This window comes from Enterococcus sp. 2G9_DIV0600 (assembly GCF_002140615.1).
Lineage (GTDB): Bacteria > Bacillota > Bacilli > Lactobacillales > Enterococcaceae > Enterococcus_D > Enterococcus_D innesii.
The window spans coordinates 403,701-461,371 of sequence record NZ_NGLL01000002.1 but is presented as its reverse complement, the minus strand read 5'-3'; the positions used below and the strand labels follow the sequence as shown (position 1 = coordinate 461,371).

The window sequence follows — 57,671 nt, the reverse complement described above, 5'->3', positions numbered from 1 at the left end:
TCAAAGGCATACCCATGATCGGAGATATAGCGCTCAACGCCTTTTAATCCCCAGAGAAAATCCAGGTGCCACATTGAGCGGCCGTGTTCGCCGTCTGTGATGACTGTGATGCCGTGTTCTTTTTGCGCTGCAATGATGTCAGCGATCGCTTTTGCTTCCGTTTCTTGGTAGCCAGGAAACGCATCATAAAACGGGTAGCGGATATCCTCCCGATGCTCGATTTGATTTTTGTAGTCCAATAAATCTTGTGGTCGTAACAATGACCCCACAAGCTGAAATTTGTCTGTTGCCATATCCATTCCTCCTATACAAAGTTTTCAAAATTGTTAGATTTATTCTAGCAAACATCTTATACTATAGATAATACTTATAAACTTATATATTCCATAGGCAATACCTATAACATAAAAAGGAGGTTGTATCCCATGCGTATCCAGCAGCTTGAATATTTGGAAAAAATCGTAGAAACTGGCTCTTTCAATGAAGCCGCTAAACAGCTTTTCATCAGTCAGCCCTCCCTTTCTCAAGCCATGAAAGAGTTGGAAAAAGAGTATGATCTGCAGCTGTTTTACCGCAGTAAATTAGGGGTGACTTTGACCGATGATGGCCGTTCCTTTCTCAACTATGCTCGAAATGTTTTAGACCAAGTCAATCTCTTGGACGAACGCTTTCGCAAAGACAGCCATCGCAAGCATGTTTTCAGTGTTTCCGCACAACACTATGCCTTCGTCGTCCACGCCTTCGTGGAACTGGTCAAACAGTTAGGGGAAGATGAATTTCAATTCACCTTGCGAGAGACCCAGACACAAAATGTACTGGATGATATCCAGACGTTTAAGAGTGAATTGGGGGTCATTTATCTGAATGATTTCAACACGACGGTCTTGACCCGTTTGATCCACGAAAAAGACCTGCAATTCATTCCTTTATTTGAAGCCAAACCCCACGTCTTCATCGGCCGAGAAAATCCCCTGACTCAGAAAAAAAGCATCACATTAGCTGATTTGGAACCATATACCTATCTGTCGTACGAACAAGGGGAAACCAATTCCTTCTACTTTTCTGAAGAGATCTTAAGCACTTTACAGCGCAAAAAACACATTCGCATCAGCGATCGTGCCACGATTTTCAATTTGATGGTGGGTCTCAACGGCTATACCATCAGCTCTGGGATCATCAGCAGTGAGCTGAATGATGAAAAAATCGTTGCGATTCCTTTGGAAGTCGATGATGCGATGACCCTAGGTTACCTCAAACACAAGAAAATGGAACTGAGCGAGATGGCTTTGGACTATCTCGCCTTGTTGAAACAGCATATCAAAAATTACGGTTTCGACGTCTTTTAAAAAAACGATCCGCAGACAGTCGGTCGGGCTTCCTTGGTAAGGCGTCCCGACCCTGTTGCGGATCGTTTTGTACTGTTTGGTCTTCTTCTGTTCTTAAATTATCTTACGTTGGTGTTGTGGAGAAAAAATCAACGCAATGGTTTCCATTCCCACTCTTCGACTTCGGCGATATCATAGCCGTTTTCTCGAATAAAGTCATGGTGATACGCAACGGTGTCTGCCATTTTTTTGGCAAAGTCCGTTGCTTTTTCTCCATAGACCCATTCGGCGGCGTCTTTGGCTAAGTGGAAGCGATCCAATTCAGAAAGGATCCGCATATCAAACGGTGTCGTGATGTCGCCATTTTCTCGGTAACCATGAATATGAAGCTGTTGGTTGCGACGGCCAAAGAAAATGTCGCGAATCAGTCCTTCATACCCGTGGAAAGCAAACACGATCGGTTTGTCTTTCGTAAAGTAGGCTTCGAATGCTTCATCGCTCAACCCACGAGGATCGACTTCTGGACGACGCAATTTCAATAGATCGACCACATTGATGAAGCGGACTTTCAACTCTGGAAAGGCTTCAATCAGCAAGGAAACAGCAGCTAAAGCTTCCAAATTTGGTTCCGTCCCGGCAGCTGCGATCACAATGTCCGGTTCTTGTCCTTCATCCGTCGATGCCCAGTCGATGATTTTCAAGCCATCTTTGACAAGCACTTTCGCTTCATCCGCCGAATAAAACTGCGGACGTGGGTGTTTCGAAGAAACCACTAGATTGATCTTTTCTTCAGAAGCGAGCGTTTCTGCCATGACAGCCATCAAGCTATTGGCATCGGCTGGCAAGTAAACCCGCACAAAGTCGGCTTTTTTCTCTGCAATATGGGTCATGATCCCTGGATCTTGGTGGGTGTACCCATTATGGTCTTGTTGGAAGACCGTTGATGAAGCGATCAAATTCAATGAGGGGTACGGGTTGCGCCAGTCCAGATCATGGGCTTTTCGTAACCATTTGAAGTGCTGCGTGATCATAGAATCAACGACTCTTAGGAACGACTCGTAGCTGGCAAAGAAGCCATGACGCCCCGTCAGCACATAGCCTTCCAAGAAGCCTTCTGCTTGATGTTCTGATAATTGTGAATCAATCACACGGCCCACTGAAGACAGCCATTCATCATAATCAGGATGTTTTGGCTCCAACCATTGGCGGTCCGTGACTTCAAACACATGGTTCAACCGATTGGATTTGGCTTCATCTGGGCCAAAAATGCGGAAGTTTTCAGGATTTTCTTTGATGACGTCACGGGCAAATTTTCCGAAGACCATCATATCTTGGGCCGTCGTTTCCCCTGGTGTCTCGATCGCAATGGCATGTGCTTGCCAATCTGGCAAGCGTAGCGGTTGCGGATCGATCCCCCCATTGGTGATTGGGTTGACAGCCATCCGTTGCTCCCCTTTTGGCGCCAATTCTTGAATCTCAGCTTTGATGCGGCCGTTTTCGTCAAAAAGCTCTTCTGGACGATAAGACTGCAGCCAATCCGTCAAAGCATCCACGTGTTCCATATGTTTCGCATTGACCGGGATCGGTACTTGGTGGGCACGGAAGCCCCCTTCAATCGGCTCGCCATCCCAGACTTTCGGTCCAGTCCAACCTTTTGGTGTGCGAACGATCAAAACAGGCCAATGAGGCATAGCGGCTTCTTCCGCAGAACCTTTGCGGGCTTCTGCTTGGATCGCGTGTATCTGTTCGATGGCTTGATCCATCTTCTGTGCCAATTGCGGATGAACCGCTTCTGGATCGTCCCCTTCTACGAAATAAGGGGTCCAGCCCATGCCTTCAAAATATTTCGTGAGATCTTGGTCGCTTTTACGAGCCAAAATCGTTGGATTGGCAATTTTGGCGCCATTCAAATGCAAAATAGGTAAAATTGCGCCATCATTGACTGGATTGATAAAGGTGTTTGAAAACCAGCTGCCCGCTAATGGTCCAGTTTCGGCTTCGCCATCACCGACCACTACTGCTGCAATGACATCGGGATTGTCTAAAATAGCTCCGGTAGCGTGGGCGATGGAATAGCCTAGCTCGCCGCCTTCATGGATCGAACCTGGCGTTTCAGGTGCCGCATGAGAAGCGATCCCACCTGGGAAAGAGAAGGTTTTGAATAGATGTTTCATCCCTGCTTCGTCTTGGGTGGCTTTTGGATAGATCTCACTGTAGCTGCCGTCTAAATAAGCATTCGCAACCATGACTTGTCCGCCATGGCCCGGTCCTTCGATATAAAACATGTTTAAGTCGTACTTATTGATGACGCGATTAAGATGGGTGTAAATAAAATTTTGTCCGGCGATCGTTCCCCAGTGACCAATTGGATTCACTTTCAAATCCTTTTCTTCGATGGGGCGGCGCAATAAGGGGTTGTCTTTCAAATAGATCTGACCAACGGAAAGGTAATTGGCTGCTCGCCACCAAGCGTTCATTTTCTGATAATACTCTGGTGTATCGTAGGTTGTCTTCATTGTGCTCCTCCTTTTAGTCCATTGTTCCACTCTTACATAAAAGTCTATGCCCCCTATATTTAAAAGTCAATTTTGCTGATTGCTGGTGCTTTCAGGGGTCTGCTTATCCGCACTTTGCAGCTAGAAGGCAAGAAAGCTTAAGAAAAACGCAAAGAAACCGCCGACCATCGCCAACGGTTTCTTTTGTGATTGGGTACTTATTTGATCGTTACGTATTCTAATCCCACAAGCTTCGCCCATGTTTCGATCTGATCAGAATTTAGGACAAGTGAGACAACGGTGTGATGGCCACCGCCTGTTTCGATCCACTGTTTGACCCCATCGTGGAAGTTTGGTTTTGGTGTCCACATTACTCGTGCAACCGGTAGTTTTGGTGCTTCTTCAGTTGGCTCAAAGGCATCGACTTCATTGATCAATAATTTGTAGTGGGTGCCAAAGTCTGCCATCGAAACCACGACACCTTCGCCGCCTTGGCCGTCAAAGACGAGTCGGGCTGGGTCTTCACGATCCCCCATCGACAATGGCGAAACCACGATTTTTGGTTTGTTGGCTGCTAATACTGGATCGACTTCCATCATGTGGGATTGCAAGATGGCTTCTTTTCCTGGTGTCAGCTCATAGGTATAGTCTTCCATAAAGCCAGTCGCTTTATTGTGGGCCATGATTTTCATCAAGCGGTCAATAGCGGCGGTTTTCCAGTCCCCTTCACCAGCAAACCCATAGCCTTCTGCCATCAAACGTTGTACAGCTAAACCAGGCAACTGCTGCATACCATATAGGTCTTCAAAGTTCGTGGTAAATGCCGTATAGCCGCCTGCTTCAAGGAAGCGGCGCAGACCGATTTCTTGTTTGGCTTGTGCTTTGACATGACGTGCCCACTCTTCTTTGTCGTAATCGCCATAATCGAAATCATACAGCTGGCTGTATTCTTCAAAGAGTGCATCGACTTCTTCGTCAGTCACCGCATCGACGACTTGTACCAAATCGCCGATCCCAAAATAATCAACGGTCCAACCAAATTGGATCTGTGCTTCGACTTTGTCGCCTTCCGTCACCCCAACGTTACGCATGTTGTCGCCAAAACGAGCGACTTTGATTTGGAAGCTTTCATTGTAGCCGACTGCCACGTCCATCCAAGCAGCAATTTCTTTTTGGATGGCTTCATTTTTCCAATAACCGACAACGATTTTGTTTTGCTTTTTCAAACGGGCATTGATAAATCCGTATTCTCGGTCACCATGAGCGGCTTGGTTCAAGTTCATAAAGTCCATATCGATGGTTTCCCATGGAATTTGTTCATTGTACTGCGTTGCAAGGTGCAGCAATGGTTTTTGTAATAATTTCGTGCCGCGAATCCACATTTTTGCTGGTGAGAAGGTGTGCATCCAGGTGATCACCCCAGCGACTTCATCCCGATAGTTGACTTCTTTCATGATTTTCGTAATCGTATCGGCAGTAACAGCAAGTTCTTGTAAAACGACTGGATAAGGCAGCTTTGAGCTGTCATTTAAGCTTTTGACCATTTCTTCTGCATGGTCCCGTACTTCTTGTAATGCTTCTTCTCCATACAAGTGCTGTGATCCTACGACGAACCAAAATTCTTTTTTCCCGATTTCTAACATTCTGCTTGCTCCTTTTTCGTTATTTTTGCCCGTAATAGGCATTTTCTCCATGTTTGCGTAAATAATGCTTGTCTAAGACCCGCTGCGGCAATTCGGGTGCGTAACTGTTCAGCTGGCGCGTGATAAAATTCATCTTAGCGACTTCTTCTAAGACCACTGCGTTCATCACCGCCGCATCCGCCGTTTTGCCCCAGGTAAACGGTCCATGACCGTGAAGCAAGACACCAGGAATTTCTTCTGGCGTGATGCCGCGTTCCTTAAAGGTTTCGACGATCACCTGTCCTGTTTGTGCTTCATAGCCTTCATCGATCTCGGCTTGTGTCAAAAAGCGGGCACAGGGGACTGCTCCATAAAACGTATCGGCATGGGTCGTGCCCATCGCTGGCAGATCGAGTCCTGCCTGAGCCCAGCTCGTCGCCCAAGTAGAATGGGTATGGACGATCCCACCAATTTCTGGAAATGCTTTGTATAAAACGGCATGCGTCGGCGTGTCGGAGGAAGGATTTTTCGCTCCTTCCACTACGTTGCCCTCAAAATCACAAACCACCATATCACTGGCTTGCATGGTTTCATAGTCAACACCGCTAGGTTTGATGACAAACAACTGCTGTTGGCGATCCACTGCTGACACATTGCCCCAGGTGTATTTGATCAATCCTTGCTTCGGCAATGCCAAATTGGCCTGAAAGACTTCTTCTTTTAATCCTTCTAACACAAAATTCCCTTCTTTCTTTTTAAATCAACGCATCGATTGCCGCTTGCTCGATCGGCAACCCTGCTTGGTAACGTTGGGTAAAGACGGTAAATCCCTGAATGTCGGCTTCTGTCGGGGCTAACGTCACGCCGTGGTCATTTTTAAACACTTGATCTGCTAAGAACGCTGCCAAGGATTGTTCTGGCGTGTGACGGCGAAGGTATGCTGCTAAAAGGGCGATCCCCCAGGCGCCGCCTTCACCAGCCGTTTCCATGACCGTTACTGGGGCTTCCATGACAGCTGCCAAGACACGCTGGGCAACTTCTGGTGTTTTGAAGATCCCACCATGACCAACGATTCGATCAATGGCGACGTCTTCGGCTTCCAGAATCTTCATCCCGATCTTCATCGCACCAAAGGCACTAAACAGATGTAAGCGCATGAAATTTGCTAAAGTAAAAGAACTCTCTGGCGATCGGACGAAAAGCGGTCGTCCTTCAGGGATCTTAGTGATATTTTCACCAGAATAATAGCCATAAGAAAGCATCCCGCCACAGTCTGAATCCCCTTTCAATGCTTCGTTGAATAAGGTCGCAAACAATTCTTCCGTGGAAAGTTTCATTCCAGCTGCGTCGGCAAATTCGCGGAAAAGTTTGACCCAGGCATTGATCTCCGAGGTGCAGTTATTCGTATGGACCATCCCCACCAAATCACCAGAAGGCGTCGTGACCAAATCGATCTCTGGATACACTTTAGTTAAGGGTTCTTCTAAGACGATCATGGCAAAAGCCGACGTCCCGGCTGAAACATTCCCGCTTCGCTGTGCCACACTATTCGTGGCAACCATGCCAGTGCCCGCATCGCCTTCTGGCGGACATAACGGGATGCCAGGTTGCAAGGTACCAGTTGGGTCGAGTTTTTTTGCCCCTTCTGCCGTCAATGTGCCGGCTGGTTCGCCTGCTGTCAACACTTGTGGCAAAAGGTCTTTGATCTGCCAAGGATACCCCTGACTGCTGATTTGTGCATCAAATTGCTGCAGCATATTCGCATCATAGTTTTTTGTCGTACTGTCGATTGGGAACATCCCAGATGCATCGCCGATTCCGATGACTTTTTCCCCTGTCAGCTGCCAATGGACATAGCCGGCTAAGGTAGTGAAAAAAGCGACCTCTGGGACGTGGGCTTCTTGATTCAAAATCGCTTGATACAAGTGCGCGATACTCCACCGCTGTGGGATGTTGTATTGGAACAATGCCGTCAAGGCTTTTTCTGCTTCTTCCGTGATCGCATTGCGCCACGTCCGAAAAGGGACCAACAGCGTGCCTTGCTGATCAAAGGCCATATAGCCGTGCATCATTGCAGAAAAACCGATACTGCCGATCGTCGTCAAAGGCACCTCGAATTGCTGCTGGATGTTGTGCGCTAACTCTTGATAGCTGGCTTGTAGTCCTTGCCAAATCGCCTCTAGTGAGTAGGTCCAAATCCCTTGTTCCAATTGATTTTCCCATTCAAAGCTGCCGGAAGCGATCGTCTGAAACTGCTCATCGATCAAGACAGCTTTGATCCGTGTCGAGCCTAGCTCGATCCCAAGAGACGTGCGCCCGTCAATAATTGCTTGCCTTACTTGTTGCGTCATCTTCTTACTCTCCTTTTTGGTTATTGACTGAACCGCGAACGATCAGCTCCGGTTCAAAATAAAAGCGTTGCGCTTCTGTTGCCTTACCTGTTGTAATCCATTGTGCTGCCAATTCCCCCATCGCTTCTTTCGGGTGAGTCAGTGTGGTGATCGTCGGTGTCGACAAGGTGCTAAGGGGCGAGTCATCGTTGCCCACGATCGAAAAATCAGTAGGAACGTTCTTCCCAACAGCCGTCAATGCTTGAATCAAGCGATGCGCGATCTCATCGTTGTAACAAACGATGCCTGTGACTTGATTATCGGCAGCCGTCAAGCGCTGGATCGCTTGTTCAATAACGGCTTCTTTCGTCTCCGTCGTATACGTCAAGACGTCTTCTGCTGCAAACGTCCGCTTGGCTTGGGTCAACGCTTTGACAAACCCTTTCATCCGATATTTCCCTTGTAAGTCATCGATTTTCGTGATCATCATCAACTGCTGATGCTGTTGCTCTAATAGATAATTGGTTGCTAAAAACCCAGAACGTGTATCGTTGACACAAATATGCGGCAAGTCTAGTTCTTCGTAATAGGCATTGATCATGACGAGAGGAATCCCAGCTTCTTGAAGGGCGACATAATAGGCAAGATTCGGGTTGTACTGGCTGCTCTTCGTTGGTTCAACGATCAACCCGTCTACCCCTTGATCCATCATTTGCTGCAAGCACGCTCTTTCTTGCTCATGATCGTTGTTGGTTGAGCCTAAAAGTAGTGAGTAGCCTTGCTCCCGCAATGTCTGCTCCACGCCGCGCATGATTGAGGGGAAGATATAATCAGACAAATAGGTCATGATGATCCCGATTGTTTTGCGATTTTTATGATTGACAGTCTCAGGTTTTGAAACGTAGGTGCCTGAGCCCCGTTCTTTTCTTAAATAGCCTTCATTGACCAAAACAGCGATCGCTTGGCGCACCGTGTGGCGGCTATAATGAAATTCTTCCTGTAAGGTTGCTTCTGAAGGGATCGCATCGCCTTCTTGATAGGTGCCTAAGCGGATCTTTTCTCTTAAGATATCCGCAAGTTGTTCGTACTTATTCGCCATTTTAATCCCATCTTTCAAAAGTTGTCCGTACATCTAAGATACCAAGAAACCGCTTCCGTGTCAATTGTTGCTATTGCATTTTTCTAAAAAAACCTAACGAAAAGAAGGCAAATGATAAATCCCCCTTATTTTCATCAGAATAAAACGAATCAAAATACTATTTGATGTATAATTGAATAAAATGTCGCTTATTACGTTTAAGGAGGCAAGTGTTTTGACGAGAACACCTAATGAAACCTACGAGGAACCCATTATTTTGTATTCAAAAAAATATCGAGAAAATCGCAGACATGATGCCAGCTGTCGTTGGCTCATTACGAAAAAAGGCGTCTGGATAAACAACACCCATCCAAAAATCCCAGATGAAAAGATTCCCATGGCAAAAATTGCCGATGTGGAATTACATATAGGCAAAGGTCTCTTAGTGGACTACCTCCGACTGCAGATACCAGGTAATTCTCAATTGCTCTATTTCACCAATCGAATCGATGCCCAAAAAGCCTATGAATTTTTAACGGATCATTTGGCAGCACTTGGTGGGCAATCAGCGAAAAGTTACGTGGATGAAGAGGCTGGAAAAATCAAATTACTTTCCTATCATTATCGTGATGCTTGGATCATTGCAGAAGATACCCTCACGATCCTCGACTGCAAAAAGAAAGAAAAGCAGGTTTTGCAGATTCCCCAGATCACCAGTGTCAATCTGAAAGAAGTTGCCGAATCTGGTCTTTGGAAAGGCAATGGCTTCTTGGAACTGTATATTGGCGGCGGAGCGATCAGAGAAACCCATTCTCGCAGAAGGACGGAACCAAACCACTCCCTTTGCTTTGCAAAAAAAGTCCTGCTGATTGCTCGGATCATACAGCGCTATCTCACTAACTTCCCCCGTGAACATGCGATACTGCCCCCGCAACCAACTGTAAACCCGACGGCACAGGTCATTGCTGAACTACGTGAACTAAAAGTATTGGTTGACGAAGGAATTCTGACTGAAGAAGAATTTGCCTTCAAGAAAAAACAACTGTTAGGATTATAGAAGCAATCGCTTCGGGGAAAAAAGCAACCATCCTGCCATGCAAAGGCAGAGCTTTCGGTGAAGGGCTGTGCTTTTTTCCTGGGAAAATTTTGAACGTTTTTTTTAGAACATGCTATACTAAATGAAGAATACGTAGAGTATCTCAAAGGAGGTCTTTCTCATTTTTTCTTTTGATGACATCAAAGCGCGTTTCCCCCAGGCAACGCTGCATGACAAAGTATCCACAACGAAGGACATCGAATCCATCGCTTTCGGCAAAAAATATATTTGGCTGCCAACTGACCAATTAAGTGACAGTGAAAAACTGCTGATCCAACTGGGAAACGGCTCTTTGCAACCAGAAATCGATAACCGAAACCATCCATGGTATCCGATTTTATTTGAACATCAGCCCGTTCAAGAGCCAGAGTGGATTCGCCTGCTGCAAGTTCATTTCACCCGAACCATCGACTCCTTACAATCCGAATGGCTCACAGAGATCCAGCAAATGCTCCCTAGCGTGGTGGATCTTTTTTTCCTCACCGAAAACCATGCGGTGATCGTAGAAAAACAAGATGGTGCCAATTTGCCCATCGAAGATCTTGACGGCTTATTCGTGGCTTTGGATATGGATTTCGACTGCTATTCTCAGCTATTCGTCGGTCCCTTCCATCACCCACGCCACGACTTCACTACCTTATGGACGAGTGAATCTACCCTGTTCAAAAATGAGTTAAAAACGAAAACTACCAGTAAAAGTATGGATCTGCCCAAAGTGGTCTTCTCTCTTTTTCGCAATGGCTTTTCCGAGTATATTTCCTTGTTCCGTACCTTGTATCTAGATTGGTTTGAAGAAGAGACCGAAACGATCATTCAATCACTGTGGCGCAATCAAGGCAATGCGAGTTCTACTGCCAAAGAACTGTTTATGCATCGGAATTCTCTCCTATATAAGATCGATAAGTTTCAAACACTGACGCGCTTGAATTTAAAAAATATGGATGATCTTTTGCTTTGCTATTTACTGATCGACCAATTCACCCATCAGAGCAATTAAACAACCTGCACAAGAAAACGTTTTTTTCTTGTGCAGGTTTCCGTTGCGCATTCGAAGCGTTTTCATTTATGCTATTCATGTAAACTAAATGGAAAGAGGTAATCCCAATGGTAGAAATGGCCTTAAAAAATATCCACAAAAAATATGACAATAATGATGCATATTCGGTAACTGATTTTAATTTAGATATCGCTGATCGCGAATTCATCGTTTTCGTCGGACCTTCTGGTTGCGGAAAATCCACAACCCTTCGAATGATCGCTGGTTTAGAAGATATTTCTGAAGGCGAATTGAGCATCGGTGGAAAAGTAATGAACGATGTGGCACCAAAAGACCGCGACATCGCGATGGTTTTCCAGAACTACGCATTGTATCCCCATATGACTGTTTTCAACAACATGGCATTTGGTTTGAAATTGCGTAAATACGACAAAGAAGAAATCAAAAAACGGGTAGAAAATGCCGCTGAGATCTTAGGATTAACAGAATACTTAGATCGTAAACCAGCTGCCCTTTCTGGTGGTCAGCGTCAACGGGTTGCCCTAGGCCGTGCCATCGTTCGTGATGCCAAAGTCTTCTTGATGGATGAGCCGTTGTCAAACTTAGATGCGAAATTGCGGGTTGCCATGCGTGCGGAAATCGCAAAATTACACCAACGTTTAGAAACAACGACAATCTATGTAACCCATGACCAAACAGAAGCGATGACCATGGCTGACCGGATCGTTATCATGAAAGATGGCTTCATTCAACAAATCGGTTCACCAAAAGAAGTCTACAACACGCCGAAAAATATTTTCGTTGCCGGCTTTATCGGTTCACCAGCAATGAACTTCTTCAATGTTACGTTGAAAAACGGCATGATCTCTGATGGACAAAGCTTGAACTTACGTATTCCTGAAGGCAAGAACAAGGTTCTTGTGGAAAAAGGTTACGAAGGCAAACAATTAGTCTTTGGTATTCGTCCAGAAGATATCCACAGTGAACAAATCGCATTGGAAGCTTCTCCTGAAGCAACTGTACGTGCTGAAGTGGTCGTATCTGAACTATTAGGTGCAGAAACAATGCTTTATACACGTGTAGGTGCGACTGAATTTATCTCGAAAGTTGATGCCCGCGACTTCCACCGTCCAGGTGAAACAGTTGATTTAGCTTTCAACATCAACAAAGCACACTTCTTCGATAAAGATTCAGAAAATGTCATCACACTTCCTTAATTTGTAGTTACCATGCACTGTTCTCGGATTTGCCCCCTAGGCAGTCGCATTTAACTAATATCCACTTTTATTCCTTATTTGTATCCCCCAAAAACAGACAGTCAGCCGACTGTCTGTTTTTGGGTTGCTTTTTTATTCTTCCTGAGGCACATAACGAGCGGCCATGGTTTGAATGATCGGTGTTTGCCGAACTTGAGTAAAAACGATTTTGACAGCAGACACGCCGACCGCTTCAAAGCTGATGATTTTTTGATAGCCGATCGTCACTATTTCGGTCAGTAACTGTGGTCCTTCTGCCGTTTGCAGAAAAATTTTTGCTTTTTCTACCCGTTGCCCATATTGAATCGCTTCCTTCAGTACAAGTGTATTGATGACGACCGGTTCTGAAAAATGTAGGGTCAGCCATGGCCGTTTGTCTTCCAGGTCCGGTTTCCAATACTGGTCAAACGCTTGAGATAGTTGGAGCTTATCCATTCTGCTGGACACACTGGTTGAAGAGCTCGCAAACGTGCCGGTCCTTTCAGTCGTCACCTCTTTCAATTGTTTAATCGAGTGACCTAATTGCTGCAATGCCTTTTGATCCGTTGGATGGATCATACCATCCGGCATCGGCGGCACATTAAGTAGAAAAGAACTATTGCCCCCAACGCTCTGCTTGTAAAAGGACCAGAGCTCAGCGCCGCTTTTTACTTGCTGGTCTTCTGATGGATGATAAAACCAGCCGGGGCGAATTGATAAGTTGACCTCAGCAGGGTACCAAGCCAATTCAGCAGCTTCTTTAATGCCGTACTTTTTCAGCGCTTGTCGGCTTCCTAAATCCATTTCCATACTGGAGATCGATTGCCGAAACGCTGCGCTATCGACTTTTTGCGAATGACTCGCTGTTTTTTCAGCATCCTTTAATGCTGCTGGCACCACACTCCATTCTTGAAGTCTGGTTTGCCCCGCTTCGTTTCCTACCCAGCGGACATCCGGTCCGCAAATCGCAATCACCGCATTGGGTTGAAGCTCTCGAATCACTTGATAATACCGTTCCCAATCATAGTTTTGGCGTTTTCCATTGGGCCCTTCACCATTGGCGCCATCTAACCATATTTCGAATATATCACCATAATTGGTTAAAAGTTCTGTCAACTGCGCCGTATAAAAATCATCATAGGCTTGCCCCATTCCATAACAAGCTTCATGCTGATCCCAAGGCGATAAATAAATGCCGAAGTTCAGGTCTGCTTGACGGCAAGCATCAGAAAGTTCTTTCACTAAATCACCTTGACCATTACGCCAGGGCGTTGAAGCGACTGTGAAAGCAGTGTGCTGGCTTGGCCATAAGCAAAAGCCGTCATGGTGTTTGCAGGTCAAAATGATTCCCTGCATACCGCTTTGCTTCATTGTGGAAACCCATTGATGACAGTCTAAATTTTGCGGGTCAAATACCGTTGGCGACTCATTGCCGAGCCCCCATTCACGATTGGTCATCGTATTGAGACCAAAGTGGATAAAACCATAAAATTCCAACTGCTGCCACTGTAGTTGTCGTTTACTGGGGCGAATCTGGGTAAGGTCTGCTGGTTTGATAATCTGTTCCTCCATTCTATGAGTTGTTTGCTGCTTTAAGGAAACAGATACAAGATCGATTCTTGACTATTTCCTCATTGGAAAAGATCCGCCGCCTTTACTGTACTTTTGCCACCTGTCCACTCACTGGCAAACGAAGCACAGGAACTGACCGAAGCAGCATTCAATCGACGGTTCTTCCCTATCAGGTGATCAAACTACTTTACGATAAAAAGAGTAGTGCTTGCTTGGGGGATTCGCAAGGCACTACTCTAAACAACATATTCAAACGCTAAAAGACACATCTTTTTACGCGAGCCTAGCGATCGTTTTGTAAGAGGGTGAGACTGTCTGTAAGGACAGCTTCGCCATCTAACAGCTCGTAATCTGTTTCTTTGATTAATTTATATGGCACCGCTTTGACCATGAGAAAGTCTTTTAATCGATTGACTTCGTACTTCGACTGCGGGCCGATCAACAAAGCATCGACTGTTTGTTGCTGCAGGATCTGTTCAGCAATGATGGCTGGTGCCGAATAGATATGCACAGCTAGCCCTTTTTCATCTGCGGCCCGCTGCATATTTTTTACTAAGAGTCCCGTAGTGATGCCGGCGGTACAAATCAATAAAATCGTCTTTTGTGCTTGGTCCTCCATAAACAGGCCCTCCTACGAAATTTTCTTTTTCTTATTGTAGATATCCAACACGACAGCCAGCAGCAAAATCAACCCTTTGATGGCTTGCTGCCAATCGACACCGACTCCTAAGATCGACATCCCATTGTTTAAGACACCCATCACGAGACCACCAACGATCGCCCCCATCACGGTACCAATACCGCCTGAGGTGGAAGCACCGCCGAAATACACTGCGGCCATTGCATCTAATTCCATTGACGTTCCTGCTTGCGGGGTGGCTGCGTTCAACCGAGCGGCTAAAACCAAGCCCGCCAAAGCTGCCATCATCCCCATGTTCACGAAGACCCAGAAGGTGATTTTCTTCGTCTTGATCCCAGAAAGTTCGGCTGCTTTTTTGTTGCCGCCGGTTGCATAGATTTGACGACCAGCAACGGTTTTGTTAGTCAAAAAGCCATAAGCAGCCACGATCACCCCTAAGACAATCAAAATGATCGGATACCCTTGATAAGAGGCAAAGATATAGGTAGCGCCGAGAAATACGACCGCAGTAAAGACGGCTTTAAAGGCAAAGGCTGCCATTGATTCCACTTCAAAAAGATTTTTTTTGCGACGCTCACGGGTCCGCCATTGGCCTAAAATCAGGATGCCCGTGATCACTACACCTAAAATCATGGAAAGTAAATGGATCTGACCGCCTGCAATATCTGGCAAATACCCAGTAGAAATTTGTTGGAATGCCTTGGGAAACGGCGCCAAGGATTGACCGCCTAAGACGACTTGGGTCAGTCCTCGAAACATCAGTAAACCAGACAAGGTCACAATAAATGCTGGGATACCGACATACGCGATCCAGAAGCCTTGCCAGGCACCGATCACTGCCCCCATCAGTAAGCAAAGAGGCACTGCCAGCCAAGGACTGATGCCGTTATTGACCATTAAAACGCCTGCAATCGCACCGACAAACGCCATCACAGACCCTACGGATAGATCGACGTGTCCTAACAAGACGACCAAAAGCATACCAGCTGCCAAAACGAGAATATGACTGTTTTGCAACACGAGGTTGGTGATATTCAGCGGCCGCCAGAAAATCCCATCGGTCATGAGCTGAAAGGCCACCAATAATACTGCTAAGATAATGATCATACTGTATTTACTAAAGATTTCCAGTGCCTTTTCTTTCAGCGAATGGCTGCGTTCTTTTTTTAATTTATTGGTTGTTTCCATCTCAAACCCCACTCTCTTCTAATGTCATTAGATTCATCAATCGTTCTTGATCCGCCTCTTCCCGCAGGACCTCGCCAGTGAAGCGTCCTTCGTTCATCGTATAGATTCGGTCACACATGCCTAATAGTTCTGGCAGCTCCGAGGAGATGATGCAAATGGCTTTGCCAGCTGCTGCCATCTCTTCGATGATCGTATAGATTTCGTATTTCGCCCCGACATCGATCCCACGGGTCGGTTCATCTAAAAATAAGATGTCTGGTGTGGTCATCAGCCATTTTGCCAAAACGACTTTTTGCTGATTCCCGCCGCTCAAGCTGCCGACGTTTTGATAGATCGAATTGGTTTTCGTCCGCATTTTTTTGCGGAATTCTTCGGCCATCGTGACTTCTTTTTCTTTATCGATGACCCCTTGGCGGCTGATTTTGGCAAGACTAGCGATGGTGGTATTCTCGCGAATATCCATCAGCAGATTCAAGCCCAGCGCTTTTCGATCTTCCGACACATAGGCTAACCCATTTTTGATGGCGGTTGGCACGTCTTTGACAGAAATCGGTTGGCCGTCTTTATAGACTTCCCCCGAAATCGAACTGCCGTAGGAATGACCGAAGACACTCATGGCAAACTCTGTCCGTCCCGCACCCATCAAACCGGCGATGCCGATGATCTCTCCTTTGCGGATCATCAAGTTCAAATTCTCATTCACCACACGGGTATGGTCGATTGGATGATGGACCGTCCAATTTTTGACTTCAAAAAACGGTTCACCAATAGTGGGGTTCCGCTCTGGGTAGCGATTGGTCAAATCTCGCCCAACCATGCCACGAATGATGCGCTCTTCAGAGATTTCGGCACCACTCAGCGTCTCGATCGTTTGCCCGTCTCGTAAAATCGTGATGCGATCCGCCACATTGACGATTTCGTTCAACTTGTGGGAGATGATGATCGAGGTGATCCCTTGGTTGCGAAACTCTTTGATCAGCTCTAACAGATTGGCACTTTCTTCTTCATTCAACGCCGCGGTTGGTTCATCTAAAATCAACAATCGGACGGATTTTGAAAATGCTTTGGCAATTTCCACCAGCTGTTGATGCCCGACACCGATTTGTGAAACCAGCGTATTCGGGTCTAATTTCAAGCCAACGATCTTTAAGAGGTTGTCTGTTTTCTTTTCGGTTAGATCCCAATCAATGATGCCGTGTTTGGCTTGTTCATTTCCTAGAAAGATATTTTCTTTGATCGACAGGTAAGGACTTAAGGCTAACTCTTGATGAATAATAACGATTCCTTTGTCCTCACTGTCCCGCAAATCTTTGAACTTGCATAACTCCCCTTCATAATAGATCTCTCCGTCATAGCTGCCGTAAGGATAGAGTCCGCTTAAGACATTCATCAGCGTGGACTTGCCGGCGCCATTTTCTCCACACAGTGCGTGGATCTCTCCTCGCTCGATCGAGAGGTTGACGTTATCAAGGGCGCGAACCCCTGAAAACTCTTTGACGATGCCTTTCATCATCAAAATATTATCTGCCATGTTCTTTCACCCTTTTCCTTTTTATGTAAAAGTGAACCGATCCGTTTGTAAGAAAAGCGGAAAGAACGAATACTGGGGATGATTCGTTCTTCCCTACTGCTTTCGGGGAAACTAGCATCTTTTCTCGCTGGATCTGTACTTCTTGCTTAAATGCCTAGCTCTTCTTCTGTATAGTAATCGGTATCGATTAGTTCTTCTTTGTAGTTGTCGCTATCCACAGAAACGGGATTTGACAAATAGGTTGGTACGACTTTGACGCCATTGTCATAGGTTTCCGTATCGTTGACCGGGACTTCCTCGCCATTGGTGATGGCTTCGATCATTTCGATCGTGTTTTTCGCTAACACCCGTGTATCTTTGAAAATCGTTTGGGTTTGTTCACCCGCGATGATTGATTTCACTCCTGCCACCGTCGCATCTTGACCAGTAATCACAGGTAGTGGTTTATCGGAAGAACCATAGCCAACACCTTTAAGCGATGAAATGATTCCTAGGCTGATTGGATCATAAGGTGAAAGAACAGCATCCAATGTTTGATCCGTATAGTTGGCACTCAACAAGTTGTCCATCCGAGCTTGTGCAGTTGAACCATCCCAACGCAAGGTAGCGATTTGGTTGAAGTTGGTTTGACCAGAAGGAACGACTAGCTGTCCGCTGTCAAAGTATTGTTGGAAGACCGAAAGGACCCCATTATAATTGATCAGTGCATTGTTATCATCTGGAGATCCGCCGAATAATTCAATATTAAATGGTCCTTCACCGTCTTTGAGGCCTAATTTGTCTTCAATATAAGACGCTTGCAGCACGCCGACCCCAAAATTATCAAAGGTGGCATAATAATCGACGTATTCCGAGTTCATCAGTAAACGGTCATAGGCGATGACTGTGATGTCTTCGTTATGGGCTTTTTCCAACACGTCCGTCAGTGCCGACCCATCGATCGAGGCGATCACTAAGGTATCAACGCCTTTGGTGATCATGTTCTCAATTTGTGCCACTTGGTTTTCTACTTTGTCTTCTCCATATTGCAGGTCAGTTTTATAGCCAAGCTTCTCTAATTCCTCTACCATGTTGTCGCCATCTGCGATCCACCGTTCTGCCGATTTGGTCGGCATCGCGATCCCAACAAATCCTTTGTCTCCGTCTCCGTTTGCCCCGCTATCTGATCCATTCCCACAAGCTGCTAACAATCCGCCAACCAATAAGGTGGATGCTAGGACGACCAATTTACCAAAAGTACCTTTCATTGTGATCCCTCCATGTCTTTTTCTTACATATTCAGTATAGCCAGTTAAGGAATCGCTTACATTTAGATTTTTTCGAGGTTTCTTGGATTTCTTGAGAAAAAACGGCCCAGTTGCCCCCTTTTCTCTTTGGAATCTTGGATTTTTTAAGATTCCCTTGGTTTTTATTTGATTTGATATTTTGTGTAAAGCGCTTCCGTATTTTTTAGTAGAATAGACTATAGAGGTGAAAAAAATGAGGAATATAAAAATTGGGTTGTTCGTCTGTTTGTTTCTAGCTTGCTTGTCTGGTTGCCAAGCAAACAAAGAAGCAACCACTGAAACATCGGAAGAAAGTATCGTGATCGGTTTTTCCCAGTCGGGAACAGAAAGCAGCTGGCGCAAGCGCCATACGGAATCGATCCGCACTGAATTAGAGAAGGAAGGCTATGAAGTGCTCTATCGTAACGGCTATATGAATCAAGAACGTCAGATTCAAGATATCCGCAGTTTTATCGTGTATCAAGTCGATGCCATCGTCTTTACCCCGATTCAGGAAAACAATTGGGAACCGATTTTGGAAGAAGCGGCGCAAGCGGGGATTCCCGTTTTCGTGGTGGATCGTCATGTCAATGTCAGTGACCCCTCTTTATTTTTGACCCATATCGGGCCAAGCTTCAAAGCCGAGGGCAATCGTGCGGGTCTCTACGTCAGCAATTATTATAAAGAACATCAAAATGAAACGATCAATGTTTTAGAATTGACGGGACTGGATGCTACGTCTCCGACGTATTTGCGCTCAGAAGGGTTCCGAGAAACCATCAAGCGTGATTATGCCCACAACAATGTAACGATCCAAGTCAAAGATGAGCTAAATGGTGACTTCATTCGCCGCAAAGGCAAAGAAGTCATTGAACAATATATCGCAGAAGGCAAAATGGAGCAGATCGATGTCTTGTTCAGTCACAATGACGAGATGACTCTTGGTGCTCTTGAAGCCTTAGAAAAAACCGATATTGAGCCAGGGAAGGATTTGGTGATCGTATCGATCGATGCCCAAAAAGAAATGATCGACAAATTGAAGCAAGGGGTGGTCAATTGTGTCGTTGAGTGCAACCCAGATGCTGGTGTGTTCGTCAAAAATGCCATCTCGCGCTACTTGGCTCGCGGCGCTGATGCCATTCCTCGTGAAATCTATGTCCATGAAACGGTTTTTTCCAGTGACATGGATTTCGATCAGATTCCGCCGAGAAATTATTGAGGGGATGAAGATGAAAACAAAAAGTATCAAGGGCATCTTTCAACAGACGAATAAACTGATGATCCTCGTCGCCTTTATTCCCCTCGTGCTAAGCAGTGTGTTTTACTCGCGGCAGATTTTCATTTACCAAAATACCATCAACAATATTGAAGAAGCCAATCAGCTATCGGAAAAAGTCGATGCCATTGTCTTGGAAGAAATGTGGGATTTAGTCTTTGGTCAAAAAACCGTCGCACAAGTCCAAGAAACCAATGTGATCGATGAACTAAGGAGCGATCTGCAACACATCCAAGAAAATACCAGCACTGCTAAAGAGCTCAATATTTTAGCGGTCGCCTTTCGGACGCTTGATTCTTTAGAAACCTATCAGCAACAGTTGATAGACAATATTCTCCAGGATGAGCCGGTGGAAAAAAACCAATACGTCATGATCCAAGTGGATTCGGTAATCGATTTGCTATCCGATATTTTGCAGCAATTCGTCGGGGTAGAGATCAGCTTAGCCAGCCAAACCAATCACGAACTAGTCCAATCCGTGTTGCTGTTGATCCTTTTTCAAGTCGTGTTGCTTTTGATCATCTTTGCGATCATCAATAAAAACCGGCGCTTTGTTCGAGATAATTTGCAATACCCGCTGGATCGGTTGTTAGACCTTTCCAATGAACTATCCCAAGGACATTTGAGCTACCGAGCAGAACTGCCCGAGACCCCAGAGCTGAGGACTCTGACGAGTAGCTTGAATCGAATGGCAGATGACTTGACTCGGCTCTTGGAAGAAAATGCCTTGAAGCAGTATCACTTAGCCCAAAGTGAGGTACGGGTCTTACAAGCCCAGATTACCCCACATTTCATCTATAATAGTTTAGATGCGATCGTTTCTTTGATCGAAGCTGCCCGTTACGAGCAAGCAACGGAAATGACCTATGCGCTGTCGGATTTTTTCCGCATCTCACTAAGCAAAGGGCAAGACTGGATTCCGCTGGAAAAAGAATTGCGGCATGTGGACGATTACTTGAAGATTTTACAAATCCGCTATGGCAGGATGCTGTCTTACACCATTGAAGATCAAACCGTCAGTCCAGAACTACAGGTCCTGAAAATGGTCTTGCAGCCCCTTGTTGAAAACGCCGTTTATCATGGTACCAAGTTTGTCCGCCGTGTCGGTATGATTCGAATCACAGTGTCAGAACTGCCCCACCAGATTCAAATGACCATCAGTGACAACGGCGTTGGGATCGACCCTGACCGTTTGCAGGAGATTCGTCGTAACCTTAAAGAAACCACCGACCCCGACTCTGAGAGCGGTTATGGCCTTTACAACGTCTATCGCCGCCTCCAGCTGAACTACGGCAACGAAGCGCAACTGACGATCCACAGTCAATACCAAGAAGGCACCACGATTACCGTCACAGTACCAAAAAGGGAGGAACCCAACCATGTACAAAGTGTTCATAGTTGAAGATGAACATCTGATTCGCGATAGTTTGCGTCACCAAATCATGACTCTTGCCAAACAATACCCGATCGTTTATAGCGATGAAGCCGCCGATGGCGAATTGGCGCTGGCTTCGATCCTTGATCTGCGTCCGGATATTATTATCAGCGATATCAAAATGCCGTTTATGGACGGCTTGGTCTTTGCGAAAGAAGCCAAGAAATTATTGCCGCAAGTTCGCATTATTTTTGTTAGCGGCTTTGATGATTTTGACTATGCAAAAACGGCACTGCAGCTGCAAGCAGACGATTACTTACTCAAGCCCATCAAAAACGAAGAATTAGAACAAGCCATCAAAACCGTCGTTCAACACTTAGATGAACAACAAACCACTCATCAGCAATTATCCAAAGAAGACGATTTATTCGAAATGGAAATCAAAAAAAATCACTTTCTGAATCACCTCTTTAAACAAAAGATCACGATCTCAGAAGCCTTTTTGCAAGCAGAAGAACTGGGACGGCGCTTTTCAGGCAAACAGTTTTGTGTGCTGTTAGCAAAAACCCCCTTCAATCAAAGCTTTTCTGACTACACTCGCTTTAGCCAGCAGCTGACCAAAGCCTATGAGCAAGATGATGCCGTCTTGTTCTCCAGTGTGTCCAGCCGCTTCATCAAGTTTTTACTTTTTGACCACGACCGAGAACAAGTTTTAGAAAAAGCCTATCAGATCGCTCAAAGCCTCGTTCATGGTTCTGGGGAAGAAGTAGCAGTGGCGATCGGACCGGTAGCAGATCGCTTCTCGGGTATCTCTCTTTCTTATCAGAAAGCTCGCGACATGCTAAAAACCTATGGCAGCATCCGCAAGGAAAAAATCATCAGTTATGAAGACGACATTCGCGAAGGGGAACTATCCCCCACCAATCCCTTCAAAACCGACCTTGCTTCACGGCTGGCAAATGCTGGGAAACAGACGATCCCTGAGCTGATCGCTGAATTGATGGCGCCTCAAGGAACCGTTGAGCGAACGCAAATGTACCGTTTGTTCGTCTTAGTCGAACTGCTAGCATTGTTGAAGAAAAAAGACAGTCATTCACTGCCCCAGATCGTTCAGCACGCCCATGACTTAGATTATCTAGCGGCATTGACCCATGAGCCAGAGAACTATCAAACGACTCTGGCAGAACTGTTGCCATTATTGACTAAACAACCCATCAATCCTGCAATGGCGAAATATCAAAGCGTCATCAATCAAGCCAAAGCCTTTATCAGTGAGCACTTTTCTGATCCCAATATTTCCTTAAATGTAGTTGCTGAAAAAGTTCATTTGAGTCCAGCACATTTTAGCACCATCTTCTCGCAAGCCACTGATTCTACGTTTATCGAATACTTGACCGAGCAACGGTTGACCTTAGCTAAGGAACTGCTGTTAACGACCAATCTGCGGCTATCTGAGATCGCCTTTGATGTTGGCTACAATGACCCAAATTATTTTTCCTTTTTGTTCAAAAAGAAAGAAAAAATCTCACCGAAAGAATACCGTCAAAAAAATGCCTAGATGAGTGAATGAATGGGTGCAAAAAAAGAGTGAAGGACAGCAAAATCGTCCTCACTCTTTTTCATTTTCTACCTCATGCAGTTATTTCTTCTCCATAGCAGCTTTTAAAGCAGCTGCTAATGGGCTTTCTTGCGGTTCTTCTTGATTGATTTTGTTCATCAAGCGGCGTTCTTCGTGTTTCGACAGCTTTTTGCTGCGCTCTTTTTTATCCGCCATTTTTTCGGTGGTCCCATCGAATTTACAGCGGAAATAGGCGCCATTTTTGCCCTCAATGATCTCCATCTTTCGGTGACATTGCGGGCAACGTCGGTTCGAAACTTTCGGGTCTTTCCGACGACGGTACTTGCAAGTGCCACTGGAGCAAACATAGATCTTGCCATCACGGGTATTTTTCTCCCGCAATGGTTCGCCGCATTCGGGACACCGTTTTTGGGTCAATGAGAAATCTTGGTACTTGCTTTCGCTTTGCTTGATTTCTTTGACCAGTTGTTTGGTGTCCGCTTCGATTTGTGCGAGGAAAGTTTGGGCAGAATAGGTGCCTCTCGCGATGGCTTCCAGTTCCTTCTCCCATTTTTCCGTCAATTCTGGTGTCACCAAGGATGGATTGACTAAGACTAACAGCTGCTTGCCTTTTGGCGATACTTGCAAGCCGCTTGGGGTCCGCTCCATCAGCTCAGATTTGATCAGCTTTTCAATGATCTCCGCACGGGTTGACGGCGTACCGAGACTATGTTTTTCCATTTTGCCTAAAAGAGTTCCTTCATTCAACGGTTTTGGTGGTGTAGTCAACTCTTTCTGGATGGTAAAATCAGGCTTGACGGTGCTGCCTTTTTGCCAAGCTATATCACTGGTTTCTTCTTCGGAAGTCGTTTTCCATCCCACTTCTAACACGGTATTGCGGTTGAACACAAAGGTCTCAGAACCAAAGGTCACGGTCACTTTCTGTTGCTGTTTTTTATGAGGTTTCGCAAAGAGCATTAAGAAACGACTAACGATCATTTGATAGATCCGTTGTTCATCGGTAGTTAATTTTTCATACCGTGCCCGCTGTTCCGTTGGCAATAAGGCATGGTGATCGGTAACTTTTTTATCATTGAAGACAGCTTGCTGCACCACTTGTCCACCATTTTTCAAGTATCCTTTGACTTCTGGGGCAAAATCCGCAACTGCCTGCAGGCGTTCCTTCATGGTTGCCTTCATATCATTGGTCAAATACTTGGAATCCGTCCTTGGATAAGTGACGATCTTGTGGGTTTCATACAAGCTTTGAACAAGCGACAAGGTCTTCTTGGCTGAAAACCCATAACGCTGATTGGCTTCTCGTTGGATCTCGGTCAAATCGTAGGGCAGTGGTGCACTTTCTGTTTTGACCTTTTCTTCGATCGCTGTCACGCGACCATTTTGTTGACTCATCTGTTTGACCAATGCTTCAGCATCGCTGCGTTCTTTTAATTGATAAGGATTTTTTTGCTGCAGGCGAGCCTTGGCATCACCTACGTTTAGGGTAATCACATGATAGGTTTGCGGACGGAAACTCTCGATCTGCATTTCCTGACTGCGCACCAAAGCTAAGGTAGGGGTTTGGACCCGACCCGCACTAAGATTGTCTTGATATTTGACCGTCAATGCCCGCGTGACATTCAACCCTACCAGCCAGTCGGCTTTTGCCCGCGCAAGGGCGGAGTAGTAAAGATTGTCGTAGTGCTTGGCTGACTGCAATTTTGCAAAGCCTTCTTTGATGGCTTTAGGGGTTTGCGAAGAAATCCACAAACGTTTGACTGGTTTGTCAAAACGAACCCACTCCAAAATCCAGCGAGCAACTAGCTCCCCTTCTCTTCCCGCATCAGTAGCGATCACAACTTCCCCGACATCTTTTCTTTGAGCCAATTGTTTGATGGCTTTTAGTTGATGACCGGTTTTTGGCAACGGCTTGATCCCAATGGACTTAGGGATCATCGGTAATGTTTCCATCTGCCATGATGCCCAGTCTTTATTTAGATCTTCAGGCATTTTCAAGCCCAATAAATGACCAAGGGCCCAAGTAACGATCGCCTTGGGTCCTTCGTAATAATTTTTATGTTTTTGCTCACAGCCCAAAACTTTGCTGAGGTCTTTGGCAACGCTTGGCTTTTCCGCTAGAATTAGTTGTTTCATAAAAATCTTTCCTGCTTTCATCGACGACTTGCTGATATTCTTTAAGCAATGCCAGTCCAATATATTGTTGGAGGTAATCGTCGCATTCTTCGCACCAGCGTTCGTCTTCTTCATTCCAAAAAGCCGTCATAAAGTTTGATTTTGCATTTATGTACGAATACTCTTCTCTGATTTCTTGCCATTTTTGTTCATAAAATGACTGCGCCTCGCTGAAAGTTGCAAATGTGAACGCCTCTTGAATATCTGACTGCCATCCCTCAAAAAACCACCACGGTTCATTGTCCCCATACATGACTACTACTTGATACATTCCATTGCTCCTTTCACGATTCCTTCCTCATATTAGTCACTTTTACTTAAACTTGCAAGGAATAAGTTTCAGCATTTAAACATCGCTTAAAGAATTCATTAAACCTTCGTTTTTTTTGTACGTTTTATCAGTTGCTTAAGATTACATCATTTCTATGCCCCTATAGTCTAGCACAGAAGTTTCCTGTTGTGAATATAACAGTAAAAGATTAAAAAAATAGCAAACAAGATTTATTTTAACCTCGCAAAAAAATTTTTATCTGTGATGGATATGCTACAATAATGGCAACCACGAACCTGCTAGGAGGTGCCTCATGTATCTCGAACAAATCACTTTTCCCGATCAAGAAACCGAGTTTGATTTTTTCCTTTCCATCAAACGAACCGTTTATGATTCTTACTACCCTTTTCAGATTCTCAGTGCCCGCCGTTTTCAGCAGATCGATTTTGAACCAATCACGATTTTATATGGCGGCAATGGTTCTGGCAAAACCACTGCATTGAACGTGATTGCCGAAAAGATCCACGCGCAGCGCTTTGCTGCGTATAATCGGTCGAATTTTTTCGAGGACTATCTATCCTACTGTTCTGCTCGTAGCAACGACGAACCGCAAGAAAAAGTGCTATTGACCAGCGATGACGTCTTTGATTACATGCTGGCTATTCGAAATTTGAATCAAGGGATCGATCATCGCCGAGAAGAAGTGTTTCAAGAATACTACCAAGCAAAGTATGCGGACTTTCGTTTCACAGGTTTTGACGACTACCATGAATTGAAGAAAATCAATCTTGCACGATCCAACACACAGTCCAAATTCACCCGCAAGCACTTGATCGACAATGTCCGAGAATATTCCAATGGCGAAAGTGCCTTTCGCTTCTTTCAAGAAAAGATTCGTCCCAACAGCCTTTACTTATTAGATGAACCAGAAAATTCTCTTTCTGCTGAGCGTCAGCTGGAACTGGTGCAGTTACTGGAAGATTTTGTTCGCTATGAACAGTGTCAGTTCATTATTGCTACCCATAGTCCTTTCGTTTTGTCTTTAAAGGAAGCCAAAATCTATGATTTGGATCAAACGCCCGTCGATGTTCGGAAGTGGACGCAGTTAGCTAGTGTCCAGCAGTATTACCATTTTTTTCAAGCACATCAAGCCGAATTTGATGATCAATCATGACCAAAGTAAACCATTTTCCGCCAAAGATTTCTTTTGGTGGCTTTTTTCCGTCGCACTCACACAAAGACCAAAATCAAATTGATCAGCGCAATACAGAAGGCGACCACTCCCGCAATTTTGCCCCACTTGACTTCTGCTTGATTATACTGATCGGAATGCCCCGCAATTTGAGAGGACAAAAAGTAGAACTTTTTAAAAACAAGCAAATCCCCGGCTAAACCCAATAGTACGGCTAAGGCAAGATGGTTGATTTGGCTTGAAATGACCTGAGTCTGATGAAGCATCACCACCCCTACGACACTAACGACAAACCCCCATTTCATGAGATTGGCTTTGGTACGATTCATGCTCCTCCTCCTTTCTTTTAAAAATGCCAATACATCAAAAACATTCATTTTACGACTAAATTATAGCATATTTTGACTAAATTTTTGAAATAGAAAGCGTTCGCTCCAATCGGATTTTCGAATTGATTTATAAAAAGCCCTAGCTAAGTGCAACTGATTGGTTCAGTGTTCTTAGCTAGGGCTGATTGTGTTAGTGGTTAAACATATTGTAATTCTTTGGCTTCTTTGTAGGCTGCATCGATCAAACCGCCGCCCAAGCATTCCATGCCGTCATAAAAAACGACTGCTTGTCCAGGAGTGATGGCGCGTACTGGTTCGTCAAAAATCACTTCTGCCCGATCTCCCTCTAATAGACGCACGGTTACCGGTACATCTTGTTGACGGTAGCGGAATTTTGCTGTGCATGAAAATTCCGTGCCGCGGTCTTGTTCTGTAGTAAAGTGGATTTGGCTTGCTTCCAAGCGATCTGCATACAATGCGGGGTGATGGAATCCTTGCCCCACATACAAAGTGTTGGTTGCTAAGTCTTTTCCAACTACAAACCATGGTTCTTGAGTGGCACCGCCGCCGCCAATGCCTAAGCCTTGACGTTGTCCGATGGTGTAGTACATCAAGCCATCGTGTTGTCCTTTGACTTCGCCATCTAATGTAACCATATTGCCTTTTTTCGCTGGCAAGTAATTACTCAAAAATTGTTTGAAATTCTTTTCTCCGATAAAACAAACACCAGTGGAATCTTTTTTCTTGGCTGTTGCTAGACCGGCCCGTTCAGCGATCGCTCGTACTTCTGATTTTTCCATGCCGCCTAGTGGGAACATGGTTTTGCTCAATTGTTCTTGTGACAATTGGCTTAAGAAATACGTTTGATCTTTGTTGTTATCCACGCCTCGCAACATATGGGTCACGCCGTTCTCATCAACGGTCACTTGTGCATAATGGCCGGTTGCTACATAATCGGCACCAAGATCCATCGCATAATCCAAAAAGGCTTTGAACTTGATTTCCTTGTTACACATGACATCTGGATTAGGTGTCCGTCCGGCACGGTATTCTGCAAGGAAATATTCAAATACACGGTCCCAATATTCTTTTTCGAAATTCACTGAATAATAAGGAATCCCGATTTGCGCAGCCACTTTGGCTACGTCTTTGTAGTCTTCTGTTGCGGTACAAACACCGTTTTCATCGGTATCATCCCAATTTTTCATAAAGATCCCGACAACATCATACCCTTGTTCTTTCAGCAAAAGTGCTGTTACTGACGAGTCTACCCCGCCACTCATTCCAACCACCACCCGGGTGTTTTCGTTAGACATGATCGTTTCACCATCATTTCAATTATAGATTCTGAAATCATCTACGATTTGAAGGTCGCAACTTTTCAGTAATTTGCATTATACAACAAAACACAAAAAACTTCACTGTTTGCTGTCTTTTCTTAAAAATTCCTTTTTAGAAAAGACATCTGGAGAGAAGTTACTGTTCGTTATTCCACCCACTCAGCCAAATAGAGGAAGCGCTGCTTTTGTGTCTGTCATCGACAGCTGTCCAAACAGCAACAACTTACTTTTCAAATGGTGGTTGTCATAAAATCGTATGAAATTCTTCAGGAAATGCAGAAATGCTCTTATTAGAAAAAGACTATACTTCTCTTAGATACTACTTTACGAGGAGGGGCATTTCATGCGATCACACACAAAGACATCAAAAACTAGGAGAAACGATGGGAAGAAAAAGAAGAGCCTTGCACTGCTGCTTTTTCTCATCGGTGGTGTGTTTGTCATTCATTACGTGATTGATCAGATCAGGGATGCTGCGTTTGATCAGACAGCGCTTGTCTCAAAACAGTTCACTCGCCAAGCCAATCAAGCGATTCAACAAGCGATGGCAGACACGCAGCAAGTGCCGTTGATTGTACAAACCGATCAACGCTGGGGCAATAACCCGTATGGATATGGAGAAGAGCAAAATACGTTTGCGGCAAACGGGTGCGCTATTGCTTCTTTAGCCATGATCGATGCTTTTTGGACGGATCATCCGCCGAATCCTGACAAACTATTAAAGTGGGCTGGCGATCAATTTTATCTTCCCAAACAAGGAACCAGTTGGCAAATCTTTCCTCAATTTGCCGAAGCTTTTGGTTACCAATTTGCCGATTTAGGGGATTCATTTGAGGCTGCCTATGAGAAAATGACACAAGGCATCCCCGTTGTGGTCTCGGTTCAAGCAGGAACCTTTACGACATCCGGACATATCATGGTATTGGCTTTGAACAAAGAAGGAAATATCCAAGTATTCGATCCTAATGATTCCCCCGAAAAAGCCCATTATGAGAAAAGTTATCCTAACGATGTCTTTCAAGCAGAAGGAATCCATTATTGGAGCTTTTGGCTTTGATGTTCTGATCGACTGAAGCTGCAAAAATACACCTTTTGTGGGACAAAAAAAGACTAGCCGAAGCTAGTCTTTTGCTTATCTTACTATTATTGAACGCGTGGTTCGTTGTTTTCTTGAATACGCGTCGTTGTCCGGTTGAAGGCACCTTTGGCTTTACGTGTTTGTTTTGACGCAAAGTCGCCAGTTGTTTCTGCCGCACTGCTTACTTTGTCTTGAACTGTTTCAGAGTCTTTTTCGAATTGTTCACGTGTTTTGACATCTGCTACATTCACGTTTACTTCGATGACTTCTAAATTCGTCATTTTGTTGACTTGTGTTGAAACAACCTCTTTGATTTGGTCGTAGATCGTGGTCATGTCGCTGCCATATTCTGCAACGATATCAAGATCGACTGCCACTTGTTTTTTCCCAACTTCAACGTTGATCCCTGAAGTCACATCATCGGTGTTGACTAATTTACCTGCAATATTTGAGAAGAAACCGCCATCGACTGTTAAGAGTCCGTCTACAGATTCTAATGCAATGCCTACGATTTTTTGAATCACTTTATCTTCGTAAGTTAATTCTCCTTTAACACCTGTTGTTGGTTTTGTTTGGTTTTCCATCGTACATTCCTCCTACTATAATCTTGATATAAATTAAACTAATAATGTTACCAAAGTTAACGGCGCGGTCTTTGAAATTGTTCAAAGAATCCGACTTCTTTGAGATAAAATCCCAGATACGTACCTAGTGCCGTAAATAGCACCAGCAGTATGGTTTTCAAAAAGCCGATCGTTAGAAACAGGATCGCTAGGATCAAACCGAAACCTGCAAAGATAAGCGGGATCTTATAGTGGTAGAACCATTCACTCATACCTGTTCCTCCTAAACTACACGCGGTTGGTCATGGGCTGCTGGCGTTTCTTGCGTATCTTTTAAAACAACTTCCGTTTGGATATTGCTTTCGATACCGAAAAGCTGCTGCAGACTGCTGCTGATCTCACCAACCAAAGCTTCTTGTTTTTGCGGGATGGCTGCTGTTTGTTTCATTTCTCCATCGATTTTTACCGCTACTTTATTCTTGACGATTTTGATTTTTACCGATGGCTGATGGATGAAATCTGCTTGTTTCACCCGCTCGAGCACAAAATGCTCTAAGGCCTTCTTCTGAATCACTAAATCGCCTGTCTTATGGGGAATGATCAAGCGGTCTGAGCGTTTTGGATAAAACAAAACGACAAAGAGTGCGATCACTGTAAAAATAGCAAAGCCAACAGATAACCAAAAGAGCAGCATACTCATGGAAGATCCGACCCAAGGATATTCATCCAAAGGAATCAAGTAAACAGGCAATGAAGCCGCTCGCTGATTGGCGATGATCCCAAAATAAAAGACAAGTAAGAGTAAAAGTAATCCGATGATAAAAATCACTTTAGAAATCTTACGCATTGGCAACCTCCTTTACTGCTTTCTACTTAAAGCATACACATTTCTTAAATATCCATCAAATAATAACTCTTGGAATCGATTATTTTTTACATATAAAGTTTATTTTTATCAAAAAAATTTCCTTAATCAAAGCTTGCTGTCAAAGTCATCACAAAAAAAGCAAGCCACCCGAATCTGTTTGGATGCTTGCTTTTCTTGTTATCTGTTAACGAGCTAGCTTGGCAAGTTCTTGTTGTTTGGCATGATACAGCACCGCCAGTTCATTTTCGGAAACTGGTCGACCGAAGGGACGCGGCTGCGACAGAAACGCCAATTCCGGCGCATCGACTCCTACGTTGAGATTCTCAGCAATTGGAACACTGTGATGATGGATATGCCCATGCAGATTGCGGCTGTTTTTGGTGATCCCCAGCAGCATAGGATAATGGGTCAGTATAAATTGCTGATGAGCAAACTTCAGCAAGACACCGACATCTTCAAACGCATACTTTTGGGCTCCCAAACAACCAGGATCATGCTTGCGCAAGTACGCAAAGAAAGCCCGGGTATCATGATTGCCTTTGATAAAAACGATTTTGCCCTGTAGCTGTGCTAACAGCGCCGCAATTTCTGGAAAGCCCGCTTCGTAATCAGGGTGCATCGCGACATCCCCTAAATGATAAACGACATCTTTATCCGCAACCACCTCATTCCAGCTGGCGATCATCGTTTCATGCATTTGCGTCACTGTCTCAAAGGGGCGTGGGGCAAAGTCATTGTCCCCGAGCAAGGCTGCATGAAAATAATGGGTATCAGACGTAAAAAATTTCATAGTCGCTCCTTACTTTACTGCTTTTTTCTGTGATCAGGGTCTTCAAATCATCGCTAGCGGCTGCTTTTTCGTCGGTGCAGGAAAACGCGCATCGATTGCTGCCAATTCGCTTTTGGAAAAAACGATTTTGCAAGCTTCAATGTTCTGCAGCATATGTAGCGAGTCGCTGGTTTGGGGGATCGCTAAGACGTGGGGTTGTCGGAGGGTCCATGCCAAAAGCAGCTGAAAAATCGTGCAGCCTTTGGCTTCTGCCAGCTCTTTCAAGACTTCATCATTTTTAAAGTGGTGCCCTAGCCGATCGCCTTGAGCAATGGGTGAGTAGGCAATCACCGGAATCTCAGCCTCTGCCTGCCAAGGCAAAAGATCGTATTCGATCCCCCGGGCACCTAAATTATAGAGTACTTGGTTGGCGGCACATTGATCGCCGTTTTCTAACAGCAACAGCTCCTCCATATCTGCCACGTCAAAATTAGAGACGCCCCATGCACGAATCTTTCCAGAGGCTTTGGCAGCTTCTAGTGCGTTAACTGTTTCTGCTAACGGCACATCTCCTCGCCAGTGGAGCAGATACAGATCAAGATAGTCGGTGCCTAAACGCGCTAAGCTACGGTCTAAAGCTTTCGGCAATTCATCTGCGGAGGCATTCCAGGGATAAACTTTTGAAATCAAATAAAGATCCCCTCGTGTAAAGGGCTGGATCGCCTTGCCAACTAGCGTTTCTGCGTTTCCCTCGCCGTACATTTCTGCGGTATCGATGACAGCCGCTCCGGCTTTGATGCCCGCTTGCAGCGCATCGATCTCGGCTTTTTCCTTAGCAGGGTCATCCCCCATATGCCAAGTCCCCATTCCAACGGCTAACACTGATTGCTTGTTTAAGGTTCGTTTCATCTGGATTCCTTCTTTCTCGTCTCAACGTATCCACTTTCTGAGAACGGCTTAGGTTTGTTTTCTTTAGTATAAAAAGAAACCGGCAAAGATACAAAAGAAGTGTATCAATCCCTTGCCTGTTTGGCGGAGTGACACACTTCTTGCCCTTTGAACGGTATAGCTGCTTTTGACAAAAGCTTACGCTTTGACAAACAACCCGCGGCTGATAAAACCATCCATTAAAAAGTAAAATTTTTCTTGCAGCATTTTGTGCTGTTCATCTTTGAAAATATTGACTGCTTTTAATCCATTGGCTGTCGTGATCGACATCTTGAAGGTTTGCAGATCTTTTGCAACAGTGATTTTTAATTTAAAGCCTTCTTTGCTTTGGGGCGTTGCTTCAAGGCCACGAATCAATTGGAAGTTGCCGCCGTTCGTTTCTGTAAAGCCATTGTCCCGCAACGTATATTTTTTTGCTTCAGGAGCAATGCGGTATTGGGTTGCTGCGCCTAAAACGGTTGCTGTTGTTTCAAATGCCATGTTCTTCACCTCTTTAACATCATTTCTTTCATTATAAATAGTTTTCAGCGAGATTGCTAGCTGTTCTCCTACTTTTTCGTTGCTAAGACAGTTTCTGCTAATAGCTGAGCAAATGCTTCGATTTCCGCCAATGTGTTGCCATAGCCAAAGCTGACTCTGACCGATTCCCGGATAGCTGGATGCTCTTTGCCCACCATCGCTTCTAGCACATGGGAGGGTTCCACATTGCCCGCCGTACAAGCGCTGCCTGTCGAGATGGCGGCCCCTTTTAAGTCCAATTTCATCAGCAGCAAGTCACTGCTGACACCTGGGAAACGCAGATTCAAAATATGCGGCAATTTGTGTGCTGGATCACCATTCAACTGAACATCGACGCCTTGTACTGCTAAGGTATCCATCAGTACATCGGCAAACGTTTGATATTGTTCTGCCGCTGCTTGCTGCGCTTCGGGGGTATGCAAAGAAGCTGCTTTGGCCATTCCCATGATGGCTGCCAAGTTTTCCGTCCCTGCTCGCCGTTTTTCTTCTTGTTCGCCACCATGGAGTAGCGAAGGTAGCGACAAACCATCTCGTTTATACAAAAAGCCGATCCCTTTTGGTCCGTTGATTTTGTGAGCCGAAATGCTTAGGAGATCAATGCTATTTTCATTGATTTCAAGCGGGATCTTGCCATAAGCTTGCACGGCATCGGTATGAAAAACGGCGGGATGCTCCCGTAAAAGGGCCCCAATTTCTGCAATCGGCAACAAATTGCCCGTTTCATTGTTTGCCGTCATTATGGATACTAAAATCGTATCGGGACGTAAGGCAGCCTCAACTTCACTGACGGCCAATTGCCCCTTTTGATCTACGGGCAAATAGGTCACCTCAAAGCCTAAGCCTTCTAAATAGCGCATACTCTCAATGACCGCCGGATGTTCGATCTGGGTCGTAATGATATGTTTGCCTTGTGCTTGTTTACTAAGGGCTGTACCGATGATCGCTGTATTATCACTTTCGGTACCTCCACTGTTAAAAATGATCTCATGTTCCTTGACCCCTAGCTGCTGAGCGATCGCTTGACGAGCCAATTCTAATTGAGTGTGGGCATCTCGACCATAATGATGAATGCTTGATGGATTGCCAAAAAATGTCTGCATCGTCTCACTCATCACTTTGATCACTTCTGGGTGCAGCGGTGTCGTTGCTGCATGATCTAAGTAAACCATTCTTTTCACCTATCCTTCATTACTGCCATTATAACAAATCTTCCTCAGACGTCTATCGTGAGTGTCCATACGAAAAAACCTGTCAGTCAAAAGCGGAAAAATCGCCAATGATGACAGGCAGCTGAACGCGTTCAGCCTTACGAAAAATCAGGAACGTGTGCTGTTTTTCTTGTGCGAATCACGTCACTTACTGATCGTTTTATTTTTTTCCAGGTTCAGAGGCAATGACAGTCAATTCACCAACCAATTCCCATTTCTTGATCGGGTTTGGCAAAATGCAGCTCGTGCCCATTTTTAGTTCATAGGAATGACCGTCGATCATCAAATGCCCATACCCATCAATCACGGTCATCAAGGTATAATCGGCATTTTGTGCCAACGATAATTTCCCACGTACTTCCCATTCATACACATTGAAAAATGGCGTTTCAAGATAGGTAACGACTGCTGATTGTCCTTGTTTGACTTCACGGATCGATAATTCTGGCGTCCGTGCAGGAATCGTCGTCACATCGATTGATTGTTGGATATGCAGCTCCCGTGTTTGTCCTTGATCATCAGTACGATCATAGTCGTACACCCGATAAGTCGTATCCGAGCTTTGTTGGGTTTCTAAGATCATGATCCCTTTCCCAATGGCATGGATCGTTCCACTTGGCACGTAGAAGAAATCGCCTTTTTTCACCGGGACTTTTGTTAACAAATCATCCCAACGACCCGCTTCGATCATTTCCGCAAGTTCTTCTTTGGTTTGTGCGTGGTGGCCATAAATGATTTCCGCACCTGGTTCGGCATCAATAATGTACCAGCATTCCGTTTTCCCTAATTCCCCTTCATGGGCTAGCCCATACGTGTCATCAGGATGGACCTGAACGGATAGATCATCTTCCGCATCTAGAATTTTAATTAATAATGGAAAGACTGGTTCGTCTGAATGTCCAAACAGTTCTTGATGGTCTTGCCAAAGATCCGCCAATGTTTTGCCTTTAAACGGACCATTTTCAATGACGCTCACCCCATGAGGATGCGCACTGATCGCCCAATCTTCACCGATTTTGTCACTCGGTAAATCAAAACCAAAAACAGAATGCAGGCGACTGCCGCCCCAAATTTTTTCTTGAAAAACAGGTTTCATAAACAATGGTTCCATAATTGTTCCCCTCTCTAGTTGTTCGTGCATATTATAGCATGAATCCGCTTATTCGGCAGATTCTTTTAAGTAACATTGCAGGATTTCGTCACGATGACCCAAATAGCTTTCTCGATGATCCACTGGATGGACCCGATTCGATAAGAAAATAAACGCTTTTTTGTTAGGGATATCTACTGCGAGAAACGTGCCTGTGTAGCCTGTATGAAATAATTGGTACGGCGCACCCAATAAGTCCCAGCCATAGGTGCGAGGTTTTGTGCTTTCAGGCGTCTGCCTCTGAGCCAGCGCCTGCATCACTTTTTCTGAGAAAAACGGCGCCCCTTGCTGCTGACCATTTGCCAGTAACAGTTGAACGAACAGCGTCAAATCATCCACGGTAGAAAACAACCCGGCGTTGCCGGCATGGTTTCCCAGCACTCGTGCTTTTGGGTCATGGGTGATTCCTCTAAGGATACTGCCGTCTGGCTGCTGCTGGGTAGGCACGATCAATGGCAGCTCTGAAGGAGGAAAAGGCGGAAAGCCGCTGTTCTTCATGCCTAAAGGCGTCAAGACTTCTTCTTGAAAAATCTCGGTCACTGGTTTTTGATACAGCTCCTCCAATAAAAAGCCCAGCAAAATCGTACCAGTATCCGTGTAGTTGACCGTTTGACCGATCGTATCACTGCTTTCAAGCTGCAAATACGCCTTACGCAAGGCAGCAGCACCCAACTGGTCTCGATGAGGAATCCACGTGTTGATGGCTGCCGTATGCGTCAGCAAGTGCTTGATCGTTACCCGATCGTCTTTAAACGCTGGCAGCCAACGAGTAAGCGGCGCCTCCATCTCGATTTTTCCTTGATCCCACAATTTTAACAGAACACTCGTTGTACAAACGACTTTCGTCAATGAGGCTAAATCAAACAAATGATCTTTCGTCATAGGTTCGGTTTTCGGAAGAAGCGCTGCCTGTCCGAATACATGGGTCTCTTGGGTTTCACCAGCGACAAAACGCAGCACCGCTCCTGGGAAAACGGTCGGCATTTTTTCTTGAATGAGCTGTACTGTTTTTGGGTACATTGTCATCGTTCCATACTCGCTCCTTTCAGGCTTGTCTTGCTTCTAACTTTAGCACTTTTCGCCAATGAAAAAAACTACCCATTAAGGATAGTTTTCAGATTTTTTTCTAATCAGTGTTACATAGATTACTCGTCAGCTGGTGCAGCTTTTGCTTGCGCCTTTTGGATGATTCTCAAATAACTGTAACAGGCACATTGGCTACCTAGTCCCCCTACGATCAATCCCGCGAGTAAGGGATTGATCAAGACGAGCAGTAAAGCGAGGCCACTCAACAGCCCTAGCAACATCAGTGTCTGCAACGGTGCCCAAAAGATGATGAAAAAGCTTTTGATCAAGGCGAGCCGCATGGGTGCCGCCAAATGCACACTGTCGCAGATAAAATACAGCAACCACACGAGTAAAATGATACTTAAAAACAAATAGCCGACAGCCAATAAGGGCAACTGAAAGGAATCGATTTGGCGATAAGAGCCTAACAGCAGCAAAGCGAGACTACCGAAAAAGAGGCCTGCGGCAAAACTGCGCCGATAATTTTCCCGATAGAGCCGCCAAAAGGTCCCTCCGATGGCCTGACGTGGTTCTTGATAGTACAACCAACGCCGCATGACCCCAAATAAAGCAAAGGTCGCTGGCAAAAGAATGCTAGGAAAACTAATGATCAAACCAACCAAAGAGAAAAGAAACTGACGAGGAGAGCTGGGGAAAATCAGCCCCAAAGCTAGCAATAGAACAGGCAGATTGAACAGTAACCAGTAGCCATTCAAAAGCAACATACTAGCTATCGCTTGACTGGCACCATACCAACGATACCATCGTTCATTTCCCATCAGTCCGTCTCCTTCCTCTAATCAACTGATTTACCCTCTAGCGGGCTAAGTTTTGTAGATTTTGCTGCCATTTCTCTGTTTGATAATCCAGCAACTCTTGATAGCCCGCTGCTTGTGCTTGGGCTTCCGCCTCAGCAAAGATGGCACGCACTTCTTCATCGCTGTCAGCAAAGATCGCTGAAGCATTGGCTTCTTCAAAAATATCGTTGATCCGTTGCTGAATAATTCCTTCTGGTGAGTCTGGCATCGGGTTGATCGCCGCAAATTCCGTGTCGTCTTTTTGCGTGTCCCAAGTGATGGCATGCTGCCATTTCGTTGCCCAGTTCATTTGATCTTCTGGAAGATTTAACTCAAATTTTGTTTTGGTATTGTCTAAAAAGGCGGAGTTGCCGTTCCATTGGAAACTTGATGTTGCTTGCTCGATTTCTGAAACGCCGGCAGCATCTTCTGCGTAGGCATCTGTGAACTTTGTATAACCTTCTTCATCGAAGCCATCCCAATATTGCCCTTCTGGTCCAAACATCAGGATCGACTGACCCAATGGCCCTGTTAACCAATCTAAGAAGGCAAAGACTTTTTCTGGGTCTTCTGCATTTCTAGTAATGACACTGACATTCCACCCTAGCATTTCATAGGAACCTGGGAAGATATTGTCAGGATCCAGTCCTGGTTTAGCAATTGGTTCGATATAGAAATACCCCGCATCTGGATTTTGCTCTTGCAAGATGTAGTGGGCATCGCGGGCATGATTCGATGGACTGGCAGCAGCATAAACTGCTACGCGACCGCTGGTTACTTTTTCTGCCACCATATCTGCATCTTGCGTTAAGGTATCTTGGGTCATTAAGCGCTCACGGTACAATCTTGACGCATATTCAATCGATTCTACGTAGTTTTCATTGGCAAAGATCGAGGTCAAAGCATCGCCTTGAGGGACAGCCCGAATGCGGATATCTGCTGGTGAACGCCCTTCCGCAAAGGCAGAGTACAAGACATTGATCCCTTGTCCGCTGACATCTGTTTCAAATGGAATGACATCAGGAAACTCTGTTTGAACTTCTTTCAAATACTCATAAAGATCATCGGTTGTTTTCAATTCTGGCGCTCCTAAAGCATCATGAATCTCTTTATTGACGACATAACCCGCATTGCCAAAAGGCTCAGAGCTATACCAGTTTGGAAATTGATAAAGCTTACCATCTTCTGAACGCAACATGTTGAGGATTTCTTCGCCGGCCCATTCTTTCAAGTTCGGGTATTTATCCAAGTAATCATCAAACGGTACTAAGGCCCCCGCTTCTCGCAACCGTTCCACATCTGACCCACGATCAAGCCAGATAAAATCAGGCAGATCATCACCGGCGATCATTGTACTTAGCCGCTGTGCCGCATTCCCGCCGCCGTCGATCGCCCGGATATCCACATTGGTCAGCTCTTTGATGGCAGCAGTTGCAGGATCATCTCCCCAGCGATCCATCGTATACCAATCATAATTACCAAACATCGTGATTTCTAGCGGTTCACTACCAAGCTCAAATACTTCCGAGCTGTCACGTTCGCTCGGTGCCGCTGCATCACTTTCTCTTGTTCCGGACTCATTGCCGCAAGCTGCCAGCAAAAGACTCATTGCAGTCACTGACAGTACTCCTTTTAATAGCCTTGCTTTCATTCTTTTATCCCCTTTCAACTCTTACTGCTTTCCCCTTCTATCAAAAGGGGCCATCTGCTATGCTAATCTTTCAATGAACCAATCAAAACACCTTTTACAAAATACTTTTGAACAAACGGATAAACCATTACGATTGGCAAAGTCGCCACCATCATAATTGCCATTGATAAGGATTTTCCGGTAACACCAGTCATATCTGCCAAGCGAGCAGCTGAGCCAGAATCGATTTGACTCATTTGCGAACTCACCGTGTTCGAATTCAAGACTCGCTGCAAAAACGTCTGCAAGGGAATCAGATGATCCGAAGTGATGTAGATACTTGGCATAAACCAATCATTCCAGTGTCCAACTGCGGTAAACAGCGAGAGTGTGGCAATAACTGGACCTGATAGTGGCAAAATGATCCGGAAAAACGTCCCCCAATACCCGCAACCATCAATTTTCGCTGAATCCTCCAATCCTTTCGGCAGTTGCTGGAAAAACGTTCGGAAGATGATCATATTCCAAACACTGATCAATCCAGGAATGATCATTACCCAAAAAGAATCCATTAATCCTAGTGAACGTACCACTAAGAAGGTTGGGATCAAGCCGCCACTGAAGAACATCGTGAGGATGAAGAAGATCGTAATGTATTTCCGACCAATCAATTCTCTTTTTGACATCCCATAAGCCGCCATCGCTGTCAGCATGATTGATGAAAATGTCCCGATCACGGTCCGCAAGACACTGATGAAAAAGGCATTCATCAAGCGCTGGTCTTGAAAGACGATTTGATAGTTCTCCAACGTAAATTCTCTTGGCCAAAAAGTGATGCCGCCAGTTACCGTATCACGACCAGAATTAAAGGAAATCACCAGCGAATTCCAGAAAGGATAAAACGTTAGAAATGCAAGCGTTATCAAAAATACATAGATGAATACCATCATCGCTTGGTCGCCCCAATTTTTCCTCATTGCTCATTTCCTCCTCTGCTACTCACCATAGACTGTGACCGACTTTGCGTGCGAAAAAGTTTGCTCCGCTCAAAAGCGTGACACTAATGACTGCTTTGAACAAACCAACAGCTGTTGCATATGAATATTGAGAATTGCTGATCCCTACCCGATACACATAGGTATCAATGACATCCGCCACATTCCTAAGAGCTGGATTGCTCCCCAGTAAAAGCAAATCTTCAAAGCCCGCATTTAACAAGTTGCCAATTTCTAAGATCAAGAAGATCGTAATGATTGGAATGATCGAAGGCAACGTAATCAAAAAAACTTGCTGAAATTTTGTCGCACCATCTAAGGATGCTGCTTCATACAACTGCGGATCGATCCCAGCAATGGCTGCCATATAGACGATCGAGCCAAAGCCAATCGATTTCCAAAGATTTGTCGTAACGATGATCGTCCAGAAATAACGGGGGATCGATAAAAAGTTGATTGGTTCATCGATCAGGTTTAAACTCTCCAAAGCAATATTTAAGCTACCGTTATCCATCGATAAAATCGACATCGTAAACCCTGCCACGATCACCCATGATAAAAAGTGTGGGAGATAAGTAATCGTCTGCACCACACGCTTGAAGGCAACATTCTTGACCTCGTTAAGCATCAATGCCAGCAAAATCGGTGCCGGGAAACAAATGACGATCTTTAACACACTGATCATAATGGTATTGCGTAAGATTTCCCAAAAGCGTGGTTCACTAAAAAAGCGACGAAAATTGTCAAAACCGATCCAAGGGCTTCCTGCCATTCCCTCAAAAATATTGTACTGTTGAAACGCCATCAAAATCCCGTACATTGGGATATAACTAAAGATACCTACCAGTAAGATCGCCGGCAGCACCATAAGCTGAAGATCCCATTGAGCAAAATACCGCTGTATCCCCTTTTTTTTCATCACATCTACTCCTTGTCTTCCCGTTACTGCTCACCACCAAAAGAAACCGCATACATTAAAACAACAAACAACCTCTGCGTCCAGAGTCCATCGAATCTCGATTCTTTTTTATTATAAATTAAGAATAACCACAATTCAATATAATGTTTTCTTTTTTTGAATCATAATGGCTATTATATTAAGTTTTAAAACAAGCACCTAAACTATTAAATAACAAAACAAGAAAATTCAAATAGATTGGACCTGCTCTGCTAATACAGATAAACTACCGTTTTTTCAATGATTGGTCTTCAAATCGATGTAACAGGTTTTTGCACTCTTTCGTGCGAAATAAAAACAAAAGTTTCTTTTTTTGACAAAAAAAAGAAAAAGCAGAGAATCGCCCTCTCTGCTTTTTCTTTCATAATCTATTATTTTTTAACGATAAACCACCATTCGATACCGATCGCATCGTAGGTCGTCAACAATTTCCGTTTTTTGTCGATGAAAAACGCTTGATTCTTCTCAGACAAGTGTTTTTCCAATGTATCGATATCTTCTTGACTGATAGAGATTTTCAAGAAGTCTAAGCCAAGCACCTCATGGCTCGGTAAGTCGATCGTACCACCTTGTGCTTCAGTCAAGCCAACTTGGAAGTCACCATCATTGAGGATAAATTCCTTTGTTTCGGCTTCTTTTGTTTTCAAGCCTAAGCTTTCTTCTAAGAAAAGCTGCTCTTTGGCTAGATCACTGACGTTTAAATACAGCTTGCCAAAATGAGCCTCTTTTGATAAGCCAGCCGCTTTTGCAGGTGCCGCTTTGATCAATTCTGCTTCGTCTTTTGGTAACGCAGTTCCTGCGGGTGCTGTAAATAAGACTTCAATTTTGTTCCCTTCTGGATCAGCTATCAGGAAGCCTAATTGATTCGCTTCATAACGAGCTTCTTCGAAAGCAATCGCTTTTTGTTGGGCATTGCTCGCGATAGTTGCCGCTTCTTCTAGCGAGGATACAGCTAAGACGATGCGCTGCATCTTTTTGATCTCACCGAAATGATCGTTGGCACGTGGGCTTTCTTCCAACCATAAAACTTCTCTATCTAATCCTTTTAGACCAAAAATGGCCAACTCATTTTCTTCTCTTTTCAGCTCAAAGCCAAGTACATCTCGATAAAAGGCAATCGCTTGATCGCGGTCTTTTACCCGAATTGCAACAGTCAGCAACTTCGTACTGCTCCCCAATAAGAAATCTGTCATTGTTTCTCCCCCTACTTACATATGTACCCATTGTACTGATAAAACGAAATTCTAGCAAATGAAATCCCTACCTCTTTTATTCTTTTTTTGGAGAAAACAAGAAGAAAAGCGCAGAAAAGTCAGAATTTTGCAATCTTACGAGGGGAAGACAGGCGTTGGATTGCCGCTAAAGGCTTTAACCGCAAACAGCTGCTGCTGGAGTTGCAGCTAAGATCTGAGTGCCCAAACGGTCGACACGATCCGTGATACAAACGGAGGCGACCCCTGCTTTCAACGCTTTTTCGGCGCTTTTTAGTTTGGGCAACATGCCGCCTGTGACTACTTCTTCGGCGATCAAGCGGGGGATCTCTTCAAAAGAAACAGCGGATAACCACTTGCATTCTTGTTTGATGCCAGGAACATCCGTCAACAAATACAGTTTTTCGGCTTGCAAGCTGGCAGCAACCTGACACGCTACTTCATCGGCATTGATGTTCAGCCATTGACCCTCTGGGGTAATTCCTAGTGGGGCCAAAATCGGAACATGTTTTTTCTCTGTCAAGAGCTGCAGGAAAGCAGCGTTGATTTGTTGAACTTTCCCCACATGTCCTAATTTTTCTTCATCAATGACTTCTCCTTGAATCAGTTGATCACAGCCGGCATTCAGTCCTACGGCATGGAACCCAGCTTGCTGGAAAGCGGTCGTGATCAGCGGTTGAACTTGTCCCAGAAGGACCATTCTAGTTACTTCAAGCGTCTGGGGATCGGTCACCCGCAGGCCGTCTTTGATCGTGACTGTCAACGCCATTTTCTCCATCATTTCTGAGATGTAGTGACCGCCGCCATGGACGATGACCACTTTTTTGCCCGCAGCTTGCCAATCTGCTATAGTCTCAAAGAATGACGGGGTTAAATTGTCTGAGGCGACACCGCCGATTTTTACTACGATCGTTTCCATCTACTCGCTCCTTTTTGTCTAGTACCTGATTTGTATTAGGTGTGGTATAGTGCGTTGATTTTCACATAATCATACGTCAGATCACAGCCCCAAGCGGTGCCAACGCCTGCCCCTTCTTTCAGCTCGACAGCGACTTTGACCTCATTTTCCGCCAACTGTTCTTGCATGATGGTTTCGTCAAAAGCTACCGGCGTCCCTTGGACAAAGACGGGAATGTCGGCTAATGCGATCGATACCGTTGCTGGATCGATGGGTTGCCCACTATAACCCACTGCACATAAGATACGCCCCCAGTTTGGGTCTTTGCCAAAGAGGGCTGTTTTGACAAGCGGGGAACCGACGATGGTTTTGCTGATCATTCGGGCTGCTTCATCCGTCACCGCTCCACTCGTGTGAGCTTCGATCAATTTGCTGGCGCCTTCTCCGTCCTTCGCAATCGCTTTGGCTAGCGAGGTCAGAACTGCTTTAAGCATCCCTTTAAACTCATGATAAGCTGGCGTGCCAGCTTCGATCGTTGGATTTTTGGCTAACCCGTTAGCTAAAACTAACACCATATCATTGGTGGATGTATCGCCATCGACCGTGATTTGATTGAAGGTAACGTCGGTTAATTCTTTCAGCAGTACTTGCAAGAGTGCTGGAGCGATCGCCGCATCCGTCGTAACAAAGGCCAGCATCGTAGCCATATTGGGATGGATCATACCAGACCCTTTGGCACAGCCCGCAACAGTCACCGTTTTGTCAGCGATTGTTGATTGGATGACACTGCTTTTTTCAGTCAGATCCGTCGTCAAAATCGCTCTTTGAAATCGGTGGGCATCCCCTTGCCTGTTTAGTTGCTGAATCCCTGCAGTGATTTTTTCCATCGGTAAGCTCTTACCAATGATCCCGGTGGAGGCTACCGCAAAGGCTTCGGGACTCGTATGCAGCTGGGCTGCTGCCAATTCTGCCATCTCTTGTGCATCTTTTAAACCTTGCTCCCCGGTACAAGCATTGGCATTGCCCGCATTGACGATCACGCCTTGCAAGGTGCCTGCTTGCATTTTTTCCTTTGTAACGAGAATGGGTGCCGCTTGTACTTGATTGGTGGTAAAGACTGCCGCAGCACTGGCTGGCACTTCAGAGACGATCCAACCAAGATCGACTTTCTCTTTCTTCAGACCGCAATGCAGACCGTCGGCAAAAAAACCTTTGGGAGTTGCGATCGTTCCTTCGATTTCTTTCATTTTCTTTCCTCCTACTGCCACCTTTTTGCGGATTGTCCACTGGCTGACACGAGTATCCTCACGCGTCTGTTGGCTATTTTATGGGTATAACGGAGCTTGCATAAGACCGGTCGTTTCTGGTATCCCTGCCCATCGATTGAAGTTTTGGATCGCTTGGCCAGCAGCCCCTTTGCCTAAATTATCGATCACTGCGACAACGGTCAACACTTGGGTCAGCGGATTGAAACTTATGCCAATGTCACAAAAATTCGTTCCCGTCACTTGCCGCAGCTCGGGCAGCTTTCCTAACGGTTGCACTCGGACAAACGGATGGTCTTGATACGTTTTTACGTACTGCTCATAGATGTCCTCTTGCGAAATCGCGTCTTTGATAGGCGCATAAAGCGTCATAAAGATCCCTCTTTTGACAGGCAGTAAGCTGGTAGAAAATTGGATCGGCGGCATTGCCTGATCCCATTGCTGAAACTGCTGCATGATCTCAGGAATATGCTGATGCTGATTTGGCTTATACATCGTCATGTTATCCGCAGCGGTTGCAAAGTGACTGCTGTCGGTCAATTTCTTACCAGCACCCGACAAGCCCGACTTGCCATCAAAAATCAACGTACCGCTGAATAGTTTTTGCTGAACCAACGGCGCAGCCGCTAAAATGGCAGCAGTCGCATAACAGCCTGGATTGGCGATCAAATTGCCAGGAGTCGTTGCAAACTCAGGCAGCGAATAGGTCGCTTGTGCCAACAACTCGGTAGGTGCAGCTTCTTGGTGATACCATTTTTGATAGCTATCCCGATCCTTCAATCGCAGATCACCAGAAAGGTCAATCACTGGAAAGTCATTTGCGACAAAAATCGCTGCGAGTTCTTTGCTGATTCCAGCAGGAGTCGCAAAAAACACGAGTTGATTTTCCTTTTGGATTTTTTCTGCATCAAAAGGTTCGATCAGCCGCTCTGTCAGTCCAATTAAATGAGGATACAAAACTGATGAATTTTCATGCATAGAATGACTATGCAAGGTGCCCACCTCCAATTGGGGATGTTGCTGGATCAAACGAATCAATTCAATTCCGGTATACCCTGTTACACCAACGATTGCTGCCTTCAAACACGTCACTCCTCAAAAGAATTTACTTAAGATTATAAGAAACTCCCATCGCTCTGTCAATGATTATTTATAAAACTATTCAAAATAAATCCGCTATTATTCGGTTTTTATAAGAAAAAAAGCCCGAAAAATCTATTTTTATGCAATTATGCTAAGACAGCTTGCAAAATCGCCAAGGCTGCTGTCGTTTCCTCTTGCGAGATCGTTAAAGGCGGCAGCAAGCGCAAAACCTTGGTTCCCGCTTTTAATGCGAGGAGGCCTTGGTTCCGCAGTTGGGTCAACACGGATTGCAAGCTTTCCGAATCGGCTAATTCGATACCGATCATCAATCCTTTCCCACGAATCGCCTGCACCTTAGATAGTCCTTGCAATCCGTCGAGAAACTGCTGCTGGCGCAATTGAACATTGACTTGAATGTCCTCTTCTTGCAACACACTGCAAACGGCACTAGCAGCGGCCATCGCTAATTTATTGCCACCAAAGGTCGAACCGTGACTACCGGGTCCAAAAGCCGTTTGCAAATGGCTTTTGCCTAGCATCGCTCCGACAGGGATCCCGTTACCAAGCCCTTTTGCTACGGTAAAAAGATCAGGTTCAATGCCATATCCTTCAAAAGCAAACAGTGTTCCTGTCCGTCCCATCCCGGTTTGGATCTCATCCACCACTAGCAGTGCTCCCTGCTCCTGACAAAGGGCTGCCACCGCTTGGACCCACGCCACCTCAGCAGGGATCACACCGCCTTCGCCTTGGATCAATTCTAAAAACACGGCTGCCGTCTGCTCATCTAATACGGCTTGCAATGCCTCAAGATCATTAAAGGGTACATACACCATCTCTGGTACTAACGGTCCAAACCCATCATGGATACTGCTTTGCCCAGTCAAAGACATCGCGCCAAAAGTCCGACCATGGAAAGATTGTTCAAAACTGATGACTTTGCTGCGGCCAGTCGCTTTGCGAGCCAGCTTTAAAGCAGCTTCGTTCGCCTCAGCACCGCTATTACAAAAATAAGCCAGATACGGCTCGTCTGATGCGTTCTTTTGATTTTGGGTCAGCTTTTGGGCAACTTCTTCTTGCAGCTGGCTATCATACAAATTCGGCACATGCCAAATCTGCTCTGCTTGTGACATCAAAGCAGCTTGCACTTTGGGATGTCCATAACCGAGATTGACGACCCCGATGCCGCTTGTTAAATCTAAATATTGTTTGCCTTGCGAATCTACCACATAGCTGCCGCTGCCTTGCTGGATATCGATGGGCAAACGGCTGTAATTAGGAAAAAGATGACTCATTGGTTTCACTCCTTGTCTTGGTTCATTCGAAATTATGTATTAATATACATTTTAATCCAGTTAATTGCAATAAATATTTAAAATAAAGCGGCAAAAATTCATAAAAAAAAAGAAAGCAGTGACAATCACTGCTTTCTTTCAGTCAACCTTTGGCGGTCTGTTTATTATCATTTGGGGAAGAATTTCTTTCATTACAAACAGTGGATCACGCCACTTCTTCTGAAAATTGACTGTTATACAGGTCTGCATAGAAACCGTTTTGTGCCATCAATTCTTCATGATTTCCAGTCTCAACAATAGACCCGTGGTTCATCACGATAATATTGTCAGCATCACGAATCGTAGATAGACGGTGAGCAACCACAAAGCTGGTCCGATTTTCTAACAAACGACCCATTGCTTTTTGGATCAAAATCTCTGTCCGCGTATCGACACTAGAAGTTGCCTCATCCAAAATCAAGACATCTGGATCCGCTAAGAAGGCACGAGCGATTGTGATCAGCTGACGTTGACCTTGGGAGATATTGCTGGCTTCTTCATTCAAGACCGTATCATAGCCTTCTGGCAATTTGCGAACAAAATCATCCACATGGGCAGCTTTCGCCGCAGCAATCACTTGTTCTTTGGTCGCTTTTTCATTTCCATAATGAATGTTGTCATAGATGGAGCCGGTAAACAACCACGTATCTTGCAGCACCATCGAGATATTACTACGCAACTCATCACGAGTCAAGTCTCGGGTATCTTTGCCATCGTAACGAATGCTGCCGCCAGAAACATCATAAAAACGTTCCAAGAGATTGATCAGCGTGGTTTTCCCAGCGCCAGTTGGTCCTACGATAGCCACCATCTCACCAGCTTTGACATCCAGATTAAAATCAGTCATCAATAATTTGTCTGGGGCATAACCAAATTGAACATGATCGAAACGAACTTTGTATTCACTGTCTTCCACTGGTAAACCAGAAGGCTCATCATTCATTTCTTCTTCATCCAAGACTTCAAAGACCCGTTCGGCAGATGCAACGGTTGATTGGATGGTGTTTAGCAAGCTAGCGATTTGAGTGATCGGTTGGGAGAATTGATTGGTGTATTGCAAGAATGCTTGCACATCCCCTAACGTCATGTTCCCATTCGCCACTTTGATCCCACCAAGGACAGCCACGAAGACATAGCCTAAGTTTTTAATGAAGTTCATCAAGGGCATAATGATCGCTGAAATAAATTGGGCTTTCCAACCAGCGGAATACAGACGGTCATTTTCTTCTTCAAAAACGACTTGATCGGCGGCTTCATGGTTGAAAGTTTTGACAACTGTGTGACCGCCGTAAGTTTCTTCGACTTGGTCATTGAGCAATCCTAAACTTTTTTGTTGTGCCGCAAAGAATTTTTGCGATTTTGGTGCGACGATCATCACGACGATCAAGCTTAAAGGAACCGTTGCTAAAGCAACCAAAGTCAGTTGCCAACTGATCGTCAGCATCATCCACAAAACCCCGATAAAGGTCACGACACTCGTAATAAATTGGGTTAAGTTTTGTTGCAAGGTACTTGCGATATTATCCATATCATTGATCGCCCGTGACATGATATCCCCATTCGAGTGAGTATCATAGTATGAGATCGGCAAGCGGTTCATTTTTTCATCTAAGTCACGACGCAGCTCATAAACCGTTCGTTGCGAGACACGAGTCATAATAAACTGTTGTAGAAAGTTGAAGACGGCTGAAATCACATACATGCCGATCGCAATCAAAATGATTTGACCAACTTTCTCAAAATCGATAGGAAATTCTGTCACCTGTTGGCCGGCTTGCATCTGTTGTGCACCGATCATGACACCTTTAAAAATTTCAGTGGTCGCTTCCCCTAAAATTTTCGGTGTTTGGATTTGGAAGATCACGGCTGCGATCGCTAAAACGAAGACGGCAATGATAGCGATAGAGCGTTTCGACATGTAACCGAAAAGCCGTTTGACCGTTCCCCAAAAGTTTTTGGCTTTTGGTCCTTTGGCACCGATGTTACGGCCCGGACCGCCACCCATTGGTCCGCCACGGTGTTGTGTTGTTGTTTTCTTTTCACTCATGCAAGATCCTCCTCTCTCAATTGTGAAGAAACGATTTCTTGGTAGGTTTCATTGTCTACCATTAATGATTCATGGGTTCCTTTTCCTACGAGTTGTCCTTCATCCAATACTAAAATCGTATCGGCATCCATGACGGTGCTGACCCGTTGGGCAACCACGACCATAATGCTGTCTTGCATGTCGCGTTTCAGCGCTGCACGTAAGTTGGCATCGGTTTTGAAGTCCAATGCGGAGAAGGAATCATCAAAGACATAGACATCTGCTTGTTTCACTAACGCACGAGCGATTGCTAAACGTTGACGTTGTCCACCAGAGAAGTTGCCGCCACCTTGTTCTACACGGCTATCTAAGCCATCTGCCAGTTCGGAGACAAAATCTTTGGCTTGGGCGATCTCTAAGGCTTGCCAGATTTCTTCGTCTGTCGCATCAGGTTTTCCGTATTTCATATTTTCACGAATGGTACCGGAAAACAGTACCGCTTTTTGTGGAACAAAGCCCACGACTTCTCGTAGATTGTGCTGGGTAACTTCTGCAATATTGACCCCATTGATTTTGATTGCACCAGACTCCACATCGTACAAACGAGGCAAGAGATTGACTAAGGTCGTTTTTCCTGAGCCCGTCCCACCGATGATGGCAACAAAATCACCAGATTTTGCTTGAAAATCGATATCTTCCAACGCCAATTTCTCAGCGCCTTGGTAGCGATACGCCACATGGTCAAAGGCCAAGGTTGCTTGATCCCCTTGTAAGCTCAATGTCGCTGGTGTTTTGGGATCGAGAATTTCATCTTCTTCATTTAAGACTTCGTTGATCCGGTCAGCCGAAGCTTGGGCTCTTGGCACCATCACGAAGATCATGGACAGCATCATAAAGCTGATCAAAATTTGCATTGCATAGGTCATAAACGCAATCAAGTTTCCGACTTCTAAGGTCATTTCTGCAATATAATGACCGCCAAACCACGTGATGGCAATGTTCGTCCCACTCATGATCAACGTCATCAATGGCATCATCAAGGCCACGATGGTATTTACTTTAATCGCGGTGTGGGTGTAATCTTTGTTGGCTTCATCAAAGCGATTCGCTTCATAATCTGTCTTATCAAATGCTCGAATAACGCGGACCCCCGTCAAGCCTTCACGAAAGACTAAGTTCAAACGGTCGGTTTTCTTTTGCATACTTTTGAATAAAGGAACGGCAAAATACATAATACCGCCGACCAATACCAGCATGATAGGAATAACGACTAAAAAGATTCTCGTTAATTGGGCATCTTTTTGATAGGCCAAGAAGCTCGCCCCAATCAGTGTGATCGGTGCATTGATCATCATACGTAAAAACATTTGCGTCACCATTTGAATTTGGTTGACGTCGTTGGTGGTCCGTGTGATCAATGATGCGGTCCCGAATTTATCGAAAGAACGAGAAGAAAAATTCTCAACTTTTTGGTAAATGTCCGAACGTAGTTTTTGTCCTAATTTTTGTGATTCTCTTGTTGCGAAATACGTATTTCCTAAAGCGGCGGTGATACTGATCAATGAAAAGCCGATCATGTAAAAGCCGGTTTTCCAAATGTAATCAATGTCGCCTGTCGCCACACCATTGTTGATAATGTTGGAAGTCAATGTCGGTAGATACAAATCAGAAACGACTTGGATCACCATAAACACCACTGCCATGATGATGGAAATGACGGATACGCGTTTTATCAGCTTAATCATAGGTTTCCCCTCTTTCTTTTTTTGCGCCCTCTCTTAACCAGCGGACTTTACTGTTGAAATCAGCGATCGCTTCGGCAGGATCATAGTCTGGATCAAACGCTGATTGGCGATAGGCTTCGGCAATCGTCGAAAAGACGGTATGCATCAGCAGCTGGATCAACATTTTCAACTCATGGTCGTCTTTGACTTTCAATAAATCTTTGTCGATTTCTGACAAAAAGATGGCTTGCTGCTTCTGCCGATCGGCTTTGTGTTCTTGATGCATCTTGTGCTGCATCTCTGGCACGACTTTATGGAAGGAACGATAATCCATACTCATAAATAAATTGCGGTAAAAGTTTGCATTTTTGCCTTTAAAAACCTCGGCGATCATCCGTGAAAAGTACCATTCGAACCCCGCAAATAGATCCCCATTTTCATGTTGGATCGATTTCAGCAGGTCTCGCTGACTATTTTTTTTCAACGTATGGAAATAATAGTAGTAAAGATCTTCTTTGTTTTCGAAGTATTGGTAAAAACTCCCCCGAGGAATTTCGGCATCTTTGATGATGTTGGCGATCGAGGCGTCTTTCAAAGGCAGCCTGGAAAATTCTTTTTTCGCCGCATTTAAAATGCGCTTTTGTTTTTCCGGCGGCAAGTGAAAAAATGTATCTGTCGGCATCACAAGCATCTCCTTTCTAATTAAAATAAATCACAGCTCTCAATATGACACGATGTCATATGACACTGTGTCATTATACACCCTTCACCAGAGAATGCAAGAATTTAAATTTGACTTTTTTATGAAGGAATCGATTCTGGTCTTTTTATAAAAGGCGTTATTTGAAAAGAAATCATAAATGAAATTTCTGAAAACAAAAAACCTTCGTTTCCCTGATGGAAAACGAAGGTTGCTATTTTTTCATTCTGCCTATTATAAATAACGTTCATTTTTTCTTTCGGCGCCATAAAATCAAGAAAACGATCAGCAGCAGGATGATCCCTGCGATCAATAAGGTATAGCTTGGCGCTTCATTGGTTTTAGGTAATGTTTTTTCGCCATCGGCAGTAGCGTTGGCCTCTTTCGAAGAAGTCGTTGTCGCTGTTTCTTGAGCGGTCGTCGATGTTGCGGTCGCTTCTTCAGTCGTACTCGTTTGCGTGCCTGTAGGCAGATACATGGAATCATTTGCCGCTTGAATGATATAAGAGATCCGTCCTGGAACAAAGGCACCTGGATCGACTTGCATCTCTTGTTCCATCTGATTCAAATTGGTTAAAATCGAAATCATCCATTCGTTGGAAACGGCTTGATTCAAATGTAAAAAGACTCCGTCTGCTGGATAGACGACCCGTAAATATTCCTGCAACTGATCCACGACAGGAATCAAGTCAGCAAAACTGGCGTAGCTATTCGCATCAAAAGCCAGTTGTGGCTCAATGGCTTCCCAGGATAACGTCTGATCGACAAACAAGGCACCGATGATTTTTGCCAAGTAAGCAATATCAAAGCCCATCGCATCACTAGAATAACGTAGTGCTAGGCGATTGCCATTGGTCAATTCTTCATCTGTCAACTGGTCCAACTGTTCTTGGGTAAATGCGGTCACACTGCCTTCAGTGATCCCTTGAGTTAAGGCACTACGTAGCGAACTAGGTTCATCAGCTAACGTATTGATCTCATTGACGTTTTGCGTCCCTGTCTCTGCTTGGATCGAGGCAATAACGGCTTCGGAATCGACTGGCTCTTGATTCTCGTCAGCTGTAGTTTCTGAAGTAGCGGATTGATCCGTTTCTTGGTCTTCCGCTGTACTTTCTTGGGCAGAATTTTGGATCTGCTCACTATCTGTTTGCCCTTCTGATGAAAGCGTCTCGCTAACGGCAACCGGATTGTCACTTCCACTCGTAGCCGTTTCATCTGCATGAACCATCAATGGTGAAAATGCCAGCATCATTAGTCCGAACCAAATTATTTTTTTCATCGTCATTGCCTCCTCGAATGGGATTTCTCCCTTTGTAACGAAACTGTAACATAAAGACCTCGTTTCCGCAATCAATTTAGTAACTTCTTAAAAAAAACCTCTATCTTTATCAGATAGAGGTTTTACCATTATTTTATCGTTGCCACATGCATGACTGCTTGACCTGCTTTTGTTTCCGCGATCGGTAACAGTTCAACGTTGGCTGCTTGGTCCATATTGGTGATAATCACGAGCATCTCAGTAGCTTTGCCTTTGGCTGTCAACTGCGCCAAATCGACTTGGGCAACTTGGGTGGCTGGTGTCACGGCTTGGCCTTCCTCCACCAGGATCTCAAAAGGTGCTCCTTGCAATTCGACGGTGTCGACCCCCATGTGCAGCAAAATCTCTAGCCCACTGGCAGTCTTGATCCCCAATGCATGTTTCGTTGGAAAAATCGTCGTGATCGTTCCTGCTGCTGGTGCAAAGATCGCCCCATTGTCTGGCAAGACAAAATACCCGTCGCCCATCATTTTTTGCGAAAATACCGGATCACTTGATGCACTGATCGCTTTTGTCGTACCTGTTGCTACTGCGTATAAGGGGGTATCGATCGTTGTTGCTGATGAATTTGCTGCCGTTTCCTTTGCCGCCGTTTCACTCGTTTCTTTTGGTTGCGATTGCACGGAAGTGACGGTTGCAGCTGATTTTGCCTCCTCTGCCTCGCTTTCTTTGACTGCTTCTAAGCGATCTTTCGGAATCCCAAAGAAGTAGGTGGCAACGAAGCCGCCAGCATAGCCTGCTAACAAGCCGAAAATATAGCCCATCCAACGGCCGTTGGCAATCAATGGAATCAAAGCTAACCCTGATGGTCCAATCGCCGTTGCGCCGATATTTGTCAAAGCGCCAATGACCGCACCACCGATCCCACCACCAATACAAGCAGTGATAAATGGTCGACCTAATGGCAACGTCACTCCGTAGATCAATGGTTCGCCGATGCCTAAGATCCCAACTGGCAATGAACCTTTAATCATTTCAGAAAGCTCTTTGTCTTTACGTAGTCGTACCCATAAGGCTAGAGCTGCTCCGACTTGACCGGCACCAGCCATTGCTAAAATCGGTAATAATTGCGTGCTGCCTGTTGCTTCGATCATTTGGATGTGGATCGGGGTCAAAATTTGATGCAAACCAAACATGACCATTGGTAAGAAGGCCGCTCCTAAGACAAACCCAGAAAAAGCACCGCCCACATTCAAGACCCAAGTGATCGAACCGACTAAGCTGTCAGAGATCAGGCCGGCCAATGGCATGATCAAGAAAATCTCCGTCAAACCGATAATCAACAAACACAACGTCGGGGTCACGATAATATCGATCGCTTCGGGAATCACTCGATGCAGCACTGCCTCTAATTTCGCCAAAAGCCATACAGCGAAGATTACACCGATGATCCCCCCTTGGTTGGCAGCTAACGCTTCGCCAGTGAACAAGTTTTGGATCGGGGCTTCTGGGTTCATACCTGTCAGCAAGATGATCGAACCGATCACTCCACCAAGGGTTGGATTGGCTTTAAAGACCTGCGCAGCATTGACCCCAGTAAAGATCGCTAAATAGGTGAACATCCCATTTCTTAGGACGTTTAAAATCATGACATAATAATTCCAAGTGTCTCCATCTAATTGGCCAGCCGTAATCATGTTGGTCAGAACGGAGGCGATCCCTGCAACGAGTCCTGCACCAACGAAGGCTGGAATCATTGGAACAAAGATATTTGAAATGTCTTTCAGCAGCGACTTCAATGGTGATGATTTTTGTTTGGCTTTTTGGGCTGCTTTCATCTCTGCCGTTTTTTCTGATAACGCCTCTTTGCCTGATTTTTGCTGCGGGATCTCTTGCCCTAAATCAACACCGGCTTTTGCCACCATTGCGTTAGCTACTTTGTTGACTTTCCCTGGTCCGATAATGACTTGCAGCTGCTCGTCATTGACGACACCCATCACACCGGGAATCTCTTTTAACCCTTGTTGATCGACCTTATCGTGGTCGCGGACGGTCATTCGTACGCGAGTCATACAGTGATTGACTGTTTCTACGTTGTCCATTCCGCCGGCTTCTTGAAAAATCTTCTCCGCTAACTCTTCTACCGTCAGTGTTTCTTTTGCCATTACTTTTCTCCTCCTAACGCCGTTTTGACAAACCCTTGTGCCGTGGCAAGTTTTGCTTGTGCTTCGTCTTTCGTGCTATCCGTCAACAGCATCACGATCGCCAATTTGACATTCTGATCTGCTTCTTCAAATGCCGCGGCGGCTGTTTCATAATCAGCTTCAGTTGCCTGCATGATGATCCGTTTTGAGCGTTCTACCAATTTTTCGTTGGTCGCTTTCACGTCGACCATCAAATTATTGTAGACTTTGCCGATCCCTACCATTGATAACGTCGAGATCATATTCAAAATCAATTTTTGGGCCGTCCCAGATTTCAAACGAGTCGAACCCGTCAAAAACTCTGGGCCACAATCGACTTCAATTGGAAAGCTGGCATGCTGAGAGATCTCCGCGTCTTTATTACAAGCGATCGTAGCTGTTGTGGCACCGAGCTCATTGGCATAGTCAAGGGCCCCAATCACGTATGGGGTTCTGCCACTGGCAGCGATCCCGATCACCATATCATTTGAGTTCAACTTCAGATCGACAAGGTCTTGTTTCCCTAGCTTTAAGGAGTCTTCTGCTCCTTCGACAGCGACCGTCATCGCTTCTTCGCCACCGGCGATCAGACCAACCACCATCTCTGGTGATACCCCAAAGGTTGGGACACATTCGGCCGCATCCAAGACGCCTAATCGACCACTCGTACCAGCGCCAAGATAAATCAAGCGTCCGCCTTTTTTAAAAGCAGCGATAGTTTGTTCAATGACTTTTTCAATACTAGGAATTTCTTTTTCCACTGCATAGGCAACTTTTTGATCTTCTTGGTTCATTTTTTGACACGCTTCTAAAATCGTCATTTCATCTAAATTGCTCGTTTCGCTATTGCGTCGTTCGGTCGTTAATTTGTCTAAATTGATTTTATTCATCGGAATCATCTCTTTCTAATTTAAATCGCATCCCTGCTTTGATTTGTTGGATCAAAGGCAGATCGGCTGGTATCACCTGAGCGGCGAGGTTGACTTTGGGATCTGCAGGCAATGGTCGTTTGCACACTTGAATCTCTCCCATATAGCGCAAGTACTCTTGGTTATCGATCGTCACAGCACCCACTGGTCGCTCTTGACTAAGTTCAGGTTTGACTTCTGGAATGGCATTGAAACGGGCATCGGCGCTACGCAAGACATCTCGAGCTTCATCGTAACGATTTTGGTGATTCCCTAGTACGTGTTCAAAGTAAGTCGAACCAAGATCTTTGACCCGCAAAACGATCCTCGCTTCTTGCAGATATGTCGCAAACTGCTGCGCACTTTTTGCAGAAACCATCCCATCACCGATGTAAACAGCATCAACTGAGCCGGTAGCCAACAAGTCGATCGCTGCGGCAAACGGCGACCAGTTGCGGTGTCTTTCCAGTGTGGGTAATCCTTGAAATAACGGTCCGCGTTTCTTGGCATCTCCTGGAACAAAGGCTTGGACAAAAAAGCCTTGTGCTTTCAACCAGCGGTTCTTCTCCTGAAACCAGTCAGCATCCAGTCCCGTTTCTGGTCGAGGGTAATAATTGTGCCAAGCTTCCAATCGAGTAAAATCGGCTCCATACGCCTGCAGCTCTCGAATGTCTTTTTCCGTTAATGTACTGGCATTCAAACTGATGGTCATTTCCTTTGAAAAAGCAGCGATTTGCTGATTGTCGATGGCATAGTCCATTCGTAAACCAGTGACACCGATCTCCCTTAGTTCCGCCAGCTTGTCGATGGAAAAGCCCGCTTCTGCTAAGGCGTTTCCAGAAATATCCACCATTAAAGACAGCTGATGGTCTTTTGCGAAACCTCCCAAGTCCGTCAGACGCTGCCGATAGGTACTGCGATCGTCTTCTGGTATGTGCATGGAGGTGAAAATCCCTTTAAAGCCTGATGCCATCGCAGTCATCTGCTCAAGTTCTGCTGCCGTCAAGTCTTCGTTCATAAATACAGAAAAGCCGAACATCTCTTTGCCTCCTTGGTGAGTCACTTTCGTGATACCGTTTTCTATAAAAGCATTATAACTGATTCTTTTCTCGTTCGCAACTATATTTCATATTTAAATCGCAGATATAGAAATATCGTTTCATTTAATAAGAAAGCTTTACCCTTTAAACTTTCTTATGCGCTTTTTTCTACAGTTATGGTACACTTTATTAGGAACGAAACTTGCTTTCGTCATTTTTACATAGTAGGAGGAATCACATCATCAATGATTACAATGGATGATATTATTCGCGAAGGCAATCCAACCTTGCGTGAAGTAGCAAAAGAAGTACCTTTTCCTTTAAGCGAAGAAGATATCGCACTGGGAAAAGAAATGATGACCTTTTTAGAAAACAGCCAAGACCCAGTCAAGGCAGAAGAACTTGAATTAAGAGGCGGCGTTGGTCTAGCAGCTCCTCAATTAGATATTTCAAAACGAATCACAGCGGTCCTCGTCCCTAGCAGCGACCCAGAAAAAACTGAACCTGATTTTAAAGATGTTCTTTACAATCCCAAAATTTTAAGTCATTCCGTGCAAGAAGCTTGTTTGGGTGAAGGCGAGGGCTGTCTCTCCGTGGACCGTGAAGTCCCTGGCTACGTGGTACGCCATGCCCGGATCACTATCAGCTATTACGACATTAACGGTAAAAAGAAAAAAGTTCGTTTGAAGAACTATCCTGCAATCGTCGTTCAGCATGAGATCGATCATTTGAACGGGGTCATGTTCTACGATCATATCAATCAGCAAAATCCTTTTTCATTAAAAGAAGGCATTTTAGTCATCGACTAACAAAAAAGTCTCTACCGACATTTTGCGGCAGAGACTTTTTTTCTTCTATATTATTGAGTATCCTCTGGATATCTTCTTTCACGATTTTGGCATTAATTGCCTTTCGCTAAACTTTCTTGATGATCGGCTTTGATTTTTTCTAATAACGCCGGTTGTTCAAAAAGATCTAACGCTGTCAGGGCTAAAAGTTCAGCCGCGATAGCGATCGACTGCAAGCCTTTTTCACTCTTAGCAGCGGCTTTGAATTCTTCCGAATGCCCCGCAATGTAGTCATCTGAAATCGAAACGGTGGGTTGGATCGTCGGGATCACTTGACTGACATTGCCGACATCAGAAGAACCAAGACTTGCTTTTGCTTCCGTATCGATCTCATCGGCAGGTACGCCCGCTTCTTGGGCATGGGCGAAGAAAATCTCATCAAAACTTGGTGTCACGATCACATCATCGACGGAGTTTTGGAACAAGCCGAATTCATAGGTCGCTCCCGTGGCTAAAGCGGCTCCTTTGACGATGTTTTCGACTTTCTCGTAGACATCATTCAAGGTTGCTCGATTGGCTGCTCGTAAATAAAAACGACCGGCTGCATATTCTGGCACGACATTGGCTGCCACGCCGCCATCGGTGATCACACCATGAATATTGACGTCTTTTGGTAAATGCAGGCGCAACCCATTGATCCCGTTAAAGACTTGCAGCAATGCTTCTAACGCGTTGATGCCTTTTTCTGGTGCAGCTGCCGCATGGGAAGCCCGACCATAGAACTTGATATCCACTGG

General features: G+C 45.0%; 51 protein-coding genes (2 of these 51 cut by a window edge). 10 read left to right on the top strand and 41 right to left on the bottom strand.

The genetic code is table 11. The features are described 5' to 3' along the window. A protein-coding gene (locus A5870_RS15765; protein ID WP_005227269.1) for a cobalamin-independent methionine synthase II family protein crosses the window boundary here: on the bottom strand, window positions 1-299 show its 5' end (the start). The gene continues 856 nt to the left of window position 1, outside the view; only the first 299 of its 1,155 coding nucleotides appear in the window; it begins with the start codon at window positions 297-299; its stop codon lies off the left edge, out of view. Between the two features lie 126 nt (window positions 300-425). On the opposite strand from A5870_RS15765, the gene A5870_RS15760 reads away from it, so the two are divergent. Continuing rightward, the gene (locus A5870_RS15760) at window positions 426-1,346 is read left to right on the top strand and encodes a LysR family transcriptional regulator (protein WP_005227268.1); all 921 of its coding nucleotides are present in this window, start codon (window positions 426-428) and stop codon (window positions 1,344-1,346) included. Between the two features lie 128 nt (window positions 1,347-1,474). Here A5870_RS15760 and A5870_RS15755 read toward each other — a convergent pair whose 3' ends face one another. The 5 genes from A5870_RS15755 to A5870_RS15735 all read right to left on the bottom strand — a co-directional run bounded on the left by A5870_RS15755 (window position 1,475) and on the right by A5870_RS15735 (window position 8,904). Continuing rightward, on the bottom strand, window positions 1,475-3,841 hold the full coding sequence (locus tag A5870_RS15755) for a phosphoketolase family protein (RefSeq protein WP_086293898.1): 2,367 nt from the start codon (window positions 3,839-3,841) through the stop codon (window positions 1,475-1,477). Window positions 3,842-4,038: 197 nt separating this feature from the next. After that, a complete protein-coding gene (araA, locus tag A5870_RS15750; RefSeq protein WP_005227266.1) occupies window positions 4,039-5,463 on the bottom strand; it encodes an L-arabinose isomerase in 1,425 nt (474 codons plus the stop codon). Window positions 5,464-5,482: 19 nt separating this feature from the next. After that, window positions 5,483-6,178 carry an L-ribulose-5-phosphate 4-epimerase gene (locus A5870_RS15745; RefSeq protein WP_008376133.1) on the bottom strand — a complete coding sequence of 232 codons (696 nt, stop codon included), beginning with the start codon at window positions 6,176-6,178 and terminating at the stop codon, window positions 5,483-5,485. 19 nt (window positions 6,179-6,197) lie between these two features. After that, window positions 6,198-7,793 carry a xylulokinase gene (locus A5870_RS15740; protein WP_086293897.1) on the bottom strand — a complete coding sequence of 532 codons (1,596 nt, stop codon included), beginning with the start codon at window positions 7,791-7,793 and terminating at the stop codon, window positions 6,198-6,200. Window positions 7,794-7,797: 4 nt separating this feature from the next. After that, entirely contained in the window at window positions 7,798-8,904 is a 1,107-nt protein-coding gene (locus tag A5870_RS15735; protein ID WP_086293896.1) for a GntR family transcriptional regulator, read from the bottom strand. Between the two features lie 148 nt (window positions 8,905-9,052). Between A5870_RS15735 and A5870_RS15730 the strand changes: the two genes are divergently transcribed. The 3 genes from A5870_RS15730 (at window position 9,053) to A5870_RS15720 (ending at window position 12,160) form a co-directional block, all read left to right on the top strand. Continuing rightward, window positions 9,053-9,907: an SHOCT domain-containing protein gene (locus A5870_RS15730; RefSeq protein ID WP_086293895.1), complete on the top strand. Its 855-nt coding sequence runs from the start codon at window positions 9,053-9,055 to the stop codon at window positions 9,905-9,907. Between the two features lie 331 nt (window positions 9,908-10,238). Further along, window positions 10,239-10,943: a helix-turn-helix domain-containing protein gene (locus A5870_RS15725; RefSeq protein WP_226818104.1), complete on the top strand. Its 705-nt coding sequence runs from the start codon at window positions 10,239-10,241 to the stop codon at window positions 10,941-10,943. Window positions 10,944-11,050: 107 nt separating this feature from the next. After that, the gene (locus tag A5870_RS15720; protein WP_077453935.1) at window positions 11,051-12,160 is read left to right on the top strand and encodes an ABC transporter ATP-binding protein; all 1,110 of its coding nucleotides are present in this window, start codon (window positions 11,051-11,053) and stop codon (window positions 12,158-12,160) included. Window positions 12,161-12,292: 132 nt separating this feature from the next. On the opposite strand, the gene A5870_RS15715 is transcribed toward A5870_RS15720, so the two are convergent. The 5 genes from A5870_RS15715 to chvE all read right to left on the bottom strand — a co-directional run bounded on the left by A5870_RS15715 (window position 12,293) and on the right by chvE (window position 18,356). Next, window positions 12,293-13,750: an alpha-L-fucosidase gene (locus tag A5870_RS15715; RefSeq protein ID WP_242596017.1), complete on the bottom strand. Its 1,458-nt coding sequence runs from the start codon at window positions 13,748-13,750 to the stop codon at window positions 12,293-12,295. Between the two features lie 283 nt (window positions 13,751-14,033). Beyond that, window positions 14,034-14,369, bottom strand: coding sequence for a PTS sugar transporter subunit IIB (locus A5870_RS15710; protein WP_008376144.1), 336 nt, complete (start codon window positions 14,367-14,369; stop codon window positions 14,034-14,036). Between the two features lie 12 nt (window positions 14,370-14,381). Next, complete coding sequence (gene mmsB / locus A5870_RS15705; protein WP_086293893.1) at window positions 14,382-15,578, bottom strand: multiple monosaccharide ABC transporter permease; 1,197 nt, start codon at window positions 15,576-15,578, stop codon at window positions 14,382-14,384. A 1-nt stretch (window position 15,579) separates the two neighbouring features. Continuing rightward, window positions 15,580-17,109, bottom strand: a complete 1,530-nt coding sequence (gene mmsA / locus A5870_RS15700; protein WP_005231476.1) for a multiple monosaccharide ABC transporter ATP-binding protein — start codon at window positions 17,107-17,109, stop codon at window positions 15,580-15,582. 146 nt (window positions 17,110-17,255) lie between these two features. Continuing rightward, complete coding sequence (gene chvE, locus A5870_RS15695) at window positions 17,256-18,356, bottom strand: multiple monosaccharide ABC transporter substrate-binding protein (RefSeq protein WP_005231478.1); 1,101 nt, start codon at window positions 18,354-18,356, stop codon at window positions 17,256-17,258. Window positions 18,357-18,588: 232 nt separating this feature from the next. On the opposite strand from chvE, the gene A5870_RS15690 reads away from it, so the two are divergent. From A5870_RS15690 to A5870_RS15680, 3 genes are read left to right on the top strand one after another with little or no spacing between them, the layout of a single operon-like run. Next, the gene (locus A5870_RS15690) at window positions 18,589-19,593 is read left to right on the top strand and encodes an ABC transporter substrate-binding protein (RefSeq protein ID WP_086293892.1); all 1,005 of its coding nucleotides are present in this window, start codon (window positions 18,589-18,591) and stop codon (window positions 19,591-19,593) included. Between the two features lie 10 nt (window positions 19,594-19,603). Continuing rightward, window positions 19,604-21,052: a sensor histidine kinase gene (locus A5870_RS15685; RefSeq protein WP_086293891.1), complete on the top strand. Its 1,449-nt coding sequence runs from the start codon at window positions 19,604-19,606 to the stop codon at window positions 21,050-21,052. After that, on the top strand, window positions 21,030-22,583 hold the full coding sequence (locus A5870_RS15680) for a response regulator (protein WP_081118297.1): 1,554 nt from the start codon (window positions 21,030-21,032) through the stop codon (window positions 22,581-22,583). Before A5870_RS15685 ends, A5870_RS15680 begins: the two co-directional genes overlap by 23 nt. An 81-nt stretch (window positions 22,584-22,664) precedes the next feature. Here A5870_RS15680 and A5870_RS15675 read toward each other — a convergent pair whose 3' ends face one another. After that, window positions 22,665-24,737: a DNA topoisomerase III gene (locus A5870_RS15675; RefSeq protein WP_086293890.1), complete on the bottom strand. Its 2,073-nt coding sequence runs from the start codon at window positions 24,735-24,737 to the stop codon at window positions 22,665-22,667. Continuing rightward, window positions 24,670-25,047: a DUF1033 family protein gene (locus A5870_RS15670; RefSeq protein ID WP_005227251.1), complete on the bottom strand. Its 378-nt coding sequence runs from the start codon at window positions 25,045-25,047 to the stop codon at window positions 24,670-24,672. The genes A5870_RS15675 and A5870_RS15670 overlap by 68 nt, the downstream gene beginning before the upstream one ends. 313 nt (window positions 25,048-25,360) lie before the next feature. Here A5870_RS15670 and A5870_RS15665 point away from each other — a divergent pair, with 313 nt between their 5' ends. After that, window positions 25,361-26,221: an AAA family ATPase gene (locus A5870_RS15665; RefSeq protein WP_086293889.1), complete on the top strand. Its 861-nt coding sequence runs from the start codon at window positions 25,361-25,363 to the stop codon at window positions 26,219-26,221. A 56-nt stretch (window positions 26,222-26,277) separates the two neighbouring features. On the opposite strand, the gene A5870_RS15660 is transcribed toward A5870_RS15665, so the two are convergent. After that, a complete protein-coding gene (locus A5870_RS15660; protein ID WP_226818102.1) occupies window positions 26,278-26,568 on the bottom strand; it encodes a hypothetical protein in 291 nt (96 codons plus the stop codon). A 197-nt stretch (window positions 26,569-26,765) separates the two neighbouring features. Next, window positions 26,766-27,884 (bottom strand): tRNA 2-thiouridine(34) synthase MnmA, encoded by a 1,119-nt coding sequence (gene mnmA, locus A5870_RS15655; protein WP_086293887.1) that lies wholly within the window; start codon window positions 27,882-27,884, stop codon window positions 26,766-26,768. A gap of 367 nt (window positions 27,885-28,251) precedes the next feature. Here mnmA and A5870_RS15650 point away from each other — a divergent pair, with 367 nt between their 5' ends. After that, complete coding sequence (locus A5870_RS15650) at window positions 28,252-28,965, top strand: C39 family peptidase (protein WP_086293886.1); 714 nt, start codon at window positions 28,252-28,254, stop codon at window positions 28,963-28,965. A gap of 86 nt (window positions 28,966-29,051) precedes the next feature. Here A5870_RS15650 and A5870_RS15645 read toward each other — a convergent pair whose 3' ends face one another. The 25 genes from A5870_RS15645 to A5870_RS15520 all read right to left on the bottom strand — a co-directional run bounded on the left by A5870_RS15645 (window position 29,052) and on the right by A5870_RS15520 (window position 56,085). Further along, the gene (locus A5870_RS15645; RefSeq protein WP_005232258.1) at window positions 29,052-29,570 is read right to left on the bottom strand and encodes an Asp23/Gls24 family envelope stress response protein; all 519 of its coding nucleotides are present in this window, start codon (window positions 29,568-29,570) and stop codon (window positions 29,052-29,054) included. Between the two features lie 56 nt (window positions 29,571-29,626). Then, window positions 29,627-29,821, bottom strand: a complete 195-nt coding sequence (locus tag A5870_RS15640; protein ID WP_005232259.1) for a DUF2273 domain-containing protein — start codon at window positions 29,819-29,821, stop codon at window positions 29,627-29,629. Window positions 29,822-29,832: 11 nt separating this feature from the next. After that, window positions 29,833-30,396 carry an alkaline shock response membrane anchor protein AmaP gene (gene amaP / locus A5870_RS15635; protein WP_086293885.1) on the bottom strand — a complete coding sequence of 188 codons (564 nt, stop codon included), beginning with the start codon at window positions 30,394-30,396 and terminating at the stop codon, window positions 29,833-29,835. Window positions 30,397-30,601: 205 nt separating this feature from the next. Continuing rightward, window positions 30,602-31,207, bottom strand: a complete 606-nt coding sequence (locus A5870_RS15625) for a metallophosphoesterase (protein WP_086293884.1) — start codon at window positions 31,205-31,207, stop codon at window positions 30,602-30,604. A 42-nt stretch (window positions 31,208-31,249) separates the two neighbouring features. Beyond that, window positions 31,250-32,095 (bottom strand): aldo/keto reductase, encoded by an 846-nt coding sequence (locus A5870_RS15620; RefSeq protein WP_086293883.1) that lies wholly within the window; start codon window positions 32,093-32,095, stop codon window positions 31,250-31,252. Window positions 32,096-32,272: 177 nt separating this feature from the next. After that, window positions 32,273-32,614 (bottom strand): DUF1831 domain-containing protein, encoded by a 342-nt coding sequence (locus A5870_RS15615; RefSeq protein ID WP_005232263.1) that lies wholly within the window; start codon window positions 32,612-32,614, stop codon window positions 32,273-32,275. Between the two features lie 68 nt (window positions 32,615-32,682). Next, window positions 32,683-33,822, bottom strand: a complete 1,140-nt coding sequence (locus tag A5870_RS15610) for a cysteine desulfurase family protein (protein WP_086293882.1) — start codon at window positions 33,820-33,822, stop codon at window positions 32,683-32,685. A 199-nt stretch (window positions 33,823-34,021) separates the two neighbouring features. After that, window positions 34,022-34,975: a mannose-6-phosphate isomerase, class I gene (gene manA, locus A5870_RS15605; protein WP_170924110.1), complete on the bottom strand. Its 954-nt coding sequence runs from the start codon at window positions 34,973-34,975 to the stop codon at window positions 34,022-34,024. Window positions 34,976-35,020: 45 nt separating this feature from the next. Next, window positions 35,021-36,037, bottom strand: coding sequence for a serine hydrolase domain-containing protein (locus A5870_RS15600; RefSeq protein ID WP_086293880.1), 1,017 nt, complete (start codon window positions 36,035-36,037; stop codon window positions 35,021-35,023). A gap of 119 nt (window positions 36,038-36,156) precedes the next feature. Continuing rightward, on the bottom strand, window positions 36,157-36,858 hold the full coding sequence (locus A5870_RS15595; protein ID WP_005227228.1) for a DUF624 domain-containing protein: 702 nt from the start codon (window positions 36,856-36,858) through the stop codon (window positions 36,157-36,159). Between the two features lie 37 nt (window positions 36,859-36,895). Next, a complete protein-coding gene (locus A5870_RS15590) occupies window positions 36,896-38,527 on the bottom strand; it encodes an extracellular solute-binding protein (RefSeq protein ID WP_086293879.1) in 1,632 nt (543 codons plus the stop codon). 62 nt (window positions 38,528-38,589) lie between these two features. Beyond that, on the bottom strand, window positions 38,590-39,483 hold the full coding sequence (locus A5870_RS15585; RefSeq protein WP_081118283.1) for a carbohydrate ABC transporter permease: 894 nt from the start codon (window positions 39,481-39,483) through the stop codon (window positions 38,590-38,592). 22 nt (window positions 39,484-39,505) lie between these two features. Next, window positions 39,506-40,420: an ABC transporter permease gene (locus tag A5870_RS15580; protein WP_081118282.1), complete on the bottom strand. Its 915-nt coding sequence runs from the start codon at window positions 40,418-40,420 to the stop codon at window positions 39,506-39,508. A 410-nt stretch (window positions 40,421-40,830) separates the two neighbouring features. Further along, the gene (locus A5870_RS15575; RefSeq protein ID WP_086293878.1) at window positions 40,831-41,652 is read right to left on the bottom strand and encodes a VOC family protein; all 822 of its coding nucleotides are present in this window, start codon (window positions 41,650-41,652) and stop codon (window positions 40,831-40,833) included. A 175-nt stretch (window positions 41,653-41,827) separates the two neighbouring features. Beyond that, a complete protein-coding gene (gene argB, locus A5870_RS15570; protein ID WP_086293877.1) occupies window positions 41,828-42,589 on the bottom strand; it encodes an acetylglutamate kinase in 762 nt (253 codons plus the stop codon). A gap of 35 nt (window positions 42,590-42,624) precedes the next feature. Next, entirely contained in the window at window positions 42,625-43,815 is a 1,191-nt protein-coding gene (argJ, locus tag A5870_RS15565; RefSeq protein ID WP_086293876.1) for a bifunctional glutamate N-acetyltransferase/amino-acid acetyltransferase ArgJ, read from the bottom strand. Between the two features lie 78 nt (window positions 43,816-43,893). Next, window positions 43,894-44,916, bottom strand: coding sequence for an N-acetyl-gamma-glutamyl-phosphate reductase (argC, locus tag A5870_RS15560; RefSeq protein WP_086293875.1), 1,023 nt, complete (start codon window positions 44,914-44,916; stop codon window positions 43,894-43,896). 146 nt (window positions 44,917-45,062) lie between these two features. After that, a complete protein-coding gene (locus A5870_RS15555; RefSeq protein ID WP_086293874.1) occupies window positions 45,063-46,208 on the bottom strand; it encodes an acetylornithine transaminase in 1,146 nt (381 codons plus the stop codon). A 205-nt stretch (window positions 46,209-46,413) separates the two neighbouring features. Further along, window positions 46,414-48,294 (bottom strand): ABC transporter ATP-binding protein, encoded by a 1,881-nt coding sequence (locus A5870_RS15550; protein WP_086293873.1) that lies wholly within the window; start codon window positions 48,292-48,294, stop codon window positions 46,414-46,416. Then, window positions 48,291-50,018: an ABC transporter ATP-binding protein gene (locus A5870_RS15545; RefSeq protein WP_086293872.1), complete on the bottom strand. Its 1,728-nt coding sequence runs from the start codon at window positions 50,016-50,018 to the stop codon at window positions 48,291-48,293. Before A5870_RS15545 ends, A5870_RS15550 begins: the two co-directional genes overlap by 4 nt. Then, complete coding sequence (locus A5870_RS15540) at window positions 50,011-50,679, bottom strand: TetR/AcrR family transcriptional regulator (RefSeq protein ID WP_077453958.1); 669 nt, start codon at window positions 50,677-50,679, stop codon at window positions 50,011-50,013. Before A5870_RS15540 ends, A5870_RS15545 begins: the two co-directional genes overlap by 8 nt. 265 nt (window positions 50,680-50,944) lie before the next feature. Beyond that, complete coding sequence (locus tag A5870_RS15535; protein ID WP_086293871.1) at window positions 50,945-51,976, bottom strand: LPXTG cell wall anchor domain-containing protein; 1,032 nt, start codon at window positions 51,974-51,976, stop codon at window positions 50,945-50,947. Between the two features lie 128 nt (window positions 51,977-52,104). After that, the gene (locus A5870_RS15530; RefSeq protein ID WP_086293869.1) at window positions 52,105-54,120 is read right to left on the bottom strand and encodes a glucose PTS transporter subunit IIA; all 2,016 of its coding nucleotides are present in this window, start codon (window positions 54,118-54,120) and stop codon (window positions 52,105-52,107) included. Then, window positions 54,120-55,028, bottom strand: a complete 909-nt coding sequence (gene murQ / locus A5870_RS15525) for an N-acetylmuramic acid 6-phosphate etherase (protein WP_086293868.1) — start codon at window positions 55,026-55,028, stop codon at window positions 54,120-54,122. Before murQ ends, A5870_RS15530 begins: the two co-directional genes overlap by 1 nt. Next, entirely contained in the window at window positions 55,021-56,085 is a 1,065-nt protein-coding gene (locus A5870_RS15520) for a DUF871 domain-containing protein (protein ID WP_170924060.1), read from the bottom strand. The genes murQ and A5870_RS15520 overlap by 8 nt, the downstream gene beginning before the upstream one ends. A gap of 246 nt (window positions 56,086-56,331) precedes the next feature. Between A5870_RS15520 and def the strand changes: the two genes are divergently transcribed. Next, window positions 56,332-56,895: a peptide deformylase gene (gene def / locus A5870_RS15515; RefSeq protein WP_005227211.1), complete on the top strand. Its 564-nt coding sequence runs from the start codon at window positions 56,332-56,334 to the stop codon at window positions 56,893-56,895. Between the two features lie 92 nt (window positions 56,896-56,987). Here the strand turns inward: def and A5870_RS15510 are convergent, their stop codons facing one another. Next, on the bottom strand, window positions 56,988-57,671 hold the 3' portion of the coding sequence (locus A5870_RS15510; protein ID WP_081118270.1) for a M20 family metallopeptidase. The gene runs 525 nt beyond the window's last position; only the last 684 of its 1,209 coding nucleotides appear in the window; its start codon lies off the right edge, out of view — the gene reads right to left on this strand; the stop codon is at window positions 56,988-56,990.

Excerpts from the sequence above, each read along its gene's own strand:
- chvE (WP_005231478.1), bottom strand. The coding sequence starts at position 18,356 with ATGAAAGGTACTTTTGGTAAATTGGTCGTCCTAGCATCCACCTTATTG.
- A5870_RS15555 (WP_086293874.1), bottom strand. The coding sequence starts at position 46,208 with ATGAGTCATCTTTTTCCTAATTACAGCCGTTTGCCCATCGATATCCAG.
- A5870_RS15600 (WP_086293880.1), bottom strand. The coding sequence starts at position 36,037 with ATGACAATGTACCCAAAAACAGTACAGCTCATTCAAGAAAAAATGCCG.
- def (WP_005227211.1), top strand. The coding sequence starts at position 56,332 with ATGATTACAATGGATGATATTATTCGCGAAGGCAATCCAACCTTGCGT.
- A5870_RS15710 (WP_008376144.1), bottom strand. The coding sequence starts at position 14,369 with ATGGAGGACCAAGCACAAAAGACGATTTTATTGATTTGTACCGCCGGC.
- A5870_RS15740 (WP_086293897.1), bottom strand. The coding sequence starts at position 7,793 with ATGACGCAACAAGTAAGGCAAGCAATTATTGACGGGCGCACGTCTCTT.
- argJ (WP_086293876.1), bottom strand. The coding sequence starts at position 43,815 with ATGAAAGAAATCGAAGGAACGATCGCAACTCCCAAAGGTTTTTTTGCC.
- A5870_RS15680 (WP_081118297.1), top strand. The coding sequence starts at position 21,030 with ATGTACAAAGTGTTCATAGTTGAAGATGAACATCTGATTCGCGATAGT.
- murQ (WP_086293868.1), bottom strand. The coding sequence starts at position 55,028 with ATGAATAAAATCAATTTAGACAAATTAACGACCGAACGACGCAATAGC.
- A5870_RS15665 (WP_086293889.1), top strand. The coding sequence starts at position 25,361 with ATGTATCTCGAACAAATCACTTTTCCCGATCAAGAAACCGAGTTTGAT.
- A5870_RS15610 (WP_086293882.1), bottom strand. The coding sequence starts at position 33,822 with ATGGTTTACTTAGATCATGCAGCAACGACACCGCTGCACCCAGAAGTG.
- A5870_RS15575 (WP_086293878.1), bottom strand. The coding sequence starts at position 41,652 with ATGACAGATTTCTTATTGGGGAGCAGTACGAAGTTGCTGACTGTTGCA.
- A5870_RS15640 (WP_005232259.1), bottom strand. The coding sequence starts at position 29,821 with ATGAGTGAATGGTTCTACCACTATAAGATCCCGCTTATCTTTGCAGGT.
- A5870_RS15520 (WP_170924060.1), bottom strand. The coding sequence starts at position 56,085 with ATGTTCGGCTTTTCTGTATTTATGAACGAAGACTTGACGGCAGCAGAA.
- A5870_RS15675 (WP_086293890.1), bottom strand. The coding sequence starts at position 24,737 with ATGAAACAACTAATTCTAGCGGAAAAGCCAAGCGTTGCCAAAGACCTC.
- A5870_RS15670 (WP_005227251.1), bottom strand. The coding sequence starts at position 25,047 with ATGTATCAAGTAGTAGTCATGTATGGGGACAATGAACCGTGGTGGTTT.
- A5870_RS15530 (WP_086293869.1), bottom strand. The coding sequence starts at position 54,120 with ATGGCAAAAGAAACACTGACGGTAGAAGAGTTAGCGGAGAAGATTTTT.
- A5870_RS15660 (WP_226818102.1), bottom strand. The coding sequence starts at position 26,568 with ATGAATCGTACCAAAGCCAATCTCATGAAATGGGGGTTTGTCGTTAGT.
- A5870_RS15760 (WP_005227268.1), top strand. The coding sequence starts at position 426 with ATGCGTATCCAGCAGCTTGAATATTTGGAAAAAATCGTAGAAACTGGC.
- A5870_RS15615 (WP_005232263.1), bottom strand. The coding sequence starts at position 32,614 with ATGGCATTTGAAACAACAGCAACCGTTTTAGGCGCAGCAACCCAATAC.
- A5870_RS15755 (WP_086293898.1), bottom strand. The coding sequence starts at position 3,841 with ATGAAGACAACCTACGATACACCAGAGTATTATCAGAAAATGAACGCT.
- A5870_RS15585 (WP_081118283.1), bottom strand. The coding sequence starts at position 39,483 with ATGAGGAAAAATTGGGGCGACCAAGCGATGATGGTATTCATCTATGTA.
- A5870_RS15645 (WP_005232258.1), bottom strand. The coding sequence starts at position 29,570 with ATGGAAAACCAAACAAAACCAACAACAGGTGTTAAAGGAGAATTAACT.
- A5870_RS15720 (WP_077453935.1), top strand. The coding sequence starts at position 11,051 with ATGGTAGAAATGGCCTTAAAAAATATCCACAAAAAATATGACAATAAT.
- A5870_RS15620 (WP_086293883.1), bottom strand. The coding sequence starts at position 32,095 with ATGAAACGAACCTTAAACAAGCAATCAGTGTTAGCCGTTGGAATGGGG.
- A5870_RS15550 (WP_086293873.1), bottom strand. The coding sequence starts at position 48,294 with ATGAGTGAAAAGAAAACAACAACACAACACCGTGGCGGACCAATGGGT.
- araA (WP_005227266.1), bottom strand. The coding sequence starts at position 5,463 with ATGTTAGAAATCGGGAAAAAAGAATTTTGGTTCGTCGTAGGATCACAG.
- argB (WP_086293877.1), bottom strand. The coding sequence starts at position 42,589 with ATGGAAACGATCGTAGTAAAAATCGGCGGTGTCGCCTCAGACAATTTA.
- A5870_RS15650 (WP_086293886.1), top strand. The coding sequence starts at position 28,252 with ATGCGATCACACACAAAGACATCAAAAACTAGGAGAAACGATGGGAAG.
- A5870_RS15685 (WP_086293891.1), top strand. The coding sequence starts at position 19,604 with ATGAAAACAAAAAGTATCAAGGGCATCTTTCAACAGACGAATAAACTG.
- A5870_RS15545 (WP_086293872.1), bottom strand. The coding sequence starts at position 50,018 with ATGATTAAGCTGATAAAACGCGTATCCGTCATTTCCATCATCATGGCA.
- A5870_RS15625 (WP_086293884.1), bottom strand. The coding sequence starts at position 31,207 with ATGAAATTTTTTACGTCTGATACCCATTATTTTCATGCAGCCTTGCTC.
- A5870_RS15580 (WP_081118282.1), bottom strand. The coding sequence starts at position 40,420 with ATGAAAAAAAAGGGGATACAGCGGTATTTTGCTCAATGGGATCTTCAG.
- A5870_RS15540 (WP_077453958.1), bottom strand. The coding sequence starts at position 50,679 with ATGCCGACAGATACATTTTTTCACTTGCCGCCGGAAAAACAAAAGCGC.
- A5870_RS15715 (WP_242596017.1), bottom strand. The coding sequence starts at position 13,750 with ATGGAGGAACAGATTATCAAACCAGCAGACCTTACCCAGATTCGCCCC.
- mmsA (WP_005231476.1), bottom strand. The coding sequence starts at position 17,109 with ATGGCAGATAATATTTTGATGATGAAAGGCATCGTCAAAGAGTTTTCA.
- A5870_RS15735 (WP_086293896.1), bottom strand. The coding sequence starts at position 8,904 with ATGTACGGACAACTTTTGAAAGATGGGATTAAAATGGCGAATAAGTAC.
- A5870_RS15730 (WP_086293895.1), top strand. The coding sequence starts at position 9,053 with ATGTCGCTTATTACGTTTAAGGAGGCAAGTGTTTTGACGAGAACACCT.
- A5870_RS15535 (WP_086293871.1), bottom strand. The coding sequence starts at position 51,976 with ATGAAAAAAATAATTTGGTTCGGACTAATGATGCTGGCATTTTCACCA.
- amaP (WP_086293885.1), bottom strand. The coding sequence starts at position 30,396 with ATGCGTAAGATTTCTAAAGTGATTTTTATCATCGGATTACTTTTACTC.
- A5870_RS15595 (WP_005227228.1), bottom strand. The coding sequence starts at position 36,858 with ATGGGAAATGAACGATGGTATCGTTGGTATGGTGCCAGTCAAGCGATA.
- mmsB (WP_086293893.1), bottom strand. The coding sequence starts at position 15,578 with ATGGAAACAACCAATAAATTAAAAAAAGAACGCAGCCATTCGCTGAAA.
- A5870_RS15690 (WP_086293892.1), top strand. The coding sequence starts at position 18,589 with ATGAGGAATATAAAAATTGGGTTGTTCGTCTGTTTGTTTCTAGCTTGC.
- A5870_RS15590 (WP_086293879.1), bottom strand. The coding sequence starts at position 38,527 with ATGAAAGCAAGGCTATTAAAAGGAGTACTGTCAGTGACTGCAATGAGT.
- mnmA (WP_086293887.1), bottom strand. The coding sequence starts at position 27,884 with ATGTCTAACGAAAACACCCGGGTGGTGGTTGGAATGAGTGGCGGGGTA.